A 57,445-nucleotide genomic window follows, 5' to 3' on the forward strand; every position below is an offset into this window, starting at 1 on the left:
CCACCTCGATACGGGTTCGGTCGCGAGCCCGAACCGCGAGACCGAGTCGATGAAGGACGGCTCGGACGCGGTGAGCGACTGGCCGCTGCTCAATGCGCTGCTGAACACGGCGGGCGGTGCGTCGTGGGTATCGCTGCACCACGGCGGCGGCGTGGGCATGGGCTTTTCGCAGCACTCGGGCGTGGTGATCGTGGCGGACGGCACGCAGGCGGCGCACGAGCGTCTGGGCCGCGTGCTGCACAACGATCCGGCCACGGGCGTGATGCGCCATGCGGATGCCGGCTACGAACTCGCGCAGCAGACCGCGCGCGAGGCGGGGCTCAAGCTGCCGATGCTGGGCCGATGAGCGGCGCAAAAGCGTCAGGCGGCGCGATACAGGCCGCCAGGCTCACGCTGCTGCGTGGCGCGGCGCTCGTGGCGTCGCCGTGGAAGAACGGCGGTGGCGTCACGCGCGAAATCGCGGTGGCGCATGTGGCCTCGCAGCCTGGCGCGTCGCTCGATGCGTTCGCGTGGCGCGTGAGCGTCGCCGACGTCGCGCAGGCGGGACCGTTCTCGCGTTTCGAGGGCGTCGATCGTACGCTGGTGTTGCTCGAAGGGGCGGGCATGCTGCTCGACGAAGCGGACCGCACACACGTTCTCACGCAGCCTCTGGACGCCGCGCGCTTCGCGGGGGAATCCGCCATCGATGCACGCCTCGTGAAGGGCGCCACGCGCGACTTCAACCTCATGGTGCGCCGCGACGCGGCGCGCGGCACGCTCGAAGTGTGGCGCGACAGCGAGCGGCGCAGCCTGCATGCGCAAACGGTATTGCTCTATTGCGCGCAAGGCGGGCAGGACATACGCGTGGACGGCGAGCGAAGCGTGCACCTCGAAGCGGGCGATACGTTGCGCATCGACACGCTCGACGCGCAACGCCCCGTGCATATCGAAACACGCGGCGCGGGCGCGTTGCTCGCAGTCGCGTTGGACGTGCTGCATGCAGCGCCGCAAGACACTACGGAAACGGCATCGCGCGATGCTGTGCAGACCTGATGAAACGCACGCTCTGGCAACACCTCAAACTATGCCCGCAGGGCGATCCGGGCCACGCCGTCGAGAACGCGGCGATTGCCGTGGAAGACGGCAAGATCGCGTGGCTCGGCGCGGCTGCTGAATTGCCGGCGCAGTTTGCCGGGTGGCCGCGCGAGGACCTGGGCGGCGCCTGGGTCACGCCGGGTCTCGTGGATTGCCACACGCACCTCGTCTACGGCGGCCAGCGCGCCGACGAATTCGCGCAGCGCCTGGCGGGCGTGAGCTACGAGGAAATCGCGCGGCAGGGCGGCGGCATCGTATCGACAGTACGCGCCACGCGCGCGGCCGACGAAGCCGCACTGTTCGCGCAGTCCGCCGCACGCCTCGAGCCGTTGCTTGCCGAAGGCGTCACGGCTGTCGAGATCAAATCCGGTTATGGCCTCGATCTGGCGAGCGAACGCAAGATGCTGCGTGTCGCGCGTGCGCTAGGCGAGCGCTATCCGGTCACGGTGCGCACGACGTTTCTCGGCGCGCATGCGTTGCCGCCCGAGTTCGCGGGCCGCGCCGACGACTATATCGACGAAGTGTGCGAACGCATGCTCCCCGCGCTCGCCGATGAAGGTCTCGTGGACGCCGTCGATGTGTTCTGCGAACGAATCGGCTTCTCGCTCGCGCAGAGCGAGCGCGTGTTCGAAGCGGCCGCGCGGCGCAATCTCGCGGTCAAGATGCACGCCGAGCAGCTTTCGAATAGCGGCGGCGCGGCGCTGGCGGCGCGCCACCGCGCGTTGTCGGCCGATCATCTTGAGTTTCTCGACGAAGCGGGCGTTGCCGCCATGAAGGAAGCGGGCACCGTTGCGGTGCTGCTGCCGGGCGCGTACTACTTCATCCGCGAAACGCAGCTTCCGCCGCTCGACCTGCTGCGGCGCTACGAAGTGCCGATCGCCATTTCCACCGACAGCAATCCGGGCACGTCGCCCACGACCTCGCTGCTGCTCATGATGAACATGGCGACCACGCTGTTCCGCATGACGGTGCCCGAGGTGTTGCAGGGCGTGACGCGGCACGCCTCGCAGGCTTTCGGCGACGCGCAGCATCACGGCTCGCTCGCGGTGGGGCGTCCCGCGGACTTTGCCGTGTGGTCGGTGCAGTCGCTCGCCGAACTGGCTTACTGGATCGGCCGTCCGCTGTGCGCACGCGTGGTGCGCGGGGGCGAGACTGTCTTTGATCGTCGCGTTTGAGCGCTATTTGAACGCTATTTCACGCATGAATTCCATCATCGAAACGAATCCGACTTCGCGCGCGCTCTTTGCCGGGCACGCGTATTTGCCCGACGGCTGGCGCCGCAACGTGCTGCTCGAATGGGACGCGGCGGGAACGCTGCGCAGCGTGACGCCCGATCTCGCACAGGCGCCCCAAGGCGTTGCGCAGGCGGCCGGCCCGCTCATGCCTGGCATGCCTAATCTTCATTCGCATGCGTTTCAGCGCGCCATGGCGGGCCTCACCGAATATCGCGCGAATCCCACCGACAGCTTCTGGAGCTGGCGCGATCTCATGTACCGCTTCGCCGCGCGCATCACGCCCGACGATCTCGGCGCGATTGCGCGCTGGCTCTACGTCGAGATGCTCAAAGCGGGCTACACGTCCGTTTGCGAATTTCACTACGTGCATCACGGCAAGGACGGCCAGCCGTATGCGAGCCCCGCCGAACTGGCGCAACGCGTGGTCGATGCGGCGGACACGACCGGCATCGGCATGACGATGTTGCCCGTGCTCTATCAGTACAGCGGTTTCGGCGCGCAGGCGCCGCGCGACGATCAGCGCCGCTTCATCAACGCGCCGGAGCAACTGCTCGGCATTATCGAGGCGCTGCGCGCGTGGCGGCCCGAGCACGGCGCGTTGCGCTACGGCGTTGCGCCGCACTCGCTGCGCGCCGTTTCGCACGACTCGTTGCGCGTGCTGCTGGACGGTCTCGACCAAGCGCTTCCCGGCGCGCCCGTGCATATTCATATCGCCGAACAAACCGCCGAGGTCGAGGCTTGTCTCGCGACCGAAGGCGCGCGGCCGGTGCAATGGCTGCTCGACCGCTTCGACGTGAATTCGCGCTGGTGTCTCGTCCATGCCACGCATGTCGACGCGCGCGAAACCGCCGCGCTCGCGCAGAGCGGCGCGATTGCGGGCTTGTGCCTCACGACCGAAGCGAATCTCGGCGACGGCATTTTCCCCGCGCGCGACTATCTCGATGCGGGCGGCGCGTTCGGCGTGGGCTCGGACAGCCATATCGGCGTGGACTGGCGCGCGGAGCTTCGCTTGCTCGAATACGGCCAGCGTCTCGCACGGCGCGAGCGCAACGTGCTGGCCGCGCCGCATCGAGCGCAGGTCGCCGACCGTCTTTTCGAAGGCGCGCTCGCAGGCGGCGCTCGGGCGACGGGACGCCAGGTCGGCGCATTGAAGGAAGGCGCGCGCGCCGACTGGATCGTGCTCGACGCGCAGCATCCCAACCTGGCCGCGCAGAAGCCGCTCACGTGGCTTTCGTCGGTCGTGTTCTGCGAGCATGGCGAAACGCCGGTCCTCGACGTCTATACCGGCGGCGAAAAAATCGTGGAAGCGCGCCGCCATCGCGACGAAACGCGCCTTTACGCCGACTATCGCGCGGCACTCGCCCGATTGCTTGCTGATGACTGATACGCTACTTGCCATGACCGACATCTTTTCGCTGGAACGCGGCACCGCGCCGCTCATCATTTCGATTCCTCACCTGGGCACGCACATTCCCACGGCGATGCACGGCCAGTACACGGACGTGGCGCTGACCGTCGCCGATACGGACTGGCATCTCGATCGCCTGTACGCGTTCGCGAAGGCGTTGGGCGCGACCGTGCTCGGCGCGCGCGTGTCGCGCTATGTCATCGACCTGAACCGGCCGCCGAACGACGAGAGCCTTTATCCCGGCCAGACCACGACGTCGCTGTGCCCGACCGAAACGTTTCGCGGCGAGCCGATCTATCGCGAGGGCTGCGCGCCCGACGCGAAAGAGCGCCAGCGCCGCGTGCAGACGTTCTGGCAGCCGTATCACGACACGCTTGCCGCCGAACTCGCGCGCCTGCGCTCGGTGCACGCGAATGTGCTGCTATGGGAGGCGCATTCGATTGCGAGCGTGCTGCCGCGACTGTTCGACGACAAACTGCCCGACCTCAACATCGGCACGCAGGATGGTCGCACGGTGAACGCCGCGGTGCAGGCGCGCGCGGAACGCGCGGCTGCGGCAAGCGGCTACACGTGGATCGCGAATGGACGCTTCAAGGGCGGCTATATCACGCGCCATTTCGGCGCGCCGCAAGACGGCGTGCATGCGATCCAGCTTGAGATGTGCCAGTCCGCTTACATGAACGAAACGGCGCCGTTCGACTATGTTCCCGCGCTCGCGGAGAAGGTGCAGCCCGTGCTGCGCGAGATGGTAGGCGGCGCGCTGGAAGCGATTCAGGCGATGAACGCAACGGCGGCGTAACCGTTCCCGAACATCGGCAGGACTGGTTGTGAACGCAACGGCTCTGGATCGAACGATCCAGAGCCGTTCTTTCGTTTAGAAGCGGTGAACAATGCCGATCTGCACGCCGCGCGCATCCGCGCCCGGATAAGCGAGCGGCAGGCCCGGGTTGGCGGCGCCGGCGAGTGTGTAACTCGCCTGGTTACGATTGCGCAGAAACGAGAGGGCGCCGTAGAAGTTCGTTGTCTTCGACAGGTCGTATTCGTACATCAGGCCGATCTGGTCGGCGTTGTCGCCTTGCGAGGTGCGATCGCGCAGCATGGCGTAGCCAAGCCCGACGATGTTGTTCACGCTGAACTGATACTTCGCCGAAAGGCCCACCGTATAGGCGTTCAACGCAAGGTCGGGCCATTTCATGTCCGAATAGCCGCCGAAGATCGTTGCCGGCCCGATAGCGTACGAGGTGCCCGCCATGATCGTGCGATCCGTGGCGCTCCCCTCGCTGTTCTTGAGCCACTGGCCTGCCACGAACGCGGCGAGGGGGCCGTGCGCGTACGTCACGTCGAACTGCTGGCTCGAACCCGCGGCGCGCAGGCCGCCCGCGTCGCCGAAGCCCACGTAGACGCCGGCCTGAAGGCCCGCAAGTTCGGGTGTGACGTAGGAGAGGGTATTGCTGGTGCGGAACGTGAACACCGTGAGGTTGTCCATGGCCGAAGCCTGCGTGACGCCGCCAAAGGCGTCCTGGCCGCCTTGATCGTTGAAGAGCGGCGAATTCTGCCGGCCCGCGCGCACCTCGCCCCAGCCGCCCGAAAGACCCACCCAGGCCTGGCGATCGAACAACGATCCCTTCGTGGCCAGCGTGCCGTCCGTGGGATTGAAGCCGTTTTCGAGGGCGAAGGACAGCGTTTGGCCGCCGCCCAGATCCTCCTTGCCCTTGAGGCCGAAGCGGCTGCCCCATTGGCCGCTCGAACCGAGGGCGGCCGTGTATCCGTTGCCTGTATTGACGTATTGGGCGAATTCGTCGATGAGGCCGTAGAGCGTCACGCCGTCCTGGGCAAACGCGCCGTGCGCGAAAAGGCCGAGTGCGCAGGCGCAAAGCGCGCTTCTCGTGGCGCGAGCGGTGGGACGAGGAACCGGAGCGGAGCGTTTTTTCATTATCAGTACAACTATTTATCGAGGAAATGAAACGAACGCGCGGGTGATGAAACCCGCGCGAATGGAAACGGTATCGATCAGCGAAGCGGCGCGCTGCGCCGCGGCTTCATTCCTGCTCGACCGGCAGGATCAGGCGTTCGGGAATGACCGGCGGCGTGAGGCGCATGGCGACGTAGTAGAGCGCCCCCGGCACGATCAGGCCGAGAATCCAGGAGATGTCCGTGCCGCCGAGCGCGTCGACGAAGGGGCCCGTATAGAAGCTTGTCGAGATGAACGGCATCTGCACGAGCACGCCAAGCACGTAGATGCCAATGGCCCTGGCGTTCCAGCGGCCGTAGCGGCCATTCGGGTTCGACAGCGCGGGCACGTCGTAGCGCGACTGCGTGAAGCAGTAGAAGTCCACGAGATTGATCGCGCTCCACGGCGTGAAGAACGCGAGCAGGAACAGGATGAACGCCGTGAATTCCTTGAGAAACGAGTGGCGCCCCGCGAGCGCGACGAGCGTCGAGACGCCGACCATCGCGATGATGTAGACGAAACGGTGGCGCGTGGAGATGGCGCGCTTCGCGCGAAACGCGCTGACAATCGTCGCCATCGACATGAAGCTGCCGTAGGCGTTGAGCGTGGTGACGGTGAGCTTGCCGAACGCAATGCTGAAGTAGAGCATGGCGGCGACCGCGCCGCTCGCGCCCAGACTCACGATATATGCCACTTCGTGATGCGCGAACGCGTGGCCCGCGAGCGCGGCCGCGAACACGCCGAACACCATCGCGGCCTGCGCGCCGATCACCGAGCCGAGCCCGACCGCGAGGAACGTGCGCGCGGGCGAAGTCGAGCGCGGCAGGTAGCGCGAATAATCGGCGACGTAGGGGCCGAACGCGATCTGCCACGAAGCCGAAAGCGACATGGAAAGCAGGAAGCTCGCAACCGAGAAATGGCGGTTGGCCAGCAGCGCGCCCACGTCGTGGTGCGCGAAAAGCTGCGCGAACATGAACACGAACGCGAGCACGCCGATCACGCTGGCAATGCGGCCGACGAAGTGAATCGAACGATAGCCGAGCAGCGTGAGCACGACGATGAGCGCCGCGAAAAGGCAGATGCCCGCCGTATCGGAAACGTCGAGCAGTTGCGCGGTGGCCTGGCCCGCGAGCACCGTGCCGCTCGCGGAAAAGCCGATATACATGATGCAAACGAGCACGATGGGAATGGCCGCCCCGTACACGCCGAACTGCACGCGGCTGGAAATCATCTGCGGCAGGCCGAGTTGCGGACCTTGCGCGCCGTGCAGCGCCATCACCGCGCCGCCGACGAGTTGTCCAGCCAGCAGCGCGATCAGCGACCAGAAAACGTCGCCGCCCAGCACGACGGCCAGCGCGCCGGTAATGATCGCCGTGACCTGCAGGTTCGCGGAAAGCCACAGCGTGAACTGGCTGAACAGGCTGCCGTGGCGCTCGGCCTCGGGGATGTAGTCGATCGAACGCGTTTCCAGGATCTTGCGGCCATCGGTTTCGAGATTGGCGACGGATTCAGGCATTGCCACGATGGCTCCGAACTGTGGGGTAAGTGCAATGACGCCCGCAGCCGCGGACGAGAGGAATGTCCGCATGATGTTGTATAGACAACTTAGGTGAAATTGGGGATAACCCTGCCGGTGCCGTCAGGGGAACCGCCGGGCCTCAAGCGCGCCTTACAACAGCCATTCGATCGGCAGGATGGAGAAGAACCACACGCTCAGGCGCTGGTTCCACGTGGTGTTCGGCTCGGTGTCGTAGCGAATGACCGCGTCGTCGGAAAGACGCGTCCAGTAGAGCTTGCCGTTTTCGTCGAGATGCGCCTGATACGCGAGTTGCGGCACGCGGGTCCAGAACGCTTTTTCGATCTGGCTGGCGAGAACCGGGCTGTCGATCACGAGCCCGAGTTCGGTATTGAGGTTGGCCGAGCGCGGGTCGAAATTCACCGAGCCGACGAACACGCGCTCCGCATCCACGGCGAAGGTTTTGGCGTGAAGGCTGGACCCCGTGCTGCCGAAGGGACCGCTGCCCGCGCTCTTGCCCTTGTCCTTCGCGGCGCCCGCCGCGCGCCGCAGTTCGAACAACTGCACGCCGCCTTCGAGCAGCGCCACGCGCCGGCGCGCGTAGCCGGAATGGACGGCGGAAACGTCGGTGGCTTCGAGCGAGTTGGTCAGCACGCGCACGGTTACGCCCTGGGCCGCGAGCCGGGTGAAGTATTGCGTGCCGACCTTGCCCGGCACGAAGTACGGCGAAACCAGATCGAGTTCGCGGTGCGGATCGCCGACGATCTCGTGCAGTTGGCTCAGGATGAGCGTGTCCCTGGGCGCCGTGCCCTGCGCTTTCGCAGGATCGTCGCTGACCAGTTGCGTCTTCGCCCATTCGAGCGGCAGCGTGCCGTCCAGCAGGCGGCGAACGTCGGTGGTCTTGCGCAGCGATTCGATGTATTCCTGCGCGGCCGGGTCGCTGCGCGCGGCAAGCGCCGCGCGATCGAGCGTGGCGAGCGCATCGGGCGCCGCGTACGGCAGGATTTGCGACACGGGGTAGGCCGAAGCGCTGGCCCAGTAACGGTCGAAGTCGTGCGCGACGTCGGTGGCGGCGGGGCCGATAGCCAGCACGTCGAGGTCCGCGAACACGACGCCGTCGGTCGCGCCGAAATATTCGTCGCCGATATTGCGGCCGCCCAGAATGGTCGCCACGCCATCGGCCGTGAGCGACTTGTTGTGCATGCGCCGGTTCAGCCGCGAGAAGTCCGTGAGAAAGCCGATGGCTTTGGGCCTTCGCGTGACGAACGGATTGAACAGGCGCACCTCGATGTTGGGATGCCCATTGAGCGCCGCGAGCGTGGTGTCGAGTGAGGATGGAATGCCGTTGTCGTCGAGCAGCAGGCGCACGCGCACGCCGCGGTCGGCGGCTTCGCGCAGTTCTTCGAGCAGCAGCGTGCCGGTGAGATCGTCGCGCCAGATGTAGTACTGAACGTCGAGCGTACGCTGGGCGCCGCGCACGAGCGCCACGCGCGAGGCGAAGGCGTCAAGCGGATTCGGGAGCGGGTCGATGCCGGTGAAGTCGGGATGCGTGGCGAGTTCGGCTGCCACGGCGGCGCCCAGTTGAGTCGACCGCGCTTCGGTTGACGTTAGCGCCGTGGTTTGCGTGCGTTCGCCCAAGGGCGGCAACTGCTGACACGCGGCAAGACCGGTGACGAGTGCGATGGCGTAGAGCTTGCGCCACCGGTTTGGAGCCAGCGCGATGAGCGATCTTTGCATGGAGCGTTCGCTATTCCGTATCGATCCCGCTTCGTGGCGCGAAGCTGGAGGCTTCGCGAATGAGCGAGCAACGACGTTAGCTTACGCGATTGGCGGGGCAGGGACCATGCCAGGCGCCGTTACCGGCGCAGCATGTCTGCAATCGTTTGTGTGAGCAAAGTCTGCTTGTGCGCTTTCCGGTGAATCATGCCCACCGTGCGGATGAATGGCCGGCCGGGAAGCGCGATGAGCCGCAAATTCGGATCGCTCTGCCATTTGCCGCCTTGCAGGACCGGCAGCACGCTCACGCCCACGTCGTTGCGCACGAGCGAAACGATCGTTTCAATGGAGTTCAATTCCAGATATTCGAGTGGCTCGATGCCCAGCTCGCCCAGTGCGTGGTCGATTACGACGCCCGTCGGCACGCGCCGGTCGAAGCGCAGAAAGCCGCGCTCGCGCAGGATGCGGCGCGCATCGTCGCCGGAGGTCGCGCGGCTTGTGACGAGCATCAGCGGCTCCTCGTAGAGCGGGGCCCATGCGAGCGATTCTTGCAGCGAACCATCTGCACTGCCAACTACTACGGCCAGGTCCACGTCGCCGTCTTCCACCATGCGTGCGAGTTCGTTCGAGCGCGCCGAGGTGAGGCGCACTTCGAGTTCCGGGTGCCCGGTTTTCAGATGCGCGACGGCCAGCGAAAGCGCGCCGATCACCGAGACCACCGCGCCGATGATGATCGAGCCGCGCATCGTGTCGCCCGCGCTGGCGGGCAACTCGTCGATCAGCGCGAGAATGTGCTCGACTTTGGCGCAGATTTCGCGGCCTTCGCGCGTGAGCGCGACCTGGCGCGCGCGGCGGTCGAAAATCTGGCGGCCGAGCGCGTCTTCGAGCCCGCGCATCTGCAGGCTCACGGCCGCCTGCGTGAGAGCGGTTTTTTCCGCGGCCGTGGCGAACGAGCCGCTGCGCGCGACTGCCTGCAAGGTGCGCAGCATGCGTAGGGTGAGCATGTAAAGAAAACTTAAGTGTCGACAATAAAATATTAATATTTTTTTGCCTGATCCTTCAAGATAATCGATAGATCGGCGTGAGCCGTGCGCGCCGCAACTGAATGCCGCGGTGCGCGCGCCGCTGCTATCGTTCATTACCGGATTCGAGCTTCCATGACGCGCTTCAACTGGCAAAACCCCTATTCGACGCCGCGCCTGCCGGTGTTCGCCCGCAATATCGTCTCGACCTCGCATCCGCTCGCCGCGCAGGCCGGGCTGCGCATGCTGTGGAAAGGCGGCAATGCCATCGACGCCGCCATCGCCGCCGCTGCCGCCATCACCGTGGTCGAGCCCGTGTCGAACGGTCTTGGCAGCGATTGCTTCGCGCTCGTGTGGGACGGCGCGAAGCTGCACGGCCTGAACGCGTCGGGCAATGCGCCGGCGGCGTGGAGCGTCGACTATTTCCGCCGCAAACACGGCGAGGAAAACGGTCTCGCGAAGCAGCCCAAGCGAGGCTGGGATACGGTCACGGTGCCCGGCGCGATCGCGGGCTGGGAAGCGCTGCACACGAAGTTCGGCAAGCTGCCGTTCGCCGACCTGATGGAGCCGGCCATCGAGATCGCCGAGCGCGGCCACGCCGTGGCGACCATCGTCACGCGCAAGTGGCAGGCGGCGATTCCCGAGTTGCACAACCAGCCAGGCTTTGCCGAGACCTTCATGCCGCGCGGCCGCGCGCCCGAGGTGAGCGAGCGCGTGTGCTTTCCCGGCCATGCCGCCACGCTGCGGCGCCTCGCGCAACGCGGCGCGCGCGACTACTACGAAGGCGAAATCGCCGAACGCATCGCCGCGTTTGCGCGCGAAGGCGGCGGGGCGCTCACGCTCGACGACCTGCGCAACTATCGCCCGGAATGGGTCGAGCCCATCGGCAAGGACTATCGCGGCTACACGGTGCACGAGATTCCGCCGAACGGGCAGGGCATCGCCGCGCTGATCGCGCTCGGCATTCTCGAACAGTTCGACGTGGGATCGCTCGCGCTCGACAGCCTCGAGTCGCAGCATCTGCAGATCGAGGCCATGAAGCTCGCTTTCGCGGATGTGTACCGCTATGTTGCCGATCCGCGTTCGATGGAAGTCACGCCCGAGCAGATGCTCGACGACGCTTACCTCAAGGAACGCGCGAAGCTGATCGATCCGAAGCGCGCCACGCAATTCGACTTCGGCATGCCGCGCACGGGCGGCACGATCTATCTCAGCGCCGTTGACGAGCACGGCATGATGGTGAGCTTCATCCAGTCGAACTACATGGGCTTCGGGTCGGGCGTGGTCGTGCCGGGCACCGGCATCGCGCTGCAGAACCGCGGCTGCGGCTTTTCGATGGACCCGGTTTCGCCGAACGTCGTGGAAGGCGGCAAGCGCCCGTTCCATACCATCATCCCCGCGTTCCTCACGCAGCAGGTGGACGGCCGCCAGGAAGCGGTGATGAGCTTCGGCGTGATGGGCGGCGACATGCAGCCGCAAGGGCACCTGCAGTCGGTCGTGCGCATGCTCGATTACGGCCAGCAGCCGCAGGCCGCATGCGACGCGCCGCGCTGGAAAGTCAATCGCGACTTCACGCTGGACATCGAATCGACCTTCAACCCGCAGACGGCGCGCGCGCTGCAAGGACTCGGCCACGAGATCAAGGGCATCGACGATCCGTACATGGACTTCGGTTCGGGCCAGTACATCTGGAAGCTCGATCGCAACGATCCCGAGCGCGGTTACGTGGCCGCGAGCGACACACGCCGCGACGGGCTCGCGGCGGGTTTCTAGACGGCCGAAGCGGGCTGACAAGCGGGCCGGCAGACGGGCTGACAGGCGGCGAGCCACGTGTGCCGCGAGCGGGGACGCCTCGCTCGCGGTTCACGGCAAACAATGAGTAGACCAAATAAAAATGGAGGAGACTGACATGGAGACCGGTTCATCGGTTGCGAGAGCGCCGCTCAGCCGCGGCATGGTGCGTCGCATCGTGTTCTCCTCGTCGATCGGCAATGCGCTGGAGTGGTTCGACTTTCTCGTGTACGGCTACTTCGCGCCCATCATCGCGAAGCAGTTCTTTCCCGTGCACGACGAATGGCTCTCCACGCTGCTCGCGGTCGGCACCTTCGGCATTTCCTTCCTCATGCGCCCGCTCGGCGCGATCGTGCTGGGCATCTACGGCGACCGCAAGGGCCGCAAGGCCGCGCTGACGCTCGCCATCGCGCTCATGATGGCGGGCACGCTCGCCATGGCGGTCATGCCGCCGTATGCGTCGATCGGCATCGCCGCGCCGCTCCTGATCCTGTTCGCGCGACTCGTGCAGGGCTTCGCGGTGGGCGGCGAATTCGGCAGCGCGACGGCGTTCATGGTCGAGCACAGTCCCGCGAAGCGCGGCTACTACGCGAGCTGGCAGTTCGCGAGCCAGGGTGCGGCAGCGATTCTCGCGGCGTCGTTCGGCGGCGTGCTCGCGGGATGGCTGCCTCCGGAACAACTGCAGGCGTGGGGCTGGCGCGTGCCGTTTTTCTTCGGGCTCGTGCTCGGCCCCGTGGGCTGGTATATCCGCTCGCATCTGGATGAAACGCCTGAGTTCGTCGAAAACCAGCAAGCGCAGGGCGCACAAGATGCGCGCGCAACGAAAGAGCCGGGGCTCGGCCGTCAATGGGTGAATCTGCTGCTTGCGGTGGGTATCGTTGCGCAGTCCACCGTTGGCGTGTACATCCTTCAGCTTTACATGCCGATGTACGCCGTCAAGCAGTTGCACATGGCGGCCGCAACCTCGTTCGGCGTGGTCGTGCTCAACGGCGGCCTGCAGTTCGCGCTCTCGCCGGTCATGGGCGCGCTCTCGGACCGCATCGGGCGCATTCGCATCATGCTGACCACGTCGATCCTGCTTGCTTCGCTCACCTATCCAATGTTCGCGCTGTTGCAGCGTCATCCGACCATCGGCTGGCTGATCGTGCTCCAGGGCGCGGCGGGCATTTTCAAGGCCGCGTATTCGGGCCCGATGCCCGCGCTGATGTCGGAGATTTTTCCGGTTCGCGTGCGCTCGGCGGGCCTTTCCATCGCGTACAGCCTGGGTGTGACGCTGTTTGGCGGTTTCGCGCCGACGATCGCCGAAGTGCTGATTCACATGACGGGCGATACGCTCGCGCCTGCGTATTACGTTTCGCTTGCCGCCGTGATCTCGGGTGTATCGCTCGCGATCGTGGGCTGGCGGACGATGCGCCAGGCTTCCACACGGCCCGCCACGCTCGCTCGTGAAAACAGGGCGTGAATACGGGCGCGCTACTCTTCCCGGCCCTTTGCGAACCGCGCTGAAACGTCATGTAAGTAGTGATATAGTCGCCCCCTCATCGCGCCGTCCGGCGGGGCGAGCATTACGTTTTGTCAGGTTTCGGGAGAGTATATGGCAGTCGAATATCGTGGCTTTCGAGTCAGTGTCGATGCGAAGGCAGACGCGACGGACACGCAGTGGCTGTGCCGCGCGGTGATGGAAGGCGTGGATGCCCAGGTGGAAACGGCGAAGCTGCCGAGCGTTGAGCTTGCCATTCCCAAGCTCAAGATCGATGTGCTGATGGCGCTCAGCGTGGTCGAACAAACGGCGAAGCAGGCCGTGGACGAATGGTGGCACGCAAAGCAGCCGGAAATGGCCTGACGATTCAGGCGCGGGCAACCCCGATGCGGTTGCCGCGCCTCGCGCTCAACGCGCAGTGACTACCGCAGTTACCCCTTCTGCGGCGTTCCCTCGTAAAACGCCGCGATATTCAGGGCCCCGGTTGATGCGGCGCGAAACGCATCCCACCCTTTCCATTTGTTCAAGCCAGATTGAACAAGCATCGATTATCGAAGGGTGCGGTCAGGTTCGTCGTGTCTCCCATAATCAATCGCGGTTAGCCGCAGTCAGTCGGGGAGACACCGCCACGCCACGTGCGCTTCGACGCCTCGTTCGGCGGCCTTGGCGGCTGTCCGTACGCGCGGGGCGCGAGCGGGTATGCACCGAAGAACTCGCGCCTATGCTCGAACTCGACGGCTATGATACCGGCGTCGACCTCGCCGCCTCGACCTGCATCCGGGGCCGGAAGCGGCGCAAGGCGTGCCCGCGCAACGGGCGTTCTCGTGACAAGGAGCGAAGCATGGCATTGATCGACCACCTCGACCATCTGGTGCTGACCTGCGTGGACCCCGAGGCCACGAAGCATTTCTATACCGAAGTGTTGCAGATGCAACTGGAGACCTTCGGCGCGGGGCGGCTCGCGTTTCGCTTCGGCAACCAGAAGATCAATCTGCATGTGCGCGGCGCGGAATTCGAACCCAAGGCCCATGTGCCGGCGCCAGGGGCGCTCGACCTGTGCTTCATTGCCGCCGTGCCGCTCGACGCCGTGATCGCGCATCTCGGAGAGAAGAACTGGCCGATCGTCGAAGGCCCGGTCGAGCGCACGGGCGCGACGCAGAAAATCCGTTCCGTCTATGTGCGCGATCCCGATCTGAACCTCATCGAAATTTCCGAACTGATCTAGACCGGGATCGCGCGGGCGCGTCACTGTTACATTCGCGCGCAGCACCGCTGTCGCGGGCGTCAGTACGCTGCGTGCACCTCTTGCTCTTTCAGGGCATCGGTAGAGGGCTTTTGTTCGTGCCGCGTCTCGCCTTGTTGTTCACGCATCGAGTAGGCGCGGTTCTCAATTGAGGCCTGCACTAGCTGAAGCTTCCCGTCGATCGTTGCCACCCGCAACGGGGCCCCGGCGCCTTCTGGCAGTCTCACGCCTCCATCGGTCACGCGCAGTCCGATTTCGACGAAAGCCAATCGAGTGTCGTCGTGGCCCACTCTCCCCGTAGGCACGCAGTGGTAACTGCCCGTTTTCGGGTCTGCCCCTCTTGCCCAGAGGCATTGAAGGTTGTTGTCTTGCGCCACTTGGTGAGCGCGCTCAAAGCTGATTTTCGGGTCCGCATTGTCCGGATTGGCCGGATCGAAAGCGGAGCAGGCGGAGCAAGCCACAGCGGCGAGAGACAAGGTCATCACGCGACGAAACAACGGGAAACGCACGAAAATCTCCAGGAAATACTGTCACGCGAAATGCGGGTCAGCCGTTCACCACTTTCTTGTCCAGTTATCGGCGGCTTACGGGAGGATCTTGAGGGTGCGAATCGCGAGATTTGGCGGACTACCTGTGGGCGTCGCGGTACCAGAATGAGAACGCTCCGTTTGAGCGTTGAATGCCCGTCGATGGCCTTGGTTGATGCGATCCTGTACGCCGCACGATGGTCGCATCGGAGGAGAGACGGGGCGGCATGAATGCGCCATGCGTCCCCCGACTCGTCTGCGTTTCACTCGATACACTCGCCCCCCCGTCGAGGCGAGATGCACGCCGCCATCGCGAGTAGCGCGAAAAGCAAAATTGCAGATGCCAGCACCACGGACCCCGTGCCCCACGCAGCACTGATCAACGAGGCCATCAATGCGGAACTGCTGATCTGAAAGAACCCGACCAGCCCGGAGGCGGTCGCAGCATGTCCGTGCGCGCCAGTGACGGCGCCCGATACGGCCAGTGACAGTGACGAGCCATTTGCGAGACTGACCAGGCACATCGGGAGGATCACTGCCGCGACGCTTGTGACGCCGCGCGTCGCGACAAAGCCGAACGCCAGTCCGCCCAGCACGAAACACGCGATGCCGACTGTGACAATCCGATCGTACGCCCAACGATCGAGCCAGCGCCGGACCAGCAAATTTGCCGCGATGATGCTTGCGGTTAGCGGCAGATACAGCCAGCCGCTCTGTGCCTCGCGCAAACCGAGGCTCGCGAATACGAAGGGCGATTGCGTCAGATAGACGAACCAGGCGCAATAGATGGCGCAGACGACGATGGTATAGCGTCGAAAGGCATTGTCGCGAAGCACGTCGGCGAAGCCCGCGAGGGGTGTATGGCGCTTCCTGTCGGGCACGGGAAGCGTCTCGGGCAGCAGCGTCATCGCCATCAGCAACGCTGCGAGTGCGAATCCCGCGACGAAGAGAAAGTCGGCGTGCCAGCCGAACGCCGATGCGAGATAGCCGCCGATTGCGGGAGCGAGCGCCGGCGACAACGAGACCAGCGGATAGACGACGGCATAGACCTTGGCAGACGCCTGTTTGCTGCACGTGTCGGCGATGCACGCTCGCCCGATGACGAGGCCCGCGGCAGCGCCGGCGGCCTCCACCATGCGCCATGCGAGGAATGCGCCAAAGTGCGTGGCCGCCGCGCAGCCGAGTGAGCCGACAAAGTACAGCGAGATGCCGGCAAACAGCACAGGTTTGCGTCCGTGGCGGTCCGAAAGCGGGCCGTAGACAAGTTGCGCGACCGCGAGCACGAGCAGATACACCGAGACCGTCTGCGGCATCCGCCAGTTGGCGACACCAAAAACGGCGGCCATGTGCGGCATGGCCGGCAGATAGACGTCCGATGCGATCAGGCCAAACGCATTGAGGATTGCGACGGTAAGAATGAAAGACAGGCGTGGCATGAAATGGGCTCCGTTGCACGCGGGCCAGAGGGCGTGCGGTGATGGCAGTGGAGTCCGTCATGCTAGAGAGTCGAGCTTCATGTGAAAATGCACGACATTGCATACCGGGTCTGCAAATATGCAGATCGACATTCGACATATTCGACATGAACTGGGACGACGTTCGAATCTTTCTGGCCGTGCATCGGTCGGGCACGCTGAGTGGAGCCGCGCAGCAGTTGGGCGTCGATCAGACCACCGTTGGGCGCCGGTTAGGCAGCCTTGAAGGCGCGCTCGGCAGCCGATTGTTCCTGCGCACCACGGGTGGCTTCTTGCTGACCGCCGCCGGCGAGCAGGCGCTCGAAGCCGCGAGCGAAATGGAGCGCCTCGCGGTATCGTTCGAGCGCCGCAGCGAAGGCGCGGACGAGCGCGTGGAAGGGGAAGTACGCGTCACCACGACCGATACTCTGGCCATCGATTTCGTCATTCCGGCAATCGAGCGGCTTCAGACACAGCATCCAGGTATCCGGGTGCTTTTGAGCACGACACCGCGTCTGCTCGATCTGTCGCGCCGCGAAGCCGACATCGCCATCCGCACGGAGCGGCCGCAACAACAGGGCTTGATCGTTCGGCGACTAGGAAGCTGGGAGGTTGGGCTTTACGCATCGCGCAGTTATGTCGCGCGGCGGGGGGAGCCGAAGCCGGACGAAGAATTCGCCGGGCACGATCTCGCGGTCTACCTGCCGGGTGTCACGACGCGTCAGGAGGGAACGCTCGTGGGTGAGTCGAGAGCGAAGGGACGTGTCGTCGCGGAGCTGGATTCCAGCCTGATGCTCGGGGCATTCGTGCGGGCCGGTCTCGCACTGGGTGAATTGCCGACGTATATGGCGCAGCGATATCCGGAGCTTGTACGGATTTGGCCAACCCGGCGAAGACAGTCGCCGTACGAGGCGTGGATGGTGTTGCACGCTGACCTCGCGCGCACAGCTCGCGTCCGTGTAGTAGTCGATGCGCTTGCCGGGCAATTCAACGTTTGAGTCGAGTACACGACCGACCGACGCTATGGCGCCAGGCTCAATCGCCTCCGCGAATATGCGTCCTGGAAACGCTGAGCGTTGTACGCCCGATTTCTGTCACTCAATGCGAACGCGCCAATGACCGTTGTTGGGCCGGCTAGCGCCTGCCGCCTCGCTTATGAACGAACTTCCGCATCGACAAGCGACAGGGCTGCAGTTTGCGGCAAAGTCGCCGAATACACGGCTCTGCTCAAGCAGTGACACTTTCACTACGGCCTGTACTTATCGTACGCGAACGCAGTGCGACGCCATGAGTGGGTTTTCGGATGAACGAAACTAATGGATATATGAAGAATAATCCATGGTCAGATAGCAGGTGGCCCAGGATAATTGCGGGTTACAGCATGTATCTGGCGCGAGGCCTGAAAGACAACCGGTCGTTGCGTAAGCACGCCAGTTTTGCATCGGCCTGCGGGACGTTTTAGCGAGAGGAGATGTTATGACATCAACCCATAGCCGCAAGCCTCTTCCACTGCCTGGCGGCCAGAGCAAGGTGCTGCTGCACTCGTGCTGCGCGCCGTGCTCCGGGGAAGTCATGGAAGCCATGGTGGCGTCGGGCATCGACTTCACGATCTTTTTTTACAACCCCAATATTCATCCGCGCAAGGAATACGAACTGCGCAAGGATGAAAATATCCGCTTCGCCGAAAAGTTTGGCATTCCTTTCGTCGATGCCGATTACGACCGGGATAACTGGTTCGAACGCGCGCGCGGGATGGAAAACGAACCGGAGCGGGGCATTCGTTGCACCATGTGCTTCGACATGCGCTTCGAGCGCACGGCGCTCTATGCTCACGAGCATGGTTTTCCGGTCATGACCAGTTCGCTGGGTATCTCCCGCTGGAAGAACATGCAGCAGATCAACGACAGCGGCGTGCGTGCTGCGTCCCGTTATTCCGACCTGATGTATTGGGAGTACAACTGGCGCAAGGCAGGCGGATCAGCCCGCATGATCGAAATCAGCAAGCGGGAAAACTTCTACCAGCAGGAATATTGCGGCTGCGTCTACTCGCTACGCGACACCAATCGGCATCGACTGGAAACAGGCCGGGAGCGCATTCAACTGGGCGTGAAGTTCTACGGCGACGACGATTCCGCAATTGAATCTTGAGTTCTCCATCTGTAGATCGGATTCCCGCATGGCACCGGGTAGCTGCCTTCGGCAGGTATGGAAGAACACCTATCGAACACATGAAGATAGCTAATGGTTGCATGAAATCAATTCATTTTTATTCATCGATCGGATAGCATAAAATTCTGAAAATGCAAGCGGTAAAAACAGGTTTTTATCAGAATTTATGGCGGTAGATCAAGATGAGTAAAGACTTCACATTTGCTATTAAAAGCATTTGTTTCGACGAAGACTATCACCCTGCGGAAAATACGCGCATCACCACCAACTTTGCGAACCTGGCCAGAGGTACGAGCCGCCAGGAGAATTTGCGCAACACCTTCAGGATGATTGACAACCGTTTCAATGCACTGGCGCATTGGGACAACCCTAACGGCAATCGTTATACCGTCAAGCTTGAAATCATTTCCGTTGAGATGAGTCTTGATAGCGAAGGCAGTGGCAACGCGCTTCCCTTGATCGAAATATTGAAAACGAATATTGTCGATCAAAGCACGGGAGAGCGCATTGAGGGTATTGCGGGCAATAATTTCTCCTCTTACGTGCGGGACTATGACTTTAGCGTACTGCTGCTGGAGCACAACAAGAATCAGCCCGGCTTCAGCACGCCAGAGAATTTTGGAGACCTGCATGGAAAGCTGTTCAAATGCTTCGTGAATTCAAGCGCTTACAAGGACAATTTCAAGAAGCCGCCTGTCATATGTCTCAGCGTTTCGAGCAGCAAGACCTATCGTCGGACTGAAAATCAGCATCCGGTATTGGGCGTTGAATACGAGCAGGATGAATATTCGTTAACCGACGAATATTTTAAAAAAATGGGGCTGAACGTTCGCTATTTCATGCCGCCGAATAGCGCTGCGCCTTTGGCTTTTTATTTTTCTGGCGATTTGACTGGCGATTACACCAATCTGGAGCTTATCGGCACCATCAGCACGATGGACACCTTCCAGAAGATTTACCGGCCTGAAATTTACAATGCAAATTCGGCAGCGGGAAAATCCTATCGGCCAAGTTTGAAGAACCAGGATTTTTCGCTCACCCGAATTGTTTATGATCGAGAGGAACGTAGCCGGCTGGCTATCGAGCAGGGAAGGTTTGTTGAAGAGCAGTTTATCAAACCCTATCAGGCTGTTCTTGAGCAGTGGTCTGCGAACTACGCTCTTTGACTAATCAAAACGCAAGGTCATCTATTGTGAAAAAATTGCTACCCACTTCAACTGCCGGCAGCTTGCCTAAACCTTCATGGCTCGCGGAACCCGAGAAACTTTGGTCACCGTGGAAATTGCAGGATGAGGGATTGATCGAGGGTAAACAGGATGCGTTGCGTCTGTCGCTGCAAGAACAACAACACGCAGGTATCGATATCGTCAGTGACGGCGAACAAACGCGCCAGCATTTTGTGACCACGTTTATCGAGCATCTGGACGGCGTCGATTTCGAGAACCGCAAGACCGTCAGAATTCGTGATCGCTATGATGCAAGCGTACCGACGGTCGTTGGTGCTGTTGCTCGCCAGAAGCCGGTCTTTGTCGAAGATGCCAGATTCTTGCGTCAGCAAACGAAGCAACCCATCAAATGGGCGCTGCCCGGTCCGATGACGATGATCGACACGCTCTATGACGATCACTATAAAAGCCGCGAAAAACTGGCTTGGGAATTCGCCAAAATCCTGAATCAGGAAGCGAGGGAACTGGAAGCTGCCGGGGTCGATATTATTCAGTTTGATGAACCCGCATTCAATGTGTTCTTCGATGAGGTGAATGAGTGGGGCGTTGCCACACTGGAAAGGGCCATCGAGGGGCTTAAGTGCGAAACGGCTGTCCATATTTGCTATGGCTATGGCATCAAGGCCAATACGGACTGGAAGAAGACGCTGGGGTCGGAGTGGCGGCAGTATGAAGAGGCTTTTCCCAAACTGCAAAAGTCCAGTATCGGCATGGTCTCGCTGGAATGCCACAACTCTCACGTTCCGATGGATCTCATCGAGCTTATTCGCGGCAAGAAAGTGATGGTGGGGGCCATCGACGTGGCTAGCAATACCGTTGAAACGCCCGAGGAAGTCGCCAATACCCTGCGAAAAGCACTCCAGTTTGTCGATGCCGACAAGCTCTATCCGTGCACCAACTGCGGCATGGCTCCCTTGTCTCGTGCAATAGCGAAAGGCAAGCTGGAAGCCTTGAGTGCAGGCGCAGAAATCGTCCGCGGAGAACTCGCGAACTAATTTGGGGCGGAATGGCCGTCGTGAGTGCTCGCGACGGCCAAACGCGGAGAATTGAGTGGGATTGGGTCGGTTTCGACCGATGGGTTCCACCTTTCGACATTGGCGAAGCCGATGTCAGCCAGCATTACCGGCCTGCTTCAGGCCTTCCCTGACACTTTCGAGCTGCATCCAGTTCCATTACCTGCTATGTCACTCCCTGGTACTGCTATCGAGCCATTGAGCTTTCGTGAAGCGCTCGGGCACTACGCATCCGGTATCACGGTAATTACGTCACACATCGATGGCGAGCCGATTGGCTTCACCTGCCAGTCGTTCTATAGCGTGTCGATGAGCCCGCCGCTGGTGTCATTCAGCGTAATGTCCAGTTCGGCCAGCTTCCCTAAAATTCGCCAGGCCGGTCGATTCGCAGTCAATATCCTCTCAGACGAGCAAGTCAAGGTTTCGAACCAGTTTGCCCGGCGAGGCTCGGACAAGTGGCACGGAGTCGAATGGCAGGAATCGCCGCTCGGTAATCCGATCATTGCCGGCAGCCTTCACTGGCTTGATTGCGAGATCCACGCCGAACACGCCGCAGGTGATCACCTGATCGTGATTGGAGAGGTGAAAGCGCTAAACCTGCAGGAAACTGCCGCTGCGCAGCCTTTACTGTATTTCAAGGGACAATATCGCAACATCGCGGCGCATGACGCGGTTTGAGGATGGAACGGCGCAACGGCCGAGGTCTCGCGGGATAGCCGTACCGGTGCGCGGCTTGCGCTCAGAATGCCGGCAGCGCCTGCGTGAGCGTGGCGACGAAGCGCGCCGTGCGCGCATCGCTCGGGCGCGAGAAGAGTTCGCGAGACGGCCCGGCCTCGACGATCGCGCCATCCTTGAGGAACACGGCGTCATGAGCGACAGAAGCCGCGAGCCGCAAGTCGTGCGTCGCCATCAGCATGGTCGTGCCCTCCAGCGCAAGCTGCCTCAGCACCGCGACGACTTCGGCGGAGAGTTCGGGGTCGAGCGCCGAGGTGGGCTCGTCGCAGAGCAAGACTTGGGGCGATGGGGCGAGCGCGCGTGCAATGGCCACGCGCTGCTGCTGGCCGCCCGACAGCGTGGACGGCCACGCGTCGGCCTTCTGCGCAATTCCGACCTTCGCGAGGAGCGTGGACGCGCGCTCCCGTGCGCGATCCTTTTCCCATTTGAGGACCGTTAGCAGTCCTTCCATGACGTTGTCGATGACACTCAGGTGGGGGAATAGCTGGAAGTTCTGGAACACCATGCCGGTATGTCTGCGCACCGACGCGATTTCGCCGTGAGACAGCCGGCGATGCGGGCCGAATTCCACGCGGGCGTCGCCCACGCTCAATGCACCCGAATCGGGGACTTCCAGCAAATTGACGCAGCGAAGGAGCGTGCTCTTGCCGCTGCCCGACGGTCCGATGAGCGCGGTGACACTGCCCGCTTTGAGCGTCAGGTCGATGTCCGCGAGAACGCGATGCTCGCCGAACGACTTGTGGAGTTGCTCGATACGGATCATCAGCGCGCCGCCGAAAACAGGGCGTGGCGGCCGTAGCGCGCTTCGAGCCGGCCTTGCGCCTGCGAGAGCACGGAGCTGAACACCAGATAGATCAATGCCGCCTCGGTATAGAGAACCAGGGGTTCGTAAGTCACGGCCGCAATGCGTTGGGCGGCCTGGAAGATTTCCGGCACGGTCAGCACCGCCGCGAGCGAAGTGTCCTTCACGAGCGAGATGAACGAGTTCGAAAGGGCGGGCAATGCCACGCGGATCGCTTGCGGCAGGATGGCGCGGCGCAACGCCTGCGCGCGCGTCATGTTCATCGAATAGGCTGCTTCCCACTGCCCGCGCGGAATCGATTCGATCACGCCGCGAATGACTTCCGCGTTATAGGCGCCGACGTTGAGCGAAAAGCCGATGATCGCCGCCGTCAACGGATCGAACACGATGCCCACGTTGGGCAATCCGTAGAAAATGACGAACAACTGTACGAGCAGCGGCGAGCCGCGAAAGAGCCAGATATAGAAGCGCACGGCGGCGACTGCCCATCGCTGCCCGAACAGGCGGATGAGCGCCGCGCCGAACGCGAGCACCATGCCGATTGCAAACGAAGCCAGCGTGAGCGGGACGGTAAACACGAGTCCCGCGTAGAGCAGTGGCCACAACGATTGCGCCATCAGATGCAGCCATGCAGGCATCGTTCAGTCCGCCTTATTGCGAAATGTCTTTGCCGAAGTACTTTTGCGAAATTTTCGCGTAGGTGCCGTCGGCCTTGATGTCCGCGAGCGCCTTGTCGATCGCCGCGAGCAGTTGGGGGTTGCCCTTGCGGATCAGCACGCCGGACTGGTCGTCGGCGGAAGAGGTATCGGTGGCTGCGATCTTGAGTTTGGCGTCAGGCTTGTGCTTCTGGAAGTCGAGGAACGAGAGCGAGTCGTTCACGGTGGCGTCCACGCGGCCCGAGGTCAGCAGATCGATCGATTCATTGAAGCCCTGAACCGGCACGACATCGGCGCCGTGCGATGCCGCGAGCTTGCCGAAGTTGCTGGTCAGCGTATTGGCCGACTTCTTGCCTTTGAGGTCGTCGAAGGAATGGATGGTCGTATTGTCCGAGCGCACGATCAGCACGGCACGCGTCGAGATATACGGCGCCGAAAAATCATACTTGACCTTGCGCGCGTCCGTGATCGAAACCTCGTTGATTACCGCGTCATAGCGATTGACATCGAGACCGGCGATCAGGCCGTCCCACTTGCCCTCGACGAATTGCGGCTTCACGCCGATCCGCTGTGCGATTGCCGTTGCGATGTCGACGTCGAAGCCCGTGAGCTTGCCTGTCTCGTCGTGGTAGGTGAAGGGTGCGTACGTGCCTTCGGTGCCGACACGAAATACCCCGGACGTACTGACTTGTGAGAGGTCATCGGCCGCGAGTGCGGGTGCGGCTGCAACGGCCGACAGGAGCGCGGCAACGAGAACGGAACGGATGGCTTTCATAATCGAATAGGAATAGATAAAGGTTTAGTAGCGTTGGCATCGAGGGAGAGTGGACTGATTCTACGAGGCGCGCGCGCGGCGGCAAAACAGACACATTCGCTATGCATATGCCGTAGCGGAATATGACGACGGATGTATCGCAACGGCGGACGGGTCGAGTTCCGTGCGGCGCAGGGTTGTCCGCGGCGGGCGAAGCGGCGGTGCAGCTTCGCCGTGTACTGGCCGCATCCATTGAATGATCGGCGCCCGCGCCGATGGGGAAGGGCGCGGTGCGTGGTGCTGCCCGGGAGGGAGAGGCGCGATCCGGCGCGCGCGTCCCTCAATGCGTGTCGTGGTCCGCCGCCCAGAACAGGAGCGCGCGCAGTTCGATGCTGCGTCGCGCAGCCGCATTGGAAGGACTGGCGGGATCCTCGAACGCGGTGTGCGCGGTTAGCCGCGCCGTGCCGTCCTCCAGCGAATCGTAGATCTTCAGCAAGAGCACTTCTTCGGGACGCAGACGCGGAAAGTAGTACCAGCGATGTTGCGGATTCGCGAGAAACGAATACGTCTCGCCGGTTTTGTCGCGATAGACGAGGTCAGTCGGCACGAGGTCGTCCGCCGCAATCGAGCGTGCATCGCAAAGCGCGAGCGGAAACTGCTCGACTACGCTGAGCGGCCGCCACAGATTGACGATGGCAAAACGATGCTGGAGCCGACGCCCGGCCTCTTCGGCATCGAGGTGGTCACGCACGCGGCGCGGCCCGGAGACGAAAGTCTGATCGTTGTGCACGCGCCGCACGGGTTCGCGCAGGGACGCGTTGGCACGGGAGCCGCTCGCGCTGTCGCGCAGCGTATGGTCGAAGACGACGACTTTCTCGGCACCCGTGATGTCACGCAGGAGCGCCTCGGCCTCGGGGCGATAGACAAGGCGGATCAGGCTGTCGTCGCTGAAGTCGCTCAAGGCGCTGCGGTGCGAAACCAGTTGAAAGCCATTCCGGTCGAGCGAAATCTCTCCGGCTTCCGCAAGCGGGCGTGCGTTGTGAATCCTCACGCGGCACGGGTCTGGCGTGCCCGAACTCCACGGCGTGCCGGCGGGTGGCTCGAACGTGTAGTTGACCGGCCGCGCGTCGCCCGGCGCGAGATAGGTGAGTTCTGCTTCGACGCCAGATGCCTGCGAAGCGGAAGGGGTTGCCGAAAGCACGCTGCTCATGAGGATTCCTGATCAAAACGGTTCGCGCCACGGGCGCAGGTCCAGCTCCTGTGTCCAGGCGCTGCGGGCCTGGCGGTGCAACTGCCAGTAGTTTTCGGCGATTGCGTCGGGCTGCAGCAGGCCGTCCGCTCCGGCGCTTTCCGCGCGTTGCGGTGCTGTGCTGCGCAGGCGTTCGCCGTCGATGCCGCCGTCGATCACGACGTGCGCGACATGCACGCCACGCGGACCGAATTCGCGCGCGAGGCTTTGCGCAAGCGAGCGCAATCCCGCCTTCGCCGATGCAAACGCGGCGAAGGGGGGCCGGCCGCGCAACGAGGCTGTCGCGCCGGTGAAAAGGAGACTGCCGGCGCCTGACGGGTTTGTCGTCGCGTCGGGCGCGGAAAGCAGAAGTGGCAACGCGGCGCGTGCAAACACGAAGCCGCCGAGTACGTTGGTGCGCCATGCGGACTCGAACTGCTCGACCTCGAGTTCGAGCGTCGGCGCGCGCGCGGCGTTGCCCGCGTTGAAAATCGCGCTGCGCAAGGAACCGTGGTTCTTCACAAACTGCGCGATACGCGCCAGATCCTGCTCGCTCGTCACGTCGCCGGCGGCAGCGTGGGCGCGGCCGCCTTGCGCGCGTATCTCGGCCGCCACGGCTTCCACACGCTGCGCGGTGCGCCCGGTAAGGACGACGGCGTAACCTTCGCGCGCGAAACGGCGCCCGAGCGCCGCACCCAGGCCCGCGCTCGCGCCGACTCCGGCGATCCATGCAACCGGCGGGGAAGCAGAAGAGGAAATGTCGCTCATGATTGTTTCACGCTAGTAGGCAAACACGCGTTTGGAAAAGAATGAAACGTCATATGGTTATTCGTGCGGCAAGGCGGCGACCGCGTCTGCTCGTGTTTGAACGGTGAGCGGTTCACCGGCGCGCCGCGAGTTCGCGTTTCACGCGTTCGATATCGCGAAAGCGCGCCGCAGGATGTTCGTCGGGCAACCGTGCGCCAGCGCCGAACAGCTTTTCGCGCAGCGTGCCAGGCGCATACTCGCGTGGATACACGCCGCGCCGCTGCAGTTCGGGTACGAGATGATTCACGATGTCCTCGAACGTCTCGTGCGCAACCGCGTAGGCCAGATTGAAGCCGTCCACGCCCGTTGCTTCGACCCACTCCTGGAGAATGTCGGCCACCGTCGCGGGAGAGCCCACGAATACCGGCCCCATGCCGCCGATGCCGCCCCACCTCGCCAGCGCCTCGATCGTCCACGTCTTGTCGCCGCCTGAAAGATGATCGACGGCGGAGTGAATCGCGTTCGTCTGCACGCGCTTGACGGTGTCGGTCGGCAGGTACTGGCCGAAGTCAATGCCGGTCCAGCCCGACATGAACACGAGCGAACCGTCATAGGAGACATGGCGCTGGTACTCCTCGAAGCGCGCCAATGCCTTTGCGTCCGTCTCGTCGACGATCACGGTGACGAGGTTGTAGATCAACAGCTTGTGCGGATCGCGACCGGCGAGCGCTGCCTGGCGGCGCACATCCGCGACGTAGTCGCGCAGTTGGGCCTGCGAGAGCGCGGCGACAAACACGCATTCCGCGTGCTGTGCGGCGAACGTCTTGCCCGGACCTGACGCGCCAGCCTGGAACAGCACCGGTGTGCGCTGCGGAGAGGGTTCGCAAAGGTGATAGCCTGGCACTTCGAAGTATTTGCCCTTGTGCCCGATCTCGTGCACTTTCTCCGGATGCGTGAACACGCGCTTCTCGCGGTCGCGCACCACGGCGCCGTCTTCCCAGCTTCCCTCGAACAGCTTGTAGAGCACCTCGACGTATTCGGTCGCGACTTCGTAGCGGTCGTGGTGGTCGCGCAGGCCGCCTTGGCCGACGTTCTTCGCGCCGCTCTCCAGATACGATGTCACGATGTTCCAGGCCAGGCGCCCTTGCGTGTGGTGATCGGCGGTCGAGAGGCGGCGCGCGAATGTGTACGGGTGCTCGAAACTCGTGGATGCCGTGATGCCGATGCCGAGGTGCGACGTGACCATCGCGATGGGCGCGGCGAGCTGCAAGGGATCGTTCACCGGGATCTGCGCGGCCTGGTGAAGCGCATGATAGTTGCTGCCTTTGTAGACGTCGTAGTAGCCGATCACGTCCGCGATGAAGATCGCGTCGAACACCCCGCGTTCGAGGATCTTCGCGAGATCGGTCCAGTAGGCGAGGTCCTTGTACTCCCAGGAGCGGTCGCGCGGATGCGTCCAGAGGCCGGGCGACTGATGGCCCACGCAGTTCATTTCAAAGGCGTTGAAGCGGATGGTCTTGCTCATGATGGTCATTGGCTCCCGCGTTTCGGTCCGTTGCCGGTCTGCCATACGAAGGGCGGCTCCGTACCGTTGATGGTCCAGTCGCCCACGATCTTCGCCTTGTAGACGAGCGGATTGTGCGACGACACGGCGCGTGCGTTGCGCCAGTGCCGGTCCAGCGCGTGGTCCGCGCGGATGGCCGAGGCGCCGAGCGCGTCAAACAGATGCGTCGCGGCGCGCAGCGCGAATTCGGAGGCGACGAGCTGGCTCTGCGCCGAAGCGATCTCGGCCTCCACGTTGGCCGCGCGCCCGGCTTCGTCGTCGCCGCCAAAGTGCGCCTCGTACGCGCGCTGCACCGCCTGCGCGGCCTGCAATGTCACGGCCCGCGCGCCGTAGGCCCACGACGCGATCTTGCCCACCACCTGCTGGATCTGCGCGTCGTCGCTCGCACGCGCGGCATTGCCGTGGCTGTAGATGCGTTTGCGGCTGCGCACGAGCGCGGCGGCGTCGCGTTGCGCGGCTTGCGCAATGCCCGCGAGCGTGGCGACATGAAAGAGCTGATAGAACGCGGTTTGATATTTGAAGCGGCGGCCGAAGTCGATGATATTGCGCGGCTGCACCTCGGCGTTCCGGAACACGGTGGTGCCGCTGCCTGTCGTCGTTTGGCCGAAGCCGTCCCAGTCGTCTTCGCGAATGACGCCGGGCTGGTGGACATTCACCGCGACGATGACGTCGCTGCCGTCGTCGTCGCGCTGCGCGAAGACATCGATCCAGTCGGCGTAAAGGCTGCCGGTGCTGTAATACTTCGCGCCGTTCAGCACGAATGCGCCGTCGCGGCGGCTTACCTTTGTGTTGATCTGGCCGAGCGCGACATCGCCGGCCTCGGTCCACGCATTGCCAACCAGTTGCCCGCCGACGAAACGATCGAGCCACGCACGCTGGTCCTCGTCCGCCGGCGCGTTCAACCAGTCTTCGACGAAGGCGAAGTGACCGCGCAGCGCCTGTGGCAGATTCGAATCCGCTGCCGCCAGTTCGATGATCAGGCGAAAGAGTTGTTCGATCGATGCGCCCGCGCCGCCCTGACGCGCCGGAACGCGCACCGCGCCGAAGCCCGCTTGCTTGAGCAGCGCGATCGCCTCATGCGGCAGGCTGCGTGCGCGATCGCGCTCGACGGCTTCATTGGCGATTGCCGCGAAAGCGGGGAGGAAGCGGGCAGCGAGCGCCTCGTAGTCGGTGCCGGTGGATAGCGTGTCGTCGGATCGCGATGAACTCATGCGTTTGTTCTCGAATGAAGGGTAAACAACGCTGCGCGCGGCAAGGGCCGCGTAGCCGTGTGCTGCGTGCGCTTGCGCAGGCACGGGACCAGGAGGATGAGTATAGGAAGGCGTGTGACGCCTCTCCAATAACCGATTGTCGAATCGATATCGGTTTGCCGGGTTTGCCGGCTTTGCGTCGAGGCGCGCCGTGCGATGGCATCGATTGCGCTGTCATCGCGGAAGCGCTGCGCGGCGGTTGCAAGGGAGCGGTTATGTAGTTTCCCTTATCAATCGAGGGCGCATGAATATGAGCATCGCTTCGTTTGGCTGACTGTTGTGCGTCGCTAGGATGGGTGCCGTTACCACTTTCGAACCGCGAACGCTTACGCTGCGATGTCCGCTCCGATTCTGACTGCTCATGCGATCACAAAGCGCTTTGGCGCAACCGTTGCGCTATCGCGGCTCGACTTCTCCATCCACGCGGGGGAGGTCGTCGCGCTGATGGGCGCGAACGGCGCGGGCAAATCGACGTTCGTGAAAATCCTGAGCGGCGTGAGCTTGCCCGACGAGGGCACGCTCGCGCTCGGCGGCCAACCCTACGCGCCCGCTTCGCCACAGGCGGCGAAGCGGCTGGGCGTGGCCACGGTGCATCAGAGCATCGCCGACGCCGTGGTGCCCTCGCTGTCGATTGCGGACAATCTCTTGCTCGACGCGCTTTGCGACGGCCACGCGCACTGGTGGACACCGCGCGCCGCGCGCCGCGAACGCGCCCGCACGCTGGCCGCGCGCGTGGCGCTCGAAGCCGATCTCGACGCCCCGCTCGGTTCGCAGTCGCTTGCCGGCCAGCAGCGCGTCGTGATCGCTCGTGCATTGGCTTCGCGGCCACGCCTGCTGATTCTCGACGAGCCGACGGCCAGCCTTTCTTCGAGCGAGGCGCTGCGGCTTTACGCGCTCGTCGACGGCCTGCGCGCCGAGGGCGTCGCCGTGCTGCTCGTCTCGCACCGGCTTGGCGATCTCCGCAGGCTCGCTTCGCGCGTGGCGATCCTTCGCGATGGCCGCATCGTCGGCGAGCAGCGCGCGCCGGTTGACTTCGACACCGCGCTCGAAGCGATGATCGGCCGTGCGCTGCCGGCTGCGCGAACCTTGCCTCACGCGCATCCGATCGGCGCGAAGCCCGCGCTGCGGCTTCGCGGACTGCGCCTCGCGCCGGGTTGCGATGCGTTCGATCTCGACGTGGCGCAGGGCGAGATCGTCGCGATTGTCGGCCCGGTCGGCGCGGGCAAATCCCGGTTTGCGCAGGTGATCTTCGGCGCGCTGCGAGCGGCAGCGGGCCAGATGGAACTCTACGGGCGCCGCTGGGCGCCGCGCACTCCCGCAGACGCGATTCGCGCAGGCGTATTTCTCGCGGGCGAAGACCGGTGGCGCACGTCGCTCTTTCCCGACACCGTTGCTTTCGCGTCGATTGCCGGCACGATCAGCTTCCCGTTCCTGTCGCGCTGGCGGCGCGGCGGCGCCTTGCCGCGCGAACGCGAGCACGCCGAGGCACACAACGCGATCGAGGCGTTCGGGATTCGCTGCTCGGGACCGGAACACCGCGTCTCGCGGCTATCGGGCGGCAACCAGCAGAAGGTCCTGCTTGCGCGCTGGCACGCCGAGCCCGCGCGGCTGCTTTTGCTGGACGAACCGTTTCAGGGCGTCGATGCGGGCGCTAGAGCCGATATCGCTTCCACACTGCGTCATCGCGCGGCGGGTCGCGCGACGCTTGTTTTCGTCAGCGACCTCGAAGAGGCGCACGAAATCGCCGACCGGATCGTCTTGTTCGATCGCGGCGCGCTCGAGCACGATGACTCCACAGCCTCCCATCTTGCCTACTGAACCATGAGATCCGTCACGCCGACACTCGCTTCCAAAGACTCTCCCGCCAGTTACACGGCTGCGCGGCATCGCCGCGGCCTTTTCGTCGCGCTCGAACGAGCCGGGCTGCTGATCGTGCTCGCGGCGCTCGTGGTGATCTTCACGGTTCGTGAACCTGCGTTTCTGAACGTCGCCAACCTGTTCAGCATCCTGCAGGCCGTGTCGATCGTTGCGTTGCTCGGCATCGGCGTGACGATCACGCTCGCGGCGGGCGGCTTCGATCTTTCGGTGGGGAGCGTGGCCGCCTCCGCGCAGATGGCCGCGAGCTACGTGCTCGTGGTGTGGCACGGCAACAGTTGGGAGGCAGTGCTCGCGTGTCTCGCGCTCGGCGTCGCGGCGGGGCTGTTCAACGGCGTGCTCATCACGCGCCTGCATGTGCCGGACCAGCTTGCGACGCTCGGCACGCTTTTCCTGCTCGCCGGCCTCCAGTTGATTCCGACGGGCGGCCGCTCTCTGGCCACGGGCACGATCCTGCCGGACGGCACCGAAGCAAGCGGCATGTTTCCCGCCGCGTTTCTCGCGCTCGGGCGCGCACGCCTATTCGAGGTGGTCCCCGTTCCCGTGCTCGTGCTGCTCGTGCTGACCGTGCTCGTTTCGGCCGTCATGGGCTCGACGCGGTGGGGGCGCGTGATCTATGCCATCGGCGGCAACGAGACCGCGGCGCGGCTGGCGGGCGCGCCGACAGCCCGTTACCGGATGGGGGCCTATGTCGCTTCGGCGACGCTCGCGGCCCTTGGCGGCCTGCTGATCGCCGCGCGTGTCGGCCGAGGCGACGTGAGCGCGGGGCATTCGTTGCTGCTCGACGCGGTGGCGGCGGCGCTCGTGGGCTACGCCGTGTGGGGCGCGAAGCGGCCCAACGTGCCCGGCACGGTTGTCGGCGCCGTGTTCGTCGGCGTGCTGCTCAACGGCCTCACGATGCTCAATGCGCCTTACTACCTCCAGGATTTCATCAAAGGCGCGTTGCTGGTCGTGGCGTTGGCGTTCACGTTCAGCGTCGGCCGCAGAACGGAAGGGCGCGACTGACGCTCTCCGATTCCATTTTCTTGTTAGCGATTCACACAACCTGATCGAGCGGAGCGCAACATGGCAGAGACACTGGCAGATATCGCGGCACACGGTGCCGCATCCGTAACCGAAGCCGCGCATGTCATCGCCTCGGACAGCGAGGCGATAGCGGTTGCAAAGGCACTGGCCGCGCGGCTTGCCGAGGGCGCGGCGTTGCGCGATAGCGAGCGGCGCTTGCCGCATGAAGAGATCGAATGGTTTTCGCGCTCGGGCCTATGGGGCATCACGGTGCCGAAGGCATATGGGGGCGCCGGCGTTTCGTTCGTTACCCTAACGGAAGTGGTCAAGCTCATCGCCGCCGCGGACCCGTCGCTCGGTCAATTGCCGCAGAACCACTTCGGTCTCGTGGACGTGATCGCGCTAACGGGCACCGAGGAGCAAAAGCATGGCCTGTTTGGCGAAGTCCTCGCCGGGAAGCGATTCGGCAACGGCTTCTCGGAGAAGGGCACGAAGCATGTGCTCGACCTGAAGACACGGGTACGCCGTGACGGGGATCACTACGTGATCGACGGCACCAAGTTTTATTCGACCGGCGCGCTCTTTGCCCATTTCGTGCCAGTGCTCGGACTCGACGAGGACCGCAGGGGATGGCTCGCCTATATTCCGCGAGGCACGGAAGGGCTCAGCGTGGTCGACGACTGGTCCGGTTTCGGCCAGCGCACCACCGCGAGCGGCACCGTTACGCTCGAAAACGTTCGCGTGCCGGCCGGTCTCGTGCTGCCCGCGCATCGCGTTTCCGAGCAGCCCACGCTCAACGGTCCGCTTTCGCAGATCATCCAGGCGGCGATCGATGCGGGCATTGCCCGCGCCGCGATCGACGACACGCTCGCGTTCGTGCGCTCGCGCACCCGGCCGTGGGTCGACAGCGGCGTCGAGCGCGCCAGCGACGACCCGCTGACGATCCGGGAGGTCGGCCATCTGCATATCCAGTTGCATGCCGCGGAGGCGCTCCTCGAACGCGCCGCGCGCGTACTCGACGAACTCGCGGCGCAGGGCGCGACGACGGAGGAGGACGTGGCGCGCGCCTCGGTCGCCGTGGGAGAGGCGAAGGTGCTCACGACGGAAATCGCGTTGCTCGCAGGCGAAAAGCTGTTCGAGCTGGCCGGCACCCAGGCGACGCTCAGTGTCCACAATCTCGACCGCCACTGGCGCAATGCACGCACCCATACGCTGCATGATCCGGTGCGCTGGAAGTACCACCTCGTCGGGAATTACTACCTCAACGGTGTGAAGCCGGCGCGTCACGCCTGGAATTGAACCTGACACACACAACGGGAACGTCATGAAGACATCGATTCACCAGCTTGTTCGCAACGGCGCGTCACGCAGGCCATCGGCGCGCCGCGCGCTTGGCGCATTCACGCTCTGCGCAGCGGGACTTGTCGGCTCGCTCACGGCGCATGCCGAAGCGCTGAAGGGCGCGCCGGCGCCGTTCGACAAAGGCGGCGTGAAGGTCGCTTTGGTCAACTACATTTCCGAGGGCGACTTCTTCCAGGCTTACGAGGCTGGCGCGCAGAAGCAGGCGAAGGCGCTCGGCATCGATCTGCGCATCTATGAAGGGCGGCAGGACGCGGCGCAGCAGCGCGATCAGATCCAGCAGGCCATCAATCTCGGCGTGTCCGCGATCATCGTCAATCACGGCCTGCCCGAGTCGCTGGGCGACGTCGTGCAGCAGGCGCTCGACAAAGGCATCAAGGTCATTGCGTTCGACGTCAATCTCGCGAACCCGAAGGTCCCGCAGATCGAGCAGAGCGACCGCGACCTCGCGTCGCTGTTGCTCGCGCAGGCCGTGAAGGACAACGGCAACGCGTTTTCCGCCGGCTACGTCTACGTTGCGGGGTTCGCACCGCTCGATCGCCGCGACGCGGTGTGGCAATCGTTCAAGCACGCGCATCCGGGGATTCAGGAAAAAGCGCGCTGGGGCACCGTGGACAATCCGATTGCGCAGTCCGTGGCCAATCAGGCGGCGGCCGCCTATCGCGCCCATCCGGATATCCGCGTGGTGATCGCGCCTTATGACGAGTTCGCGCGCGGCGCCAATCTCGCGGCGAACGAGTCGAATCTCGGCGACAAGCTGCGCATTTACAGTGCGGACATCTCGACGGCCGACATCGAGGCGATTCGCGCCCCCAACAGCGCGTGGGTGGCCACGGCCGCAACGAACCCCGCGGTCGTGGGCGCGGTGTCGGTGCGCGCCGCGGCAATCGAAGTGGCCGGGCAGCCGCTTGCGCATCAGATCGTCGTGAAGCCCACGCTCGTGACGCGCGACGATCTCGTGAAGAACGATATCCGCACGATCGCCGAACTCGGGACGAAGTTCCCGGCATTCCGGACGAGCGACGCCGCGACCGCGCCGTGGATTCCAGCGGAGCAATGATTGGCCCGTGAATGGCTAGCCGGTATCGCGCCAAACGTGCGCGATGCCGGAGCCGTCCGGGATCACTGCTGAACCGGGGAGGAAGGGGTGTTCAGGCGGAACGCCAGCGCGCGTCGGCTACGACCAGCTTCTTCGGAATGAGCTTATCTCTGAGCCGCTTACGATAGAGCGATTGCGCACGTCATTCCTCGGGCCGTGTCAGCCATCGAACGGTACCGCACGGCGGTATGGGGCGGACATGTGATGCGCCGCTCAGGTCGTGGATCCGCGACGTATCTGGCTGAGGTATCCTGGCGCAGCGCGCGCGAGGCATTCGACGGCGCTGCGCCAGTTACCCGTCAACGCTGCGTGCTGACCTGCACCTCGTCGTAGCGCCTTGCCCGATAGATGAGGAGCGAGGCAATCCAGCTCAAGGCAAAGACGCCGATGATGATATAGCCGAGCACGCCGAAATTATCGTTCAGCGAGCCGATCGTATCCCACACACGGCCTTTCAGACCGAACTGGTCCGCGAGCAGACCAAGGGCCTCGATCCCGCCGATCACGACCGCGACGATGATCGAAACCAGCGTGATGGTCATGTTGTAGTAGATCTTGCGCAGCGGCTTCTGGTACGCCCAACCATAGGCGCCCAGCATGAGGTGTCCGTCCAGCGTGTCGATCAGCGACATGCCTGCGCTGAACAGGACGGGGAACACCATGATGGCCCAGGGCGAAAGGCCCTTGGCCGCCTGGGTAGCGGCGATGCCCAGCAGGCTGATTTCGGTTGCGGTGTCGAAACCAAGACCGAACAGGAAGCCGATCGGATACATATGCCAGCTACGAGTCACGAGCCGGAACAGCGGGCGAAAGAGCCGTGCAACCAGACCCCGGTTAGCGAGGAGCATGTCGAAGTCGTCGTCGACGTAGGCGCCGCCGCTGCGCACATGCTTCCACGCGCGATAAATGCCGCGCAGGATCAGGAAGTTCATGAGCGCGAGCGCGAACAGGAAGAACGAGGAAACGAGCGTGCCGATGATGCCGCCCACTTCCTTGAAATTGTCGAACCGGCTCTGGATGGCTGTAGTCGCGAGCGCCACCGCGACCGCGGCGAGTATCACTACAGTCGAATGGCCGAGCGAGAAGAAGAAACCAACCGCAACAGGGCGTTTTTTCTCCTGCATCAGCTTGCGGGTCACGTTGTCGATTGCCGCGATGTGGTCGGCGTCCACTGCGTGCCGCAGGCCGAAGCTATAGGCCAGCAGGGCGGTGCCGAGCAGCACGGGATACCTGTGAAACGCAACGAGCGCCCACACCCAGGCAATAACGTTGATGGCGATGAGTACGCCATAGATGCCAAACAGCTTGCTACGAACTTTCGAATTTGAGTCGTTGAATATCTGAATGAGCTGGGTAAGCATCATGAACTCCCGGGATAACGCGTCCCGACGATTTATATGAGGATGACACCGCAAGGTCTGACTTGGCATTGGTAGCAAGGAAGCTGCCTATGTCCACACAGTGGCGCGACCGTGCCGGAATTGCACCGGCTTCCCGCGGCGTCACGCTTGAGGCGTAACCAAGGGCCTTATACAGCGCCTTTATGGAAATGTCGATCCTCCTGTCGGCTTTTGGCCGCATTCGGCGCGGAAACGACCGCGACGGCGCAATCGGCCGGGCGACTATCGATATTCACGCGTGCCTTCATGAAGCTGCGACCGGTCCGGCGCGGCGCAATAGCAAACGGTCGACCAGCCAGACGGCGACGATCGTCAAGCCCATGAGCGGAAACACGATGCCCAGCACAACGAGCGCGGTTGCCCATGCGCGCATCGGTGGCGCGGCGCGCTCGCGGGAGGGGGCGCCGAGCGTGCCCGATGGCCGCCGCTTCCACCACATCACGAAGCCGGTAACGGCGAGCGCCGCCAGGCCGAGCGACAGCGCCGCGCAAACGATCTGGTTTGGCACACCGAAGTAACGGCCCATGTGCAGCGACGTGCCGTACGATACGGCCTTGCTGACAGCGCCATAGTCGCCATAGCGGATGTCTCTCAGCACGGCCCCGCTGTACTGGTCGATGTACACGGTGCGCTCGAGCGTGGGGTCTGCGGGAAAGTACGACACGGTGTACACGCCATGCGGCGACGTGGGCAGCGCGATGTCGTAGCCGTCCACGAGTCCGGCCGCGCGCATCTGTTCGACGATATGCCCGAGGGGCAACGGCCTCACGCCGGGCTCGCCCGCTTCGGGTGAGCCGGGCACGCGCACCGCGCCGACCGCCCAGGGCACCTGGGGCAGCGGCATGTCGTCCATGGTCATGCCCGGCATCGGCTCCATTCCGGAGGACGTCTCGTGGCCGGCAGCGGCGTGTGCCGCGGACGGCTTTCCGGGCACCGTCGAGTGAAGCGCCAGCCCGCCCCACGAGCCCGGCGGCGCGCCGAGCTTGACGCTGGTGGCGAGCGCCTTGAACTGCTTGCCCCACGAGCCGGTCCACGGCAGGCCGGTCGCCACGAACGCAAACGCGCCGATGGCGAGCCAGATGCCGAGTGTGGCGTGAATGCTTTTCCATAGCGGCCGGCCCCGCCGCGCGAGATCGGGGACGAGCGCCGCGCGTAGCGAGGCGTTCTCTCCCGGCCACCAGAGCGCAAGGCCGGTGCCGATCATGACGAGCGTCCAGCACGCCACCAGCTCCATCAGCAGCTCGCCCGGCTTGCCGAGCAGCAGCTTGCGGTGAATCATGCGGTCGACCTGCATGAAGCGGCTGTCGACGTCGAGCGTACCGAGCACCGCGCCGTCGTAGGGATTCACATAGACGCTTTCCTTGTGACCGTCCGGCAGACGGAAGACGAATTCGGCGCTGCGGTCCGTACGGGACGAAATGCGTGCGGTCGTCGCGACCGCGCCTGCCGGCACGGCGGCGCGCGCGTTCGCGAGCAGGGCGTCGACTTCCAGGCGCGGCGACGCTGCGGGCTCGACGACGAGCCGGTGCGGATAGAGCAGCGGTTCGATCTGCGGCTGAAAGCAGTAGATCGTTCCCGTGATGGCGAGGATCACGAGAAACGGCATGACGAACAGCCCGGCGTAGAAGTGCCAGCGCCAGAGCGTGCGGTATCCGCGCTGTGCGCCGGATGGCGGGCCGCTTTGCGCACGGGTAGCGTCGGGCGTCTTGCGAGCGACAGTTTCGGCAGTGGACATGAGTGTGTCTCCTTTACATCCGCAGACGGCCTTCGACATAGAAGGTGCGGCCAGGGTAGGGGTGATACACGAAGTAACGGGCATCGAAAATGTTGTCGACGCCCACGCTGAGATCGCTGCCCTTCGTGGGATGGAACGTGAACTTCGCATCGGCCACCGTGTAGGTGCTCGTGCCGCCGAACACGTTCGGGTTCGTATCGGTATTGGTCAGCGTGTTGTACTCGCGGCCCGAGTAGCGCGCGGCGAGCGTGAGCGCATAGCGTTCGCCGATGTGATACGTCGCCGCGATATCGGCGCGCCAGAGCGGAATGCGGTAGAAGTATTTGCCGACCGTGGCGGGGTTCTGGGCGTTCTCGAGGATCTTCGACTGCGTGTAGGCGACGCTGCTGATGAGGTCGAGCCCGCGCACGAACACGTCCTCGCCTTGATAGCTCAGCTCGACGCCGCGCGAGCGAACCTTGCCGATGTTCTGGAAGTTCGTCACGTTGGGAATCACCGTCGTGTCGGTCTGGCTGAAGATCGTATTCTTTACGTCGTCCTGAAAGAGCGACAGGCGGAACAGGCCGTTCCAGTGCGCCCATTCGGCGGTCAGCTCTTTCGAGAGGTCGTTCTCGGGTTGCAGGTTCGGATTGTTGTTGATGATCGACGACCCGTTGATCTGCCCCTGGAACAGTTCGCTGACGGTGGGGAAGCGGTAGGCGCGTCCGACCGACGCGCGCAGCGTCAGGTCGTCCGTCACGTCGAACGAGAGCGAGGCCTTCGGCGAGAAGTGGCTCTGGCTGGCGTTGGGGTAGGGCACGTAGGCGCCGCCCACGGCCTGGGCGCCATCGTAGGCCTGCCAGTCCTCGTAACGCACGCCATACACGAATTTCCAGCGCGGCAGGAAGCGCCAGGCGTCCTGCACGTAGGCCGCCTGGGTCTGCGTGCGGCCCTTGAACGCATTCGCGAAGCCGCCTGCGGCGCCATCGGTCCACGCCGCCGTGTTGAACGTTTCGTTGTCGAGGAAATAGTTGTCGTAGTGGTAGCCGAAGGTGACGGCATGATTGAGCAGGCCGGCCTGCGGCGAGGGCGGCGTCCAGCTCGCCTTGAGGTCGAGCGTTTTCCAGCCGGTGCCGTCGCCGAACGTGACGACGCCCGGGCCGTTGCCGGGACCGCCCGCATTCGCCGTGCGCGCCACGCTGTTCGTCACGTCGTAGTACGAAGCAATGGCTTCGCCGTTCCAGCCCGTTGCGTTGTGCGTTTTCAGCGAGAGCCCGTAGAGCCAGTTCTCGCTCCACCCCTGGCTCGGCGCGAGCGCCGATGCCGGAATGTTGTACCCGTAGCCGCCGATATTCACCCGGCCGCTGTACACCGGGTTGCCGTTGGCGTCGTACAGGAACGTGGAGGTCGAGCTGTTGTACTGCTGGTGCCAGTAGCCGAGCGTGAACGCCCCCTGAACCGTGGGCGTGAAGTCGTACTGCATCTTCAGCTTGAGCTGGTCCTGGATCGTGTGTTCGATACCTTCGCCATTCACGCCGATCACCGCAGTGGGTGTGTTGGTCTGGTTGTTGTAGAAGTACGCGCCGCTCACCGGCGTGTCGCCGGGTTTGGCGGGCGTCGTCGATTTCGCGAGCGTCGCGAACTGCAATGGCTGGCTCGTGTTTTCGAGGTGGTTCGCGCCGATGAAGAACGAAAACTTGCCGATGCGGTTGCCGATCGACGCGCTCGCCTCGCTGCCGTTGAAGTTCTGGTTGACGCCGTAAAGGCTGAAGTGCTGCGTGAATGCCTTGACGTCCGCGCTCGCCTCGAACTTCGTGGGCATTTGCGTGGTGATCAATACCGTCGCGCCGAGCGAATTGCCCGGATACAGCGCCGAATACGGCCCGTAAATGACATCGACCTGCCGGATTTCCTCAGGGAACACCATCGACCAGCGCGGGGGAAACGAATAGCTGTTGCCGAGCAGGTTCGACAGCAGCAGGCCGTCGGCGTAGACAAGGCCGCGCGCACTTTGCGAGTTGCTCGTGCCGCGCACCGCGATGATCGAGTTCAGGTCGCCGATAAAGCGCTTGCGGACCGCGAGGTTTGGCATGTACTTCAGCACGTCTTCGGTGTTGACCACGTTCCAGTTGCGGAACTGGTCTGGCGTGACGGTCTCCACCGACGCCGGCATATTCGGGTCGACGGCCGGAGTCGCGCCGCCGTTGCCGCCGCCCGCGCTGGCGCTGACTGTGACGGTTGGCAACACGGCAGGGTCCTGTGCCGTTGCCGGCTGGTCTGTCGGTGCGCTCGAAAGGGTTGCGCTGGGACCGGTCTCGGCCGCGGCATGCGCAGCCTGGGCAATCAATGAAAGGGGCAGTAGCCCGAGCGTGATGAACCGCGCCCGGCCGCGCGCACGCGCGCGCAGCTTTCGCGATGCGAAGTGCAGCATGAAATTTTCCTGGAATCGTAGTGCGAACGGCTACGCGCGCCAGCGGGTGGCGCGTCGAAGCGGCAGACAGTCACGGAATCAGGAAAAGGCTGGCGGGGCTCTTGGTCGTCCCGAGGGGAACGCTCCGAGCGGGGTGTGACGGGTGGACAGCACCGGCACGGCGGCGATGGCAACGAGCATCAGCAGTACGAACGGTGCCGCCGGTAAAGAGGGCACGGCCGGCTGATTGGCGAGCAGATCGCAATAGCCGCAGGCCGAAAGCGAGTCGCCGTGCGCCATTTGACCGGAGTCCGTGGCAGGCGACGTTGCGGAACAGAGCACGGCGGCTGTGTCGTCCCGATGGGCGGCGGCGACCAGTTGACTCACGAGCGGCGCAAGCACGACAAGCCACATGGCGATGAGGCCAAGCCATGCGGTCAGGTGTTTGCGGGGTCGGAGAGTCATGGTCGGGGTAAAAGATTGCGGCGAAGTTTAGCACCTGAACGAATTGGCGTGTCAGGTCTTCACGGCTGGCGTGGCGCCACAATCCCCGTTGACGGTCTTGTTTCGGCCGTTCATATGATCGTTATTCAGGAATCCAGATAAAAAGGTAAGCGCAATGAATCGCGGCCGCCTTGAAACGAATAGCTGCGCCTCGAAACAGGCGCAGCCTTCATCCTTGTGCCTCACTGACCCGCGGCGTTCTTCACGGCGCATTGCGCCTCGACGTTCTCGCCGTCGCTGAACTTGAAGGTCACAGGAATGGCCGAGCCGACAGTAAGCGGCTTCTTCGCTTTTTCGAACATGACGTGATAGCCGCCGGGCGCAAACGCGAGCGAGCCGTTTGCGGGAACGCTCGCCTTGTCCACCATCACCATCTTCGATGTGCTGCCGCTGCTCTGCGTCTGATGAAGCATCGACATGCCGAATGCGTCCGTGCTGACGCCGACGAGATCGATATTCTTGTCGCTCATATTCATGAGCTTGAAGTAGCCGCCCGACGGCGTGTCGCCCGGCATGGAGCGGATCCAGCAGTCGGACACCATCATGGCGCCCGACGATGCCGCCAGTGCCGGCAGCGCGGCGGCGGCGAGCGGCAGGGCGAGAGCGAGGTTGAGCAAGTGGCGATTCATGGTCTTTCTCCTGTACATGAACGTGTGGAAGTTATGGGAACAATGGGGTACAGCAAACAGGCGCGGCCTTCCTGTCAGCTCGCCTGCAGCAACTCGCCGAGGTCGTGAACCCATGGCTTGACGCCCTGGCCATCGCGCGCGTAAAGCCGCAATTTGCCTGAGGGATCGAAGACAAGGGCGGCGGCCGTATGGTTCATCGTGTAGTTGCTGGCGTCGCTGCCGGGCACCTTCTGATACACGAAGTGAAAATCGTTCGTCACCTGGTTCAGTTGCGCCGTGCTGGCCGGGCGCAAGGCGCGGAACGACGGATTGAACGCGGCGGTGTATTGCGCCAGCAGGGAGGGCGTGTCGCGCTGCGGATCGACGGTGACGAAGAGGACCTGGACGCGGCTGGCCTTATCCGGGCCCAACTGGTCGAGTGCCTGCGAGAGTTCGGCGAGGGTTGTCGGACAGACATCCGGGCAGTGCGTGTAACCGAACAACAGCACCACCACCTTGCCTCGATAGTCGGCGAGCGTGCGCATCTGGCCGCTGGTATCCGGAAGCGAAAAGTCCTTGGCGAACTGCGTATTGCCGGTGATGTCGAGGTTCTGGAACGAGAGCGGCGGCTTCTGGTCGCAGCCGCCGAGCAATATCGTGCCCGAAAGCGCGCAAGCGACCAGCACGGTGCTCAGAAGCCGTGCCGAAGCCGCACCGGGAGAGCGGTGAAAAGCGTTGAACATGGAGTGTCGGTTCGAGCCACATGTGCACGCCCCCGAGGGGCGTGAAACATGAAATGAACGAGGACGCGATAGACGTCGCGCACAAACCACCCGCGCGCGCGGGTGCCGGGAAGGATCAGGCGGAAAGGGGCGGGGCCCGAGGGTGGTCCGGGCGCCAGCCCTCGATGCGGGCCGTGAAGTCGCGTGACGGTACGGCGAAGGCGTGCGAAGCGCCTGCGTGCGCGACCGGCGTGGCAATCGCAACACCGGGCAGCGGCGTGTGCACATGGAGCAGATCGCAATAGCCACACTGCGCGATGCTGCCGATGGGATGAGAGGGCGCGTGATCTGGCGCGGCGCCTCCTGAGCAAAGCTCGGCGACCGGCTCGCGCGCATGCAGCGACGCCACGATCTGGCCGACGTCCGGCATAAAGACGACGAGCCACATGGCAAGCAGGGCAAGCCATGTACTCAGACGTTTGCGGTTAGCGGCGGACGACGACATCCGCGCATGGTAACCCATGGCGGCGGGATCGTCTCCCGGGTGTGCGCGACTGCTCCGGCGCTGGGTGCGCCGCGCGGCCGGATGAAGCGCCGTTGCGGCAATCTGTCGCAACGGCGCATATCCCCGGCGCGTTATCGCGTTCGCGCCGTCATGCGGGGTTCGTCAAACCGCAGCCGTCACACTGAATTCGACCAGTAACTCCGGCAATCCAAGCGTGGCCTGCACAGTGCAGCGGGAGCGCGTCGTCGTTGATTCACAAGAGGGACCTGCCGGCGCTTCGTAATTGAGTGGCTTCCCTTGACGCCTCCCGGCGTCATATCCGGGGCCGCACGCTTCGTTCGTCTGAATTGTTGCGTGTATTACGTTCGATCGCGGTGAGCAGCAGGAGCAGGACAAGGAAGCCTGCCAGCGCGAGGAGGGTTCCCAGCGACGACCCAAGCTGTTCGCTTCTGCCGCGTGCCGCCTGAATGGCGCTTTGGGCCGCACCAATGCGCTCGATCTTGACCCGGGCGTACTGGTTCATGGCCGCCGCGACATACCGCTCGCGATTGTCCCACTCCCACGATGCGGCTCGCTGCGTTGCCCGCGCGACGACGTCTGACAGCTCGTCCAGGAACTGCTGCCGGTCGGCCAGCGGAACGCTCGCCAGCCACGCTTCGAGCAGCGGCTGACTCGCATTGTCCTGACCCAGTACGGTACGCAAGGGCGCGGGGATCAGGAATCCCGCCGCGCCGGGAACGTTCGCCATGGGGTAGCTGCCATTGGCGCTGTCATTCGACAGTGCGTCGTTCGCCGCCTCCGAACCCGGTATGGACGAAAGCACCTCGCTGGCACTGAGCGGCGGATAAGCCGTTGCAGCCGTCTTTCCTGGAAGGGCGAGTGCGAACATCAACGCAATCATCGCCAGCACGGCCCCCACGAGCGCGATGAGACATAGCACGTGGGCCATACCCAGCAGGCGCCGCTCCAGCTTGTCCGCAATCTTCATGTCAACCCCGTTGAAATCCGTTCCGGTCCGGCGCCGGCATTTACCTCACGGCTGCCGCAGGTAACGCTCCGAGAGCGCTTCGTACAGAGGAGGTGCGAAAAGGCGCGAGACACGGCTTGCGATGAGCGCCGTTGCCATCAGCGAGATAACGAGCGCGTGCCCGTTGATCATCTCGATGACGATCACGAACGCCGTGATCGGGCTTTGCGTGACCGCCGCAAGATAGCCGACCATGCCGAGCGCGATGAGCATTGGAAGCTGCATTTGCGAAAACACCATGTGCACCGTATTGCCGATGCCCGAACCGATCGCAAGCGATGGTGCGAACAGGCCGCCGGGCGCGCCGGGCAGGTACGATCCCACCATCGACACCATCTTCAGGAGCGGGTATGCCGCGCTGACATGCGCGGTACCCTCGAGCATGCTGCGTGCCTCGGCATAGCCGCTGCCGAACGTATGGCCGTGCGAGAGCACGCCAACGACCGCGATGACGAGGCCGCTGAAGGCGCCGAACAGCACGGGCCGCTTGCCGCGCAGTTCGAGCAGCCGTTTGGGCATCCAGCGCTTCGTGTTGAGCAGCAGCCAGCAAAAGCAGCCGCCCAGCACGCCCGCCATCACGCCGATCAGCAGGACGGCGAGGCTGAGCCATTGGGGCAGTCCCGAGCCGATGTCGATCGTGCCGAAATACACGTAGTTGCCCTGAAGTCCCAGCGAGACGACGCCGGCAAAAATAATGGCCGTGATCAGCACGCCGCTCGTGCGCTGCTCGAAGCTGCGCATCAATTCCTCGATGGCGAACACCACGCCCGCGAGCGGTGCATTGAATGCCGCGGACAAGCCCGCTGCCGCACCCGCGAGCGCGAGCCTGCGTTCGAGCACGCCCGGGCGGATCGCGAGAAAGCGCCGGGGGTAGAAACGCCTCAGGCTGAACATCAAGGCGGCGCCGACATGAATGGTGGGTCCTTCCCGACCGATCGTGAATCCTCCCAGAATGGCCAGAAAGGAGATGAAGATCTTGCCGACGAGAATGCGCGGTGTAAGGAGTCTGGGGCCGAGTTCGTCCGGTCCGTGAAGCACGGCGATGACCTGCGGGATGCCGCTGCCTTCCGAACCGTCGAAGAAGCGCCGCGTGAGCCAGACCGTGACGGCACCTGTTGCGGGCGCGACGAGCAGCGGCAACCAGAAGCGCTCGGCCGCGTAACGCAGGAACAGGCCGTAGCCGAAATCGATCAGCTTCGCGTAGAGCACGGCGATGAGGCCAACGGAGATCGCTCCGAGCCAGAATACCCCGTAGTGCAGCCATAGCCGGTTGGCTCGCTGTAGCGTCCGCCGGTCGATCAGCCCAAACATGCGCACGATTTGCCTCTCCCTTTTTCCATACCCACTTTCTGGACGGCTCCGTCGCCGGCCCCATGTCGCGCCGGAGGCGGGCAAGTCAGGCCCTGCGCAGCGGTGGCGTCTTCATGTTGAGCGCAATGACGAGCCAGCACAAGACGAGCCCCGCACACGCGTAGAAAACCGCGCTCGCGCCCTCGTGCTTGAGCCGATAGCCGCCCGCCACGCGCGCTCATGCTTGAGCGGGAAGTGGCGGTGTGGACGTTGCACGCATATAAACGATCAAAAAAAAACCCAGCGGATGCTGGGTGAAATGAGTCGCCGCCCCTGCCACAGGCGGCAACCGGACGCTTCCGTCCGACAAGCTGAGGACACAACAATGTCATGGGACCACGCACCGTGCTCGCTGAAAGCATACTGCAATGATAGGTCACGGCATGACATTTCGGCAAATTTATCCGGGCAAACTTAAGCGAAACTTAAACGGACAAACCGGGAGGCCGCCCGGGTGCATGCGATCGAGCGGGGCGGCGATGGATCGCGCTATTTGCTCTCCTCCCTGAATGCCCAGCCGAAGGACTGCACCTCCGACTTGTGTAGCGCGGCGAGTCTTAGCAGGCAGCGTTCGCCTTCCTGTGTGAGGTGTACCTGCACCTCGCGGCGGTCGTGGGCGCTCGGCACACGGATGACAAGTCCGGCCGCCTCGCACCGTGTGACGAGTGCCACGGTGCCATGCGACGACGCCTGAAGGCGCTCCGCGATCTCGCCCACGGTGGCCCAGTCGCGGTCGGGAAAGGCACGCGTGTGCAGCATCAGCATGTACTGCAGCGGCGTCACACCTTCCGCGTGCGCGATTTCCTCGGACACCCGCAAAAATCGTCGAAGACGATACCGGAACTCGGAAAGCTCCTCCAGGTCGGCTCTCGTCACCTTTTCCGTTACTTTTCGGGGTTTCGGCGGCATAGGCCCGTCCTTGTCTTACGGATTTCGAGTGGGGGAAGATCATCATGTGACATAAAATACCGGCCCATTTGATTCGTCATGCAAAGCGCCATTGTAAGGGAGCGGCGGTGAAGGGCGGTTCGCGCGTTGACGCGTCGTCCTGGGCACGCCGCCCGCCGACAACGCGTGACCGCCACAGCGGTTGCCGCCCGCATACGCGTTGCGCTTCTTACGATCTGACTCAAACCTGCCGGCATCGTTTACCGGTCTTCACCACGCAGACGGTCGTTATGCGGACTGGCGTGGCATTGAGTTCATTAATAAACAGGATTCCTTATGATTATACCTGTTGCTGCCAGCAGCAGAGGGGCCCGGTTGCACTGGTTCTTTTCGTCGACGACGGGCCGCATGGCTTGCGCTGGACGACCGCGAGAATTTTCCCACGCCAGCGGTTTAGGAAGCCTCGGCTGGATGGTTCTTTCACGACTTCGGGCACCAGGCCTTACGAAGAGTTCAAGAGCGGGACAAGTCCCGAGGACTGTCGGGTTCCTTGAACAATTCGTATATTAGAGCACGCAGCCAACGGACTGCCGCATCGTCGTGGAACCGCTTGTGCCAGTGTTGCCGAAGGCGGAATGTGGGGGAATCAAACGGCAGCGCGTGCACGGCGACGCCGCGAGCGTTCCGGAATAACTCGCCTGTCTCACGCGGCACGATTGCGATGAAATCCGATTGCGAGACGATTTCGAGCAGACTAAGGAATCGCGACACTTCAAGCGGCACGTTTCGTACGATTTTCTTTTCGGCCATATGCCGCAAAATGATTTCCTGACTTCGACCCGGCGTCTCCACGTCGGCATGCGGAGCCTGCAGAAACCGGGTCATCGTCAATTTTCCCTTCACATGGGGATTGTCCTTTGCCGCGATCGCAACGAAGTGACTCGTGAAGAGTGCCTGCTGGTAAAAATCGGCGCCGACCAGATCGGGATAGTGTCCGATAGCCAGGTCAACATCGCCGGACTCCAGTTGCTGCTCCAGGGCCGACGGCGTCAAGGAAAGTACCCGAAGCTGTAGTTGTTGCCCGTGGCCGCGGAGGGTCCGCATCAACGGCGGCGTAAAAAAACTTTCCCCGACGTCGCTCATGGCGATGCGGAATTCCCGGTTCGAATTCGCGGGGTCGAAAATCGCAGGGCTGAGCAGGCCGGACTGGATGCGCTGGAGGACGTCGCGCACCGTTTCCACCATCGCCAACGCGCGTGGTGTCGGCTGCATGCCCGATTTGACGCGCACGAACAACGGGTCTTCAAAGGCCGTACGCATCTTCAGCAGGGCGTAGCTCATCGCCGGTTGGCTAAGCCCGAGTTCGCGCCCGGCGACTGTCACATTGCGGTGCCGGATCATCGCGTCGAACACCACCAGCAAATTCAGATCCAGATTACCAAAATCCATTTTTTCGATTGCGACTATTGAAGTTGCCTGATTGACGAATAATGCCTGGAAATCGACTATAGCGCCAACGGGACATGGCCGTGCGCCTGACCCCAACCAATTGCAAAGACACAGGAGACAAGCGTGGGAAACGCAAACCTTCCCCTCGTCGTGGTCGGTGGCGGCCTGGGCGGCCTCAGCCTCGCGCTGGCACTGGGCCGGAACGGACGCCGGGTGCATGTCCTTGAGCAGGCATCCCAGATCTCCCCGATCGGCTATGGTATCCAGCTTGGACCGAACGTATTCAAGGCATTTGACCGCCTGGGAATCTCGGAGACCGTGAAGGCCACCGCGGATTGCCCCGTGTCACTCGTGATGCCGGACGCGGACAGCGGCGAGACGCTCGCCCGGGTTCCCCTTAGGTCCAGCAAGTTCTACCAGCGCTATACGAATCCCTACATCGTCATCCACCGGGCCGACATCCACAACATCCTGCTCGACGCCTGCCGTCGCACGCCGGGTGTGGAACTCACGGTCAACGCTACCGCAGCAGGTTTCGAAGACCGTGGCAGCGAGGGCGTACGCGTCACCTGCGAGGACGGACGAATTTTCGACGGCGCTGCGCTGATCGGTGCTGATGGCATCAAGAGTCGGGTACGCAATTACGTTGCCGGTGAAACGCCGGCGCGGTCGGTCGGCTACGTCGCGCACCGCACCATCATCGACATGAAAGATGTTCCTGCCCATCTGCCTCACCAGCAGGACGTGGTGCTATGGGCGGGCCCCGGCTATCACGTCGTTCACTATCCGCTTCGCCACGGGACGATCTTCAACATTGTCGCTGTGTTCAAGGATCCGGCTCCGGGTCACGGCGATATGCGCGTCACCCACGAGGAAGACGTCAAACACGTCTATGCGAACGCGCACCCTGCATTGAAGAAGCTGCTCTCGATGATGAATCTGGAGCGCCGCTGGGTGCTGGCCGATCGTGATCCGATCCGCACATGGAGCCGTGGACAAGTCGCGCTCCTGGGCGACGCCGTGCATCCGACACTGCAGTCGCTTGCGCAGGGCGCTGGCATGGCAATCGAGGACGCAGTCTGCCTTGCGGACCTGCTGCAGAACATGGATTACGCCTATGAAGGCGCGTTCAAGGAATATCAGCGACGCCGTCTGGTTCGCAGCGCGCGCATCCAGCTTGGCTCGCGCGAACTCTGGGAGGTTTATCACGCAGAAGGCATCGCCCGCGAGGTGCGGGACGCAGAGCTGGAAGGACGCAGTGAAGACGACTATTACCAATGCCTCGACTGGGTCTGGAAGGGCGACCCATGCCTGATCAAGGGCTGACAGTCGCACGTTTGCTGTTTCATTTGCCACGGACAAGGAATACGTCATGAGCGCACGACCAGAAGACAAATTGAGTAGTTATCCTGATGACACTTCCCGCGCATATCGCGAACGACTGGCGGCGCTCAACGTCGCCCCGCTGTGGGATGTGTTGAAAGGACTCGTTCCGAACGAGCCGCGCCCAAAGGCCATGCCTCATACCTGGCGATGGGAAGCGATGCGCGACAGGCTGATCGAATCGGGCAGCGTCGTGAGCGCCGAAGAAGCGGAACGACGCGTCCTGATGCTGGAGAATCCGGGCCTGGGCGGTTTGCCGAATGCCACCGATACGATCTATGCGGGCCTGCAACTGATTCTTCCCGGCGAAATCGCCCGCGCGCATCGTCATACGCAATCCGCACTGCGTTTCGTGCTCGAAGGCGTCGGCGGCTACACGTCTGTCGACGGCGTGCGCACCGAGATGGTTCGAGGCGATTTCATCGTCACGCCTGCGTGGACGTGGCACGACCACGGCAATGACGGCAACGGTCCCGTCATGTGGCTCGACGGGCTGGATGTGCCGCTCGTGACTTTCCTGCGCGCGGGATTTCGCGAAGAGTATGACGCTTCCACGCAGTTTCCGCGCAGCGGCGAATCCGACCAGGTGTACACGCGGTACGCCGATGCGCTGCTGCCGCTGGAGAACAAGCATGCGGGGACGACGTCGCCGATCTTCAATTACCCGTATGCCCGTACCCGAGAGGTCCTCGACCGGCTGGCACGCTATTCGGACATTGACCCCTGCCACGGCGTCAACGTTCGCTACGCGAATCCGCTGACTGGTGGATGGGCCATGCCGACGATTGCCGCCTCCATGCGACTCATCCCGCGTGGCTATACCACCGAATACTTCCAGTCGGTGGAGGGCACTGTGCTCGTCGGCGTCGAAGGTTCGCCTTCGGTCGAGATTGATGGCGTCGGCCGTTTCGATATCTCGGACAACGACGTTTTCGTGGTGCCGGGCTGGAGCCGTTGGCGCATGCGTGCCGACGCGAGCAGCGACGCAGTGCTGTTCGCGTACTCCGATCGCCCGGTCTACGAAAAACTCGGCCTTTACCGCGAAAAGCGCGGTTGACCCTCTCTCGACGCAGGATTCAAGCCATGAAGATTTGCCGCTTTAACAATAACCGTATCGGAGTCATCCGCGGCGATACGGTCTACGACATCACGCCCCTGTTCAAGTCGCTCGGCGAGCCCGGCTGGCCGTACCCGCCTTACGACTGGATCATCGGGAATTTTCCGCGCGTCCAGGTGCAGATCGAGCCGTTCCTCGCCCGTGCGACCACCTTCGCCTTGTCGGAGGTGACGCTTCTCGCGCCCGTCGCGAACCCGGGCAAGATCATCGGTGCGCCGATCAACTACCGCGATCACATCGACGAGGCGAATGCCGATCAGGAGATCGCCAACGGCAAGACGTTCACGACGCTCGAGCAGTTTGGCCTCTTTATCAAGGCGCCGACCGCGCTGAACGGTCCGGACGGCATCGTCGAGTTTCCGTTTCCGGAGCGCCGCACCGACCACGAGGTCGAACTGGGCGTGATCATCGGCAAGCAGGCGAAGCGGGTGCCGCGCGAGCACGCGCTCGAATACGTCTTCGGCTACTGCGTTGCGCTGGACATGACGGTTCGCGGTCCCGAGTTCGCGGGATTCCGCAAGTCGGCCGACACGTTCGCGGTCATCGGACCGTGGATCACGACCGCCGACGAGATCGCGGACCCGAACGCGCTCGATCTCGACCTTACGGTCAACGGCGAGCCGCGCCAGAACTCCAATACGAAGTACCTGATCTACAACGTCCAGCACCTGATCGAATATGCATCGGCGATGTACACGCTGCAACCGGGCGACGTGATCATGACCGGAACGCCGGCGGGCGTCGGCCCCGTGAAGCCTGGCGACGTGATTCATGCCCGCGTGTCGCAACTGGGCGACCTGACGGTGCGGATGGCGCGGTCATGAAGAGCGAGACTTCCAGAGCGAGCGAGCCCCAGGCGGATGTGATGCCGCTTGCCGGCGTCAAGGTGCTCGAACTCGGCTCGCTGATCGCTGGACCTTACGCCAGTGCGCTGCTTGCGCAGTTCGGTGCCGAGGTGATCAAGATCGAGCCGCCGAAGGACGGTGATCCGCTGCGCAAGTGGCGCAAGCTGCACAACGACACCTCGTTGTGGTGGTACACGCAGAGCCGCAACAAGAAGTCGGTCACGCTCGATCTCAAGCGCGAAGAGGCGCGTGGGATCGTGCGCAAGCTTGCTGCGGAAGTCGATATCGTCATTGAAAACTTCCGCCCCGGCACACTCGAAAAGTGGGGCCTGGGATGGGAGCAACTTTCGGCGCTGAATCCGAAGCTGATCATGGTGCGCATTTCCGGCTATGGGCAGTCGGGTCCGTACAGCCAGCGCCCCGGCTTTGCCGCGATCGCCGAATGCATGGGCGGTCTGCGCCACGTCACCGGGTTTCCCGACCGTCCGCCCGTGCGGGTGGGCGTCAGTCTGGGCGACACGCTGGCGTCGCTGTACGGCACCATCGGCGCGCTGGTGGCCATGCATCACCTGAAGAGCCATAACGGCAAGGGGCAGTTCATCGACGTCGCGCTGTATGAGTCGGTATTTGCGGTGATGGAAAGCCTGATCCCCGAGTACGCCGAATTCGGCTTCGAGCGCGGGCGCTCGGGCGCAAGCCTGCCGGGCATTTCGCCGTCGAATACCTACCTGTGCGGCGATGGTCACTACGTCGTGATCGCGGGCAACGGCGATGCCATTTTCAAACGGCTGATGCACGCGATCGGTCGTGACGATCTCGCAGAGGACCCCGAACTGGCCCGCAACGATGGCCGCGTCAAGCACAACGACAGGCTCGATCAAGCGATTTCGGAGTGGACCACCCAGCGTCCTCTCGCGCAAGCGCTGCAGGTTCTCGAAGCCGCCGAAGTGCCCAGCGGTCGTGTTTATACCGCGTCCGACATCGCCAAAGATCCGCACTACGAAGCGCGCGGCATGATCCAGCGCGAGACGTTGCCGGACGGCGAGCCGATCGACCTGCCGGGTATCGTGCCCAAACTGAGCGAAACGCCAGGGCGCACGAAATGGGTTGGACCCGCGCTCGGTTCGCACACCGAAGAAGTGCTGGCGTCGCTGGGCATCGGAGCCGATGAGTTCGCGCGCCTGCGTGCTGATGGCGTAGTCTGAGGAGGCATCGATGAAAAGTATCGAACGCCAACGGTTATATATCCAGGAAGTGTCAGTACGCGACGGCTTCCAGATCGAGTCGTGTTTCGTGCCGACCGATCAGAAAGTCGGGCTGATCAACGCACTGAGCCGAACGGGTCTCGCGAAGATCGAGGTGACGTCGTTTACGTCGCCCAAAGCCATCCCCGCGCTCGCTGATGCCGAGACGGTGATGCAACAGATCGAACGCGCACCCGGCGTGCAGTACGCCGCACTGGTCCCCAACGTGCGCGGTGCCGAACGCGCGCTCGCCAGCTATGTCGATGAGCTGAATCTGGTGATGTCTGCCAGCGCGACGCACAACCTCGCGAACCTGCGGATGACGCCTGCGCACTCGCTGGCACAGTTCGCAGATATCGTCGCAATCGCGGCGGGCCGCGCACACATCAACGTGTCGCTTTCGACGGCATTTGGCTGCCCGTTTGAAGGCGACGTTCCCGACGCAGTGGTCCTGGACCTGATTGAGCGCTTCGCGCTCATCGGCGTGCAGCGCGTGACACTGTGCGACACGACCGGAATGGCCAACCCGGCGCAAGTGGAGCGCGTATGCCGCGAAGTCAAAAACGCCTGGCCTGAGATGACGCTCACGCTCCACTTCCACGACACGCGTTCGATGGGACTGGCAAACGCCGTGGCCGCGCTGGAAGCCGGAGTGGATCGCTTCGACGCGTCGCTCGGCGGCCTCGGCGGCTGTCCGTTCGCTCCGGGGGCCAGCGGCAACGTCTGTACCGAAGACCTGGTTCACATGTTCGAGGCCATGGGCTACGACACGGGTGTCGATCTCGATGCCCTGATTGCGCTCTCCCGGCGTCTGCCGGAAATCGTTGGTCACGAGGTGCCCGGGCAGGTCGCGAAAGCGGGACCGTCCACGCGCCGTTATCCGACGCCCGAAGGCGTCGCCGAACAGGTTGCTGCATATCGCGCTGCTGGCCCATGCGTCGGCACGGTCGATCCCGCCACGACGGGACAGAGGAGTGCATGATGGGACTGACTCTGGTCGAAAAACTGTGGCGTCGGCATGTCGTGCACGAAGGAGAAGACGGGCGCGCGCTGCTGTATGTTGATCGTCACCTCGTGTATGAAGTGACGAGCCCGCAAGCCTTCGAAGGCCTGCGGCTGAGCGGACGCAAGCCATGGCGCGCGAAGACAGTGCTGGCCACCGCGGATCACAATGTGCCGACGACCGGGCGAGCACTGGGGATCGCAGATCCGCTGTCGCGCATTCAGGTGGAACAGTTGAGTCGCAACTGCGAAGAGTTCGGTATTACCGAGTTCGGGCTCAAGGATCGGCGTCAGGGCATCATTCACGTGATCGGCCCGGAGCAGGGCGCCACGCTGCCCGGCATGACGGTGGTCGCGGGCGATTCGCATACGAGCACGCACGGTGCATTCGGTGCGCTGGCATTCGGCGTCGGCACGTCGGAAGTCGAGCATGTGCTGGCCACCCAGTGCCTCCCGGTGGGCCGGATGACACCGATGCTGGTGCGTGTCGAGGGTGAATTGCCATCGGGCGTCACGGCGAAAGACCTGATCCTGCACATCATTGGCCTGATCGGCACTTCCGGCGGCACGGGCTATGCCATCGAGTTTGGCGGCAGCACCATCAGGGCGCTGTCGATGGAAGGGCGGATGACGTTGTGCAACATGGCGATCGAGGCTGGCGCACGTGTCGGTCTGATCGGCGTGGACCAAAAGACAATCGACTACGTCAAAGGGCGACCCTTTGCCCCGCGTGACGAGCAATGGGATCAGGCGGTCGCGTATTGGCAAACGTTGGTCAGCGACGACGACGCGCACTTCGCCCGCACCATCGAGATCGATGCGGACACCGTGAAGCCCATGGTGACCTGGGGCACGTCGCCCGAGATGGTGCAGCCCATCGACGGTCGAGTCCCCGATCCAGCGCTTGAGCCAGATCCCGTGAAGCGCGCTGGCATGCAGACCGCGCTTGCCTACATGGGGCTGGAGCCCGGTACCGCCATCGAGGCGATCCGGCCTGACAAGGTATTCATCGGCTCGTGCACGAACGCCCGTATCGAGGACCTGCGCGCGGCAGCGGCTGTGCTCAAGGGAAAGCACATTGCGCCGACGATCAAGCTGGCGCTAGCCGTGCCAGGCTCCGGACTCGTGAAGGCGCAGGCTGAAGCCGAAGGGCTCGACCGCGTATTTATCGATGCGGGTTTTGAGTGGCGCGAACCCGGCTGCTCGATGTGCCTTGGCATGAACGACGACCGGCTGTCGGCAGGCGAGCGTTGCGCATCGACCTCGAACCGCAACTTCGAAGGCAGACAAGGCGCGGGTGGCCGAACCCATCTCGTCAGTCCTGCCATGGCCGCTGCAGCAGCAATTGCCGGTCAGTTCACCGACATTCAACTGGAGGCGCACTGATGCAGCCCTTCACGACACTGGATGGCCTCGTTGTGCCGGTTGACCGGGCCAATGTCGATACCGACGCGATCATCCCGAAGCAGTTCATGAAGTCGATCCAGCGCACCGGCTTCGGCGAGAACCTGTTCGACGAGTGGCGTTATCTCGATCGCGGCGAGCCGGGACAGGACTGCTCCGTGCGGCCTCGCAACCCGGATTTCGCCTTGAACGAAGCACGCTATCAGGGAGCCTCGATCCTGCTGACGCGCGCCAACTTCGGCTGTGGCTCCAGCCGCGAGCACGCGCCTTGGGCGTTGCACGACTACGGTATCCGCGTGCTGATTGCGCCAGGTTTTGCCGACATCTTCTACGGCAACTGCTTCAAGAACGGCATGTTGCCGATCGTGTTGCCGGATGCGGAAGTGCAGCGCCTGTTCGAGGACGTTGAAGCCACCCCGGGTTTCCGCCTCAGCGTGGATCTCCATAGCCAGATTATCACGACGCTGGGCGGCCGAACCCTGCGCTTCGAGGTCGATCCGTTCCGCAGGCACTGTCTGCTCAACGGACTCGACGACATCGCCTTGACGCTGGAGCGGGAGGCCAACATCCGCCAATACGAAGACTCCCGGCGCGCGCTCGAACCCTGGATCTTCGACGCAAGCTGAAAAAGAATCTATGGCTCTTTATCAAGGAGACTACTCCAGATAATAAGTATACCGAAATATTTACAAATGAATGTTGCAGATACAGCGTTCAAAAAGAAACGTGGCTGCAGCATGACCTCGTGAGGGGATGCTGCCCGGAAATTGCAGGCATTCCGATGGCTGTCCCGTGCTGGAAAGACATCCCGGCTGTGCGCTGCAATCTGTGCGGCGCAGGTGGAATTGACGCGTGCAGCCAATACTGGAGGAAGACAATGAAACTGGATCTCAAATCGGCTATTGATGAAAGCCCGATGAGCGCGTTTCAGAAATTGGTGGTGGTCGTCTGCATTGTTCTGAACATGCTGGACGGCTTTGATGTTCTCGCGGTTGCGTTTTCTGCGCCGCATCTTGCAGCCGACTGGCATCTGAACGGCAAGCAACTGGGCGCATTGCTTGGTGCAGGGCTGTTTGGCATGGCAGCCGGCGGCCTTTTCATCGCCCCCTTCGCCGACCGCATCGGTCGACGCCTGCTCGTGCTGCTTTGCCTTTTCGCCATCGCGGGCGGGATGGTCGCGTCGGCGTTCGCTCAAACGCTGGATGAGCTGGTGGTGTTGCGCGTAGTCACGGGCCTTGGGATCGGCGGCATGCTCGCAAGCATCTCCGTTATCGCCGCCGAGTACGCGTCGAACAAATGGAGAAGTGGCGCAATCAGCATGCAATCGACCGGCTATACGCTCGGGGCGACAATCGGCGGCGCAATAACGGGTGTGCTGCTGAGCTATTACAGCTGGCGAAGCGCATTTCTTTTCGGCGGGGTCTGCACGTTACTGATCATCCCCGTTGCGCTCTACGGGCTTCCGGAATCGCTGGATTTCCTGATCGCAAGGCGCCCCAAGGGCGCGCTCGGCAAAGTGAACGCCATCCTGAAGCGCATGAAGTGGGAAACGGTCGAGCAACTGCCGGTCGCGGACTACACAGCAGAGGCGACGCTCGCACCGACGAGCGGTCGTGGAGCGACGTCGCCGGTCATGATTTTACGCACCATCCTTATCTGGATGGCGTTTGTACTTGTAATGGCCGGATTCTATTTCGTCATGAGCTGGACGCCGAAGCTTCTCGTGCAGGCGGGCATGTCCGCGGCGCAGGGCGTAACGGGTGGCGTGCTGCTGAACGTCGGGGGCATTATCGGCTGCACGCTGTTCAGCCTGGTGTCTGGCCACGTGAAACTCAGGAACCTGCTCAGCGCATTTCTGGTGGCTAGCGCCATGGTGCTCGTGTTCTTCGGAGCGAACGGTTCACGACTGCAGTACGCCATGCCTGCTTCGATCGTGCTGGGCGCAGCGATTTCGGCATGCGTGGGCGGCCTCTACGCACTGACGCCGCTTCTCTACTCGCCGAAGGCACGCACAACGGGTGTGGGCTGGGCCGTCGGTATGGGGCGACTGGGCGCAATGGTCGCGCCTGTGCTCGTCGGCATTCTGATGGACAGGGGCTGGCAGGCTTCGAATCTGTACTACCTCTTTGCAGTTCCATTTCTGTTAGCGGCGGTGCCCGTCAATGTGATCGCTTATACCCTCACAAGTCGGGAACGCACGCGTCAGGCTGATGCAGTTGAAGTGTGAAAACTAGAAATCTGGAAGATTTGGCGATCCAACAACGGAGACAAAAGAGTGAAGAAAGGTTTGGAGTGCAAAGTTGTAGTAAAAATCAGCTTGCTGGCTGCCGGACTCTGGTTGGCCAACGCTGCGTATGCCGATAACAATGTGACGCTGTACGGCATCATGGACGCTGGCGTGATGTATCTGAGTCATTCGACGCCGGGCTTTAACGGCACGGAAACCGGTACCGGTCGGCAATTCGCGCTGACCAATGGAGGCTATTCTCCGTCGCTATTCGGCCTGAAGGGCTCGGAGGATCTGGGCGGCGGCCTCAAGGCGATCTTCAAACTCGAAAGCGGTATCAGCCTCGCCAACGGCGGATTCGATAACCCGCCAGCCAACAACGGGCTTTTCAATCGTACTGCCGAAGTGGGGCTGTCAAGCCAGTACGGCACGCTGAAGGCGGGTCTGCAACTTTCGCCGTTTTTTCTAACCATTGACGATCTCGACCCGCGTAGCGTGAGCCAGTTCGGCAGCATGCTCACGACGACTATCGACAACAGCCTGATCGCAGCGACCTTCATGCCCAATGCGCTCAGCTACACCTCCCCGGACATCGGCGGATTCGAGTTCGCAGGCTTGTTTGGTTTGGGCGGTGTCGCGGGAGATTTCCAGAATGGTCGATCGTGGTCGTTGAGCGCGAAGTACACCAACGGCACGTTCCTCGCGGCCGCGTCCTATATCAGCGTCAACAATGCAAGTGACACGGGTCTCGCCGCGATCGGCGGACTTTATCCGGCTAATGTGCGTGCGTATACTGCGGGTGCCAGCTACAAGTTCGGCAGCGTGATCGTCAAGGGCGCGTTTACGAATTTCAAGGCGAACAGCGTACCAGTTTCGGTCAATCCGGCGCTGACCAACTCGACCGACACCAGTGTCAATGTCTACAGCGGCGGTGCCGACTGGTTCGTACTCCCGACGCTTGAGCTCAACGGCGCTGTCTATTATCAGCAGGATCGCGTGCATTCGGGCGACCGTTCGATCACGGTGGCAGCCGGCACACAATATTTCCTGTCGAAACGTACGGCGCTTTATGCGCAGGTCGCCGTTGTCAACAACAAGTGCTCGGCCAGCGGTCAGTGCCTGGGGTCCGGCCTCTCAGTGGAAAGCGGTGGCAGCGCGATCGGTGGCGTGGAAGGACTCGGGACCGCCGCCGCGGGTCTCGGCCTGCCGCCCGGTACCACAGTTGGCGCTGACGTCGGTATCCGCGTCAGATTCTAGGCCAGTAGTTTTTCCAACTTCAAATCAGACTGAGGCGATGTTCGCGTTGAACGGGCTGGCGCAGCAGCCCGCGAGCGCGACCGCCTGGCGGTGACGCTGGAAGCTTCCGCAGAAAAAGGCACAGGTCTATGAAAAGCAATGCCAATCGCGGCAACTCGATGCGGGATGTCGATTAAAGCAAAAAGCGGACAAATTTAAATGAAATGTTGAACAGTAGGAAGGGGCTGATTTTGGGTAGCCGCTCGGATCGTTAAGCCAGAAAGTGAGCAATTTTTGCAGAAATCAATCAAAAAGCGAATTCATTTGTGAGGTATGGTTAAGTCGTTGATTTTGCTAGGGGCGTTCCGCGAGAGAATCGGCGGATAAAGCAAATCCTGAGCGTTCGGTCACGTCAATGCGTCTTGAAATGTTGCATGACAGAGAGTTAAGCAAAATTTAAAACAAGGCCGGCAGGGCGCGAAGCGCAAACGGTTTTGGCGTCCCGCGGACT

The 57,445-nt window shown here is 63.1% G+C and carries 50 protein-coding genes, 2 pseudogenes and 1 riboswitch; of the genes and pseudogenes, 28 read left to right on the plus strand and 24 right to left on the minus strand.

Annotated elements, in window-relative coordinates:
• The 5 genes and pseudogenes from U5768_RS30155 to hutG form a co-directional block, all read left to right on the plus strand.
• Positions 1 to 346, plus strand: a pseudogene (locus U5768_RS30155) (urocanate hydratase); the annotation flags it as partial.
• Positions 343 to 1,032, plus strand: a complete 690-nt coding sequence (locus tag U5768_RS30160; protein ID WP_322033974.1) for a HutD family protein — start codon at positions 343 to 345, stop codon at positions 1,030 to 1,032. The pseudogene U5768_RS30155 and the gene U5768_RS30160, both read left to right, overlap by 4 nt.
• Positions 1,032 to 2,249, plus strand: coding sequence for an imidazolonepropionase (hutI, locus tag U5768_RS30165; RefSeq protein ID WP_322033975.1), 1,218 nt, complete (start codon positions 1,032 to 1,034; stop codon positions 2,247 to 2,249). Before U5768_RS30160 ends, hutI begins: the two co-directional genes overlap by 1 nt.
• 25 nt (positions 2,250 to 2,274) lie before the next feature.
• A complete protein-coding gene (locus U5768_RS30170) occupies positions 2,275 to 3,693 on the plus strand; it encodes a formimidoylglutamate deiminase (RefSeq protein ID WP_322033976.1) in 1,419 nt (472 codons plus the stop codon).
• Positions 3,694 to 3,706: 13 nt separating this feature from the next.
• Positions 3,707 to 4,516 (plus strand): N-formylglutamate deformylase, encoded by an 810-nt coding sequence (hutG, locus tag U5768_RS30175; RefSeq protein WP_322034024.1) that lies wholly within the window; start codon positions 3,707 to 3,709, stop codon positions 4,514 to 4,516.
• 75 nt (positions 4,517 to 4,591) lie between these two features.
• Here hutG and U5768_RS30180 read toward each other — a convergent pair whose 3' ends face one another.
• The 4 genes from U5768_RS30180 to U5768_RS30195 form a co-directional block, all read right to left on the minus strand.
• Positions 4,592 to 5,650, minus strand: a complete 1,059-nt coding sequence (locus U5768_RS30180) for a porin (protein WP_322033977.1) — start codon at positions 5,648 to 5,650, stop codon at positions 4,592 to 4,594.
• Between the two features lie 106 nt (positions 5,651 to 5,756).
• Positions 5,757 to 7,184 carry a cytosine permease gene (locus U5768_RS30185; protein ID WP_322033978.1) on the minus strand — a complete coding sequence of 476 codons (1,428 nt, stop codon included), beginning with the start codon at positions 7,182 to 7,184 and terminating at the stop codon, positions 5,757 to 5,759.
• A gap of 153 nt (positions 7,185 to 7,337) precedes the next feature.
• Complete coding sequence (locus U5768_RS30190) at positions 7,338 to 8,921, minus strand: phospholipase D family protein (RefSeq protein ID WP_322033979.1); 1,584 nt, start codon at positions 8,919 to 8,921, stop codon at positions 7,338 to 7,340.
• A gap of 119 nt (positions 8,922 to 9,040) precedes the next feature.
• Positions 9,041 to 9,904: a LysR family transcriptional regulator gene (locus tag U5768_RS30195; protein WP_322033980.1), complete on the minus strand. Its 864-nt coding sequence runs from the start codon at positions 9,902 to 9,904 to the stop codon at positions 9,041 to 9,043.
• A 153-nt stretch (positions 9,905 to 10,057) separates the two neighbouring features.
• On the opposite strand from U5768_RS30195, the gene U5768_RS30200 reads away from it, so the two are divergent.
• The 5 genes and pseudogenes from U5768_RS30200 (at position 10,058) to U5768_RS30220 (ending at position 14,418) form a co-directional block, all read left to right on the plus strand.
• A complete protein-coding gene (locus U5768_RS30200; protein ID WP_322033981.1) occupies positions 10,058 to 11,695 on the plus strand; it encodes a gamma-glutamyltransferase family protein in 1,638 nt (545 codons plus the stop codon).
• A 136-nt stretch (positions 11,696 to 11,831) separates the two neighbouring features.
• A complete protein-coding gene (locus U5768_RS30205) occupies positions 11,832 to 13,175 on the plus strand; it encodes an MFS transporter (protein WP_322033982.1) in 1,344 nt (447 codons plus the stop codon).
• Between the two features lie 132 nt (positions 13,176 to 13,307).
• Positions 13,308 to 13,556, plus strand: coding sequence for a hypothetical protein (locus U5768_RS30210; protein ID WP_322033983.1), 249 nt, complete (start codon positions 13,308 to 13,310; stop codon positions 13,554 to 13,556).
• A gap of 275 nt (positions 13,557 to 13,831) precedes the next feature.
• Positions 13,832 to 13,956: pseudogene (locus U5768_RS30215) on the plus strand (hydroxymethylglutaryl-CoA lyase); the annotation flags it as partial.
• A gap of 78 nt (positions 13,957 to 14,034) precedes the next feature.
• A complete protein-coding gene (locus U5768_RS30220; RefSeq protein ID WP_322034025.1) occupies positions 14,035 to 14,418 on the plus strand; it encodes a VOC family protein in 384 nt (127 codons plus the stop codon).
• A 59-nt stretch (positions 14,419 to 14,477) separates the two neighbouring features.
• Here U5768_RS30220 and U5768_RS30225 read toward each other — a convergent pair whose 3' ends face one another.
• Positions 14,478 to 14,945 (minus strand): hypothetical protein, encoded by a 468-nt coding sequence (locus U5768_RS30225; RefSeq protein WP_322033984.1) that lies wholly within the window; start codon positions 14,943 to 14,945, stop codon positions 14,478 to 14,480.
• Positions 14,946 to 15,226: 281 nt separating this feature from the next.
• A complete protein-coding gene (locus U5768_RS30230; protein WP_322033985.1) occupies positions 15,227 to 16,399 on the minus strand; it encodes a multidrug effflux MFS transporter in 1,173 nt (390 codons plus the stop codon).
• A gap of 146 nt (positions 16,400 to 16,545) precedes the next feature.
• On the opposite strand from U5768_RS30230, the gene U5768_RS30235 reads away from it, so the two are divergent.
• The 5 genes from U5768_RS30235 (at position 16,546) to U5768_RS30255 (ending at position 21,503) form a co-directional block, all read left to right on the plus strand.
• Complete coding sequence (locus tag U5768_RS30235) at positions 16,546 to 17,415, plus strand: LysR family transcriptional regulator (RefSeq protein ID WP_322033986.1); 870 nt, start codon at positions 16,546 to 16,548, stop codon at positions 17,413 to 17,415.
• A gap of 478 nt (positions 17,416 to 17,893) precedes the next feature.
• Positions 17,894 to 18,565 carry an epoxyqueuosine reductase QueH gene (locus tag U5768_RS30240; RefSeq protein ID WP_322033987.1) on the plus strand — a complete coding sequence of 224 codons (672 nt, stop codon included), beginning with the start codon at positions 17,894 to 17,896 and terminating at the stop codon, positions 18,563 to 18,565.
• 203 nt (positions 18,566 to 18,768) lie between these two features.
• Positions 18,769 to 19,752: a DUF1852 domain-containing protein gene (locus U5768_RS30245; RefSeq protein WP_322033988.1), complete on the plus strand. Its 984-nt coding sequence runs from the start codon at positions 18,769 to 18,771 to the stop codon at positions 19,750 to 19,752.
• Positions 19,753 to 19,778: 26 nt separating this feature from the next.
• The gene (locus U5768_RS30250; RefSeq protein WP_322033989.1) at positions 19,779 to 20,807 is read left to right on the plus strand and encodes a methionine synthase; all 1,029 of its coding nucleotides are present in this window, start codon (positions 19,779 to 19,781) and stop codon (positions 20,805 to 20,807) included.
• Between the two features lie 111 nt (positions 20,808 to 20,918).
• Positions 20,919 to 21,503, plus strand: a complete 585-nt coding sequence (locus U5768_RS30255; RefSeq protein WP_322033990.1) for a flavin reductase family protein — start codon at positions 20,919 to 20,921, stop codon at positions 21,501 to 21,503.
• A gap of 61 nt (positions 21,504 to 21,564) precedes the next feature.
• Here U5768_RS30255 and U5768_RS30260 read toward each other — a convergent pair whose 3' ends face one another.
• From U5768_RS30260 to U5768_RS30290, 7 genes are all read right to left on the minus strand, one after another.
• The gene (locus tag U5768_RS30260) at positions 21,565 to 22,323 is read right to left on the minus strand and encodes an amino acid ABC transporter ATP-binding protein (protein ID WP_322033991.1); all 759 of its coding nucleotides are present in this window, start codon (positions 22,321 to 22,323) and stop codon (positions 21,565 to 21,567) included.
• A complete protein-coding gene (locus tag U5768_RS30265) occupies positions 22,323 to 23,000 on the minus strand; it encodes an amino acid ABC transporter permease (RefSeq protein WP_322033992.1) in 678 nt (225 codons plus the stop codon). Before U5768_RS30265 ends, U5768_RS30260 begins: the two co-directional genes overlap by 1 nt.
• A gap of 13 nt (positions 23,001 to 23,013) precedes the next feature.
• The gene (locus U5768_RS30270; protein WP_322033993.1) at positions 23,014 to 23,793 is read right to left on the minus strand and encodes an amino acid ABC transporter substrate-binding protein; all 780 of its coding nucleotides are present in this window, start codon (positions 23,791 to 23,793) and stop codon (positions 23,014 to 23,016) included.
• Between the two features lie 319 nt (positions 23,794 to 24,112).
• Positions 24,113 to 24,982, minus strand: a complete 870-nt coding sequence (locus U5768_RS30275; RefSeq protein WP_322033994.1) for a CmcJ/NvfI family oxidoreductase — start codon at positions 24,980 to 24,982, stop codon at positions 24,113 to 24,115.
• A 12-nt stretch (positions 24,983 to 24,994) separates the two neighbouring features.
• Positions 24,995 to 25,771: an SDR family NAD(P)-dependent oxidoreductase gene (locus U5768_RS30280; protein ID WP_415913998.1), complete on the minus strand. Its 777-nt coding sequence runs from the start codon at positions 25,769 to 25,771 to the stop codon at positions 24,995 to 24,997.
• A gap of 109 nt (positions 25,772 to 25,880) precedes the next feature.
• Positions 25,881 to 27,272 (minus strand): LLM class flavin-dependent oxidoreductase, encoded by a 1,392-nt coding sequence (locus U5768_RS30285; RefSeq protein WP_322033996.1) that lies wholly within the window; start codon positions 27,270 to 27,272, stop codon positions 25,881 to 25,883.
• Between the two features lie 5 nt (positions 27,273 to 27,277).
• The gene (locus U5768_RS30290) at positions 27,278 to 28,522 is read right to left on the minus strand and encodes an acyl-CoA dehydrogenase family protein (RefSeq protein WP_322033997.1); all 1,245 of its coding nucleotides are present in this window, start codon (positions 28,520 to 28,522) and stop codon (positions 27,278 to 27,280) included.
• A 375-nt stretch (positions 28,523 to 28,897) separates the two neighbouring features.
• Between U5768_RS30290 and U5768_RS30295 the strand changes: the two genes are divergently transcribed.
• The 4 genes from U5768_RS30295 to U5768_RS30310 are packed head-to-tail and all read left to right on the plus strand — an operon-like array spanning position 28,898 to position 33,860.
• Complete coding sequence (locus U5768_RS30295) at positions 28,898 to 30,379, plus strand: sugar ABC transporter ATP-binding protein (protein ID WP_322033998.1); 1,482 nt, start codon at positions 28,898 to 28,900, stop codon at positions 30,377 to 30,379.
• Between the two features lie 3 nt (positions 30,380 to 30,382).
• Positions 30,383 to 31,441 (plus strand): ABC transporter permease, encoded by a 1,059-nt coding sequence (locus U5768_RS30300; RefSeq protein ID WP_322033999.1) that lies wholly within the window; start codon positions 30,383 to 30,385, stop codon positions 31,439 to 31,441.
• Positions 31,442 to 31,501: 60 nt separating this feature from the next.
• Entirely contained in the window at positions 31,502 to 32,740 is a 1,239-nt protein-coding gene (locus U5768_RS30305; protein ID WP_322034000.1) for an SfnB family sulfur acquisition oxidoreductase, read from the plus strand.
• Between the two features lie 25 nt (positions 32,741 to 32,765).
• The gene (locus U5768_RS30310; protein ID WP_322034001.1) at positions 32,766 to 33,860 is read left to right on the plus strand and encodes a substrate-binding domain-containing protein; all 1,095 of its coding nucleotides are present in this window, start codon (positions 32,766 to 32,768) and stop codon (positions 33,858 to 33,860) included.
• 338 nt (positions 33,861 to 34,198) lie between these two features.
• On the opposite strand, the gene U5768_RS30315 is transcribed toward U5768_RS30310, so the two are convergent.
• From U5768_RS30315 to U5768_RS30365, 11 genes are all read right to left on the minus strand, one after another.
• Complete coding sequence (locus tag U5768_RS30315; RefSeq protein WP_322034026.1) at positions 34,199 to 35,260, minus strand: HoxN/HupN/NixA family nickel/cobalt transporter; 1,062 nt, start codon at positions 35,258 to 35,260, stop codon at positions 34,199 to 34,201.
• Positions 35,260 to 35,421: riboswitch (adenosylcobalamin (AdoCbl) riboswitch) on the minus strand. It overlaps the preceding gene by 1 nt.
• Positions 35,422 to 35,543: 122 nt before the next feature.
• Complete coding sequence (locus U5768_RS30320) at positions 35,544 to 37,034, minus strand: PepSY domain-containing protein (protein WP_322034002.1); 1,491 nt, start codon at positions 37,032 to 37,034, stop codon at positions 35,544 to 35,546.
• A gap of 13 nt (positions 37,035 to 37,047) precedes the next feature.
• Entirely contained in the window at positions 37,048 to 39,444 is a 2,397-nt protein-coding gene (locus U5768_RS30325; protein WP_322034003.1) for a TonB-dependent receptor, read from the minus strand.
• A gap of 78 nt (positions 39,445 to 39,522) precedes the next feature.
• A complete protein-coding gene (locus U5768_RS30330; protein WP_322034004.1) occupies positions 39,523 to 39,888 on the minus strand; it encodes a DUF2946 domain-containing protein in 366 nt (121 codons plus the stop codon).
• A 221-nt stretch (positions 39,889 to 40,109) separates the two neighbouring features.
• Positions 40,110 to 40,556, minus strand: a complete 447-nt coding sequence (locus tag U5768_RS30335) for a copper chaperone PCu(A)C (RefSeq protein ID WP_322034005.1) — start codon at positions 40,554 to 40,556, stop codon at positions 40,110 to 40,112.
• A 74-nt stretch (positions 40,557 to 40,630) separates the two neighbouring features.
• Positions 40,631 to 41,278, minus strand: coding sequence for an SCO family protein (locus tag U5768_RS30340; protein ID WP_322034006.1), 648 nt, complete (start codon positions 41,276 to 41,278; stop codon positions 40,631 to 40,633).
• Between the two features lie 115 nt (positions 41,279 to 41,393).
• Positions 41,394 to 41,780: a DUF2946 domain-containing protein gene (locus tag U5768_RS30345; protein WP_322034007.1), complete on the minus strand. Its 387-nt coding sequence runs from the start codon at positions 41,778 to 41,780 to the stop codon at positions 41,394 to 41,396.
• Positions 41,781 to 42,075: 295 nt separating this feature from the next.
• Positions 42,076 to 42,750, minus strand: a complete 675-nt coding sequence (locus U5768_RS30350; RefSeq protein ID WP_322034008.1) for a hypothetical protein — start codon at positions 42,748 to 42,750, stop codon at positions 42,076 to 42,078.
• Between the two features lie 45 nt (positions 42,751 to 42,795).
• Positions 42,796 to 44,100 (minus strand): chloride channel protein, encoded by a 1,305-nt coding sequence (locus U5768_RS30355; protein WP_415913996.1) that lies wholly within the window; start codon positions 44,098 to 44,100, stop codon positions 42,796 to 42,798.
• A gap of 528 nt (positions 44,101 to 44,628) precedes the next feature.
• Positions 44,629 to 45,048, minus strand: a complete 420-nt coding sequence (locus tag U5768_RS30360; protein ID WP_322034010.1) for a MarR family winged helix-turn-helix transcriptional regulator — start codon at positions 45,046 to 45,048, stop codon at positions 44,629 to 44,631.
• 492 nt (positions 45,049 to 45,540) lie between these two features.
• On the minus strand, positions 45,541 to 46,476 hold the full coding sequence (locus U5768_RS30365; protein ID WP_322034011.1) for a LysR family transcriptional regulator: 936 nt from the start codon (positions 46,474 to 46,476) through the stop codon (positions 45,541 to 45,543).
• 123 nt (positions 46,477 to 46,599) lie between these two features.
• Between U5768_RS30365 and U5768_RS30370 the strand changes: the two genes are divergently transcribed.
• The 9 genes from U5768_RS30370 (at position 46,600) to U5768_RS30410 (ending at position 56,955) form a co-directional block, all read left to right on the plus strand.
• On the plus strand, positions 46,600 to 47,802 hold the full coding sequence (locus U5768_RS30370; RefSeq protein ID WP_322034012.1) for an FAD-dependent monooxygenase: 1,203 nt from the start codon (positions 46,600 to 46,602) through the stop codon (positions 47,800 to 47,802).
• Between the two features lie 46 nt (positions 47,803 to 47,848).
• Positions 47,849 to 48,916: a cupin domain-containing protein gene (locus tag U5768_RS30375; RefSeq protein WP_322034013.1), complete on the plus strand. Its 1,068-nt coding sequence runs from the start codon at positions 47,849 to 47,851 to the stop codon at positions 48,914 to 48,916.
• A 26-nt stretch (positions 48,917 to 48,942) separates the two neighbouring features.
• The gene (locus tag U5768_RS30380) at positions 48,943 to 49,800 is read left to right on the plus strand and encodes a fumarylacetoacetate hydrolase family protein (protein WP_322034014.1); all 858 of its coding nucleotides are present in this window, start codon (positions 48,943 to 48,945) and stop codon (positions 49,798 to 49,800) included.
• A complete protein-coding gene (locus U5768_RS30385) occupies positions 49,797 to 51,026 on the plus strand; it encodes a CaiB/BaiF CoA-transferase family protein (RefSeq protein WP_322034015.1) in 1,230 nt (409 codons plus the stop codon). The genes U5768_RS30380 and U5768_RS30385 overlap by 4 nt, the downstream gene beginning before the upstream one ends.
• Positions 51,027 to 51,036: 10 nt before the next feature.
• Positions 51,037 to 52,047, plus strand: coding sequence for a hydroxymethylglutaryl-CoA lyase (locus tag U5768_RS30390; protein ID WP_322034016.1), 1,011 nt, complete (start codon positions 51,037 to 51,039; stop codon positions 52,045 to 52,047).
• Positions 52,047 to 53,453: a 3-isopropylmalate dehydratase large subunit gene (leuC, locus tag U5768_RS30395; RefSeq protein WP_322034027.1), complete on the plus strand. Its 1,407-nt coding sequence runs from the start codon at positions 52,047 to 52,049 to the stop codon at positions 53,451 to 53,453. Before U5768_RS30390 ends, leuC begins: the two co-directional genes overlap by 1 nt.
• Positions 53,453 to 54,097, plus strand: coding sequence for a 3-isopropylmalate dehydratase small subunit (leuD, locus tag U5768_RS30400; RefSeq protein WP_322034017.1), 645 nt, complete (start codon positions 53,453 to 53,455; stop codon positions 54,095 to 54,097). The genes leuC and leuD overlap by 1 nt, the downstream gene beginning before the upstream one ends.
• A 251-nt stretch (positions 54,098 to 54,348) precedes the next feature.
• Positions 54,349 to 55,698 carry an MFS transporter gene (locus U5768_RS30405; RefSeq protein WP_322034018.1) on the plus strand — a complete coding sequence of 450 codons (1,350 nt, stop codon included), beginning with the start codon at positions 54,349 to 54,351 and terminating at the stop codon, positions 55,696 to 55,698.
• A 48-nt stretch (positions 55,699 to 55,746) separates the two neighbouring features.
• Positions 55,747 to 56,955: a porin gene (locus U5768_RS30410; RefSeq protein ID WP_322034019.1), complete on the plus strand. Its 1,209-nt coding sequence runs from the start codon at positions 55,747 to 55,749 to the stop codon at positions 56,953 to 56,955.
• Positions 56,956 to 57,445 lie beyond the last annotated feature (490 nt).

This window comes from Paraburkholderia sp. J76, from assembly GCF_905220295.1.
Taxonomy (GTDB): Bacteria; Pseudomonadota; Gammaproteobacteria; order Burkholderiales; family Burkholderiaceae; genus Paraburkholderia.

What these genes read in the sequence shown, in the direction of transcription:
- U5768_RS30160 (WP_322033974.1), top strand. Translation starts at nt 343, where the DNA reads ATGAGCGGCGCAAAAGCGTCAGGCGGCGCGATACAGGCCGCCAGGCTC.
- hutI (WP_322033975.1), top strand. Translation starts at nt 1,032, where the DNA reads ATGAAACGCACGCTCTGGCAACACCTCAAACTATGCCCGCAGGGCGAT.
- U5768_RS30170 (WP_322033976.1), top strand. Translation starts at nt 2,275, where the DNA reads ATGAATTCCATCATCGAAACGAATCCGACTTCGCGCGCGCTCTTTGCC.
- hutG (WP_322034024.1), top strand. Translation starts at nt 3,707, where the DNA reads ATGACCGACATCTTTTCGCTGGAACGCGGCACCGCGCCGCTCATCATT.
- U5768_RS30180 (WP_322033977.1), bottom strand. Translation starts at nt 5,650, where the DNA reads ATGAAAAAACGCTCCGCTCCGGTTCCTCGTCCCACCGCTCGCGCCACG.
- U5768_RS30185 (WP_322033978.1), bottom strand. Translation starts at nt 7,184, where the DNA reads ATGCCTGAATCCGTCGCCAATCTCGAAACCGATGGCCGCAAGATCCTG.
- U5768_RS30190 (WP_322033979.1), bottom strand. Translation starts at nt 8,921, where the DNA reads ATGCAAAGATCGCTCATCGCGCTGGCTCCAAACCGGTGGCGCAAGCTC.
- U5768_RS30195 (WP_322033980.1), bottom strand. Translation starts at nt 9,904, where the DNA reads ATGCTCACCCTACGCATGCTGCGCACCTTGCAGGCAGTCGCGCGCAGC.
- U5768_RS30200 (WP_322033981.1), top strand. Translation starts at nt 10,058, where the DNA reads ATGACGCGCTTCAACTGGCAAAACCCCTATTCGACGCCGCGCCTGCCG.
- U5768_RS30205 (WP_322033982.1), top strand. Translation starts at nt 11,832, where the DNA reads ATGGAGACCGGTTCATCGGTTGCGAGAGCGCCGCTCAGCCGCGGCATG.
- U5768_RS30210 (WP_322033983.1), top strand. Translation starts at nt 13,308, where the DNA reads ATGGCAGTCGAATATCGTGGCTTTCGAGTCAGTGTCGATGCGAAGGCA.
- U5768_RS30220 (WP_322034025.1), top strand. Translation starts at nt 14,035, where the DNA reads ATGGCATTGATCGACCACCTCGACCATCTGGTGCTGACCTGCGTGGAC.
- U5768_RS30230 (WP_322033985.1), bottom strand. Translation starts at nt 16,399, where the DNA reads ATGCCACGCCTGTCTTTCATTCTTACCGTCGCAATCCTCAATGCGTTT.
- U5768_RS30235 (WP_322033986.1), top strand. Translation starts at nt 16,546, where the DNA reads ATGAACTGGGACGACGTTCGAATCTTTCTGGCCGTGCATCGGTCGGGC.
- U5768_RS30240 (WP_322033987.1), top strand. Translation starts at nt 17,894, where the DNA reads ATGACATCAACCCATAGCCGCAAGCCTCTTCCACTGCCTGGCGGCCAG.
- U5768_RS30245 (WP_322033988.1), top strand. Translation starts at nt 18,769, where the DNA reads ATGAGTAAAGACTTCACATTTGCTATTAAAAGCATTTGTTTCGACGAA.
- U5768_RS30255 (WP_322033990.1), top strand. Translation starts at nt 20,919, where the DNA reads ATGTCAGCCAGCATTACCGGCCTGCTTCAGGCCTTCCCTGACACTTTC.
- U5768_RS30260 (WP_322033991.1), bottom strand. Translation starts at nt 22,323, where the DNA reads ATGATCCGTATCGAGCAACTCCACAAGTCGTTCGGCGAGCATCGCGTT.
- U5768_RS30265 (WP_322033992.1), bottom strand. Translation starts at nt 23,000, where the DNA reads ATGCCTGCATGGCTGCATCTGATGGCGCAATCGTTGTGGCCACTGCTC.
- U5768_RS30270 (WP_322033993.1), bottom strand. Translation starts at nt 23,793, where the DNA reads ATGAAAGCCATCCGTTCCGTTCTCGTTGCCGCGCTCCTGTCGGCCGTT.
- U5768_RS30275 (WP_322033994.1), bottom strand. Translation starts at nt 24,982, where the DNA reads ATGAGCAGCGTGCTTTCGGCAACCCCTTCCGCTTCGCAGGCATCTGGC.
- U5768_RS30285 (WP_322033996.1), bottom strand. Translation starts at nt 27,272, where the DNA reads ATGAGCAAGACCATCCGCTTCAACGCCTTTGAAATGAACTGCGTGGGC.
- U5768_RS30290 (WP_322033997.1), bottom strand. Translation starts at nt 28,522, where the DNA reads ATGAGTTCATCGCGATCCGACGACACGCTATCCACCGGCACCGACTAC.
- U5768_RS30295 (WP_322033998.1), top strand. Translation starts at nt 28,898, where the DNA reads ATGTCCGCTCCGATTCTGACTGCTCATGCGATCACAAAGCGCTTTGGC.
- U5768_RS30300 (WP_322033999.1), top strand. Translation starts at nt 30,383, where the DNA reads ATGAGATCCGTCACGCCGACACTCGCTTCCAAAGACTCTCCCGCCAGT.
- U5768_RS30305 (WP_322034000.1), top strand. Translation starts at nt 31,502, where the DNA reads ATGGCAGAGACACTGGCAGATATCGCGGCACACGGTGCCGCATCCGTA.
- U5768_RS30310 (WP_322034001.1), top strand. Translation starts at nt 32,766, where the DNA reads ATGAAGACATCGATTCACCAGCTTGTTCGCAACGGCGCGTCACGCAGG.
- U5768_RS30315 (WP_322034026.1), bottom strand. Translation starts at nt 35,260, where the DNA reads ATGCTTACCCAGCTCATTCAGATATTCAACGACTCAAATTCGAAAGTT.
- U5768_RS30320 (WP_322034002.1), bottom strand. Translation starts at nt 37,034, where the DNA reads ATGTCCACTGCCGAAACTGTCGCTCGCAAGACGCCCGACGCTACCCGT.
- U5768_RS30325 (WP_322034003.1), bottom strand. Translation starts at nt 39,444, where the DNA reads ATGCTGCACTTCGCATCGCGAAAGCTGCGCGCGCGTGCGCGCGGCCGG.
- U5768_RS30330 (WP_322034004.1), bottom strand. Translation starts at nt 39,888, where the DNA reads ATGACTCTCCGACCCCGCAAACACCTGACCGCATGGCTTGGCCTCATC.
- U5768_RS30335 (WP_322034005.1), bottom strand. Translation starts at nt 40,556, where the DNA reads ATGAATCGCCACTTGCTCAACCTCGCTCTCGCCCTGCCGCTCGCCGCC.
- U5768_RS30340 (WP_322034006.1), bottom strand. Translation starts at nt 41,278, where the DNA reads ATGTTCAACGCTTTTCACCGCTCTCCCGGTGCGGCTTCGGCACGGCTT.
- U5768_RS30345 (WP_322034007.1), bottom strand. Translation starts at nt 41,780, where the DNA reads ATGGGTTACCATGCGCGGATGTCGTCGTCCGCCGCTAACCGCAAACGT.
- U5768_RS30350 (WP_322034008.1), bottom strand. Translation starts at nt 42,750, where the DNA reads ATGAAGATTGCGGACAAGCTGGAGCGGCGCCTGCTGGGTATGGCCCAC.
- U5768_RS30355 (WP_415913996.1), bottom strand. Translation starts at nt 44,100, where the DNA reads ATGTTTGGGCTGATCGACCGGCGGACGCTACAGCGAGCCAACCGGCTA.
- U5768_RS30360 (WP_322034010.1), bottom strand. Translation starts at nt 45,048, where the DNA reads ATGCCGCCGAAACCCCGAAAAGTAACGGAAAAGGTGACGAGAGCCGAC.
- U5768_RS30365 (WP_322034011.1), bottom strand. Translation starts at nt 46,476, where the DNA reads ATGGATTTTGGTAATCTGGATCTGAATTTGCTGGTGGTGTTCGACGCG.
- U5768_RS30375 (WP_322034013.1), top strand. Translation starts at nt 47,849, where the DNA reads ATGAGCGCACGACCAGAAGACAAATTGAGTAGTTATCCTGATGACACT.
- U5768_RS30380 (WP_322034014.1), top strand. Translation starts at nt 48,943, where the DNA reads ATGAAGATTTGCCGCTTTAACAATAACCGTATCGGAGTCATCCGCGGC.
- U5768_RS30385 (WP_322034015.1), top strand. Translation starts at nt 49,797, where the DNA reads ATGAAGAGCGAGACTTCCAGAGCGAGCGAGCCCCAGGCGGATGTGATG.
- U5768_RS30390 (WP_322034016.1), top strand. Translation starts at nt 51,037, where the DNA reads ATGAAAAGTATCGAACGCCAACGGTTATATATCCAGGAAGTGTCAGTA.
- leuC (WP_322034027.1), top strand. Translation starts at nt 52,047, where the DNA reads ATGGGACTGACTCTGGTCGAAAAACTGTGGCGTCGGCATGTCGTGCAC.
- leuD (WP_322034017.1), top strand. Translation starts at nt 53,453, where the DNA reads ATGCAGCCCTTCACGACACTGGATGGCCTCGTTGTGCCGGTTGACCGG.
- U5768_RS30405 (WP_322034018.1), top strand. Translation starts at nt 54,349, where the DNA reads ATGAAACTGGATCTCAAATCGGCTATTGATGAAAGCCCGATGAGCGCG.